The 54,490-nt window shown below is 71.9% G+C and carries 54 protein-coding genes and 1 pseudogene (1 of these 55 cut by a window edge); 28 read left to right on the forward strand and 27 right to left on the reverse strand.

The window, feature by feature from the left end; genetic code table 11:
- The coding region (locus ACFYXS_RS14800; protein WP_389247816.1) for a phytoene desaturase family protein at positions 1-1,690 on the reverse strand (1,690 nt) is incomplete at its 3' end.
- 295 nt (positions 1,691-1,985) lie between these two features.
- Between ACFYXS_RS14800 and ACFYXS_RS14805 the strand changes: the two genes are divergently transcribed.
- Positions 1,986-2,678, forward strand: coding sequence for an alpha/beta fold hydrolase (locus ACFYXS_RS14805; protein WP_389247818.1), 693 nt, complete (start codon positions 1,986-1,988; stop codon positions 2,676-2,678).
- A gap of 19 nt (positions 2,679-2,697) precedes the next feature.
- Here ACFYXS_RS14805 and ACFYXS_RS14810 read toward each other — a convergent pair whose 3' ends face one another.
- The 6 genes from ACFYXS_RS14810 to ACFYXS_RS14835 all read right to left on the reverse strand — a co-directional run bounded on the left by ACFYXS_RS14810 (position 2,698) and on the right by ACFYXS_RS14835 (position 10,196).
- Positions 2,698-3,615: a DMT family transporter gene (locus ACFYXS_RS14810; RefSeq protein ID WP_389247820.1), complete on the reverse strand. Its 918-nt coding sequence runs from the start codon at positions 3,613-3,615 to the stop codon at positions 2,698-2,700.
- A gap of 156 nt (positions 3,616-3,771) precedes the next feature.
- On the reverse strand, positions 3,772-4,773 hold the full coding sequence (locus tag ACFYXS_RS14815) for a DMT family transporter (protein WP_389247822.1): 1,002 nt from the start codon (positions 4,771-4,773) through the stop codon (positions 3,772-3,774).
- A gap of 12 nt (positions 4,774-4,785) precedes the next feature.
- Positions 4,786-5,352 carry a Clp protease N-terminal domain-containing protein gene (locus ACFYXS_RS14820; protein WP_389247984.1) on the reverse strand — a complete coding sequence of 189 codons (567 nt, stop codon included), beginning with the start codon at positions 5,350-5,352 and terminating at the stop codon, positions 4,786-4,788.
- A 105-nt stretch (positions 5,353-5,457) separates the two neighbouring features.
- Positions 5,458-6,189, reverse strand: coding sequence for a pyridoxal 5'-phosphate synthase (locus ACFYXS_RS14825; RefSeq protein ID WP_389247824.1), 732 nt, complete (start codon positions 6,187-6,189; stop codon positions 5,458-5,460).
- A gap of 70 nt (positions 6,190-6,259) precedes the next feature.
- Positions 6,260-7,681, reverse strand: coding sequence for a ricin-type beta-trefoil lectin domain protein (locus tag ACFYXS_RS14830; RefSeq protein ID WP_389247826.1), 1,422 nt, complete (start codon positions 7,679-7,681; stop codon positions 6,260-6,262).
- 289 nt (positions 7,682-7,970) lie between these two features.
- Complete coding sequence (locus tag ACFYXS_RS14835) at positions 7,971-10,196, reverse strand: RICIN domain-containing protein (protein ID WP_389247828.1); 2,226 nt, start codon at positions 10,194-10,196, stop codon at positions 7,971-7,973.
- Between the two features lie 574 nt (positions 10,197-10,770).
- Here ACFYXS_RS14835 and ACFYXS_RS14840 point away from each other — a divergent pair.
- Complete coding sequence (locus ACFYXS_RS14840; RefSeq protein ID WP_389247830.1) at positions 10,771-12,078, forward strand: ThuA domain-containing protein; 1,308 nt, start codon at positions 10,771-10,773, stop codon at positions 12,076-12,078.
- 15 nt (positions 12,079-12,093) lie between these two features.
- Here the strand turns inward: ACFYXS_RS14840 and ACFYXS_RS14845 are convergent, their stop codons facing one another.
- Positions 12,094-12,447, reverse strand: coding sequence for a signal peptidase I (locus ACFYXS_RS14845; RefSeq protein WP_389247832.1), 354 nt, complete (start codon positions 12,445-12,447; stop codon positions 12,094-12,096).
- Positions 12,448-12,496: 49 nt separating this feature from the next.
- Entirely contained in the window at positions 12,497-13,345 is an 849-nt protein-coding gene (locus tag ACFYXS_RS14850; protein ID WP_389247834.1) for an NAD(P)H-binding protein, read from the reverse strand.
- 120 nt (positions 13,346-13,465) lie between these two features.
- Here ACFYXS_RS14850 and ACFYXS_RS14855 point away from each other — a divergent pair, with 120 nt between their 5' ends.
- On the forward strand, positions 13,466-13,855 hold the full coding sequence (locus tag ACFYXS_RS14855; RefSeq protein ID WP_389247836.1) for a winged helix-turn-helix transcriptional regulator: 390 nt from the start codon (positions 13,466-13,468) through the stop codon (positions 13,853-13,855).
- 48 nt (positions 13,856-13,903) lie between these two features.
- Here the strand turns inward: ACFYXS_RS14855 and ACFYXS_RS14860 are convergent, their stop codons facing one another.
- Entirely contained in the window at positions 13,904-16,123 is a 2,220-nt protein-coding gene (locus ACFYXS_RS14860; RefSeq protein ID WP_389247838.1) for a glycoside hydrolase family 3 N-terminal domain-containing protein, read from the reverse strand.
- Between the two features lie 170 nt (positions 16,124-16,293).
- Here ACFYXS_RS14860 and ACFYXS_RS14865 point away from each other — a divergent pair, with 170 nt between their 5' ends.
- The 4 genes from ACFYXS_RS14865 to ACFYXS_RS14880 all read left to right on the forward strand — a co-directional run bounded on the left by ACFYXS_RS14865 (position 16,294) and on the right by ACFYXS_RS14880 (position 19,598).
- Complete coding sequence (locus ACFYXS_RS14865; protein WP_389247986.1) at positions 16,294-17,394, forward strand: LacI family DNA-binding transcriptional regulator; 1,101 nt, start codon at positions 16,294-16,296, stop codon at positions 17,392-17,394.
- Between the two features lie 69 nt (positions 17,395-17,463).
- Positions 17,464-18,087 (forward strand): hypothetical protein, encoded by a 624-nt coding sequence (locus ACFYXS_RS14870; protein WP_389247840.1) that lies wholly within the window; start codon positions 17,464-17,466, stop codon positions 18,085-18,087.
- Between the two features lie 136 nt (positions 18,088-18,223).
- Positions 18,224-18,952, forward strand: coding sequence for a molybdopterin-dependent oxidoreductase (locus ACFYXS_RS14875; RefSeq protein ID WP_389247842.1), 729 nt, complete (start codon positions 18,224-18,226; stop codon positions 18,950-18,952).
- Entirely contained in the window at positions 18,894-19,598 is a 705-nt protein-coding gene (locus ACFYXS_RS14880) for a cytochrome b/b6 domain-containing protein (protein ID WP_389247844.1), read from the forward strand. The genes ACFYXS_RS14875 and ACFYXS_RS14880 overlap by 59 nt, the downstream gene beginning before the upstream one ends.
- Before the next feature lie 19 nt (positions 19,599-19,617).
- On the opposite strand, the gene ACFYXS_RS14885 is transcribed toward ACFYXS_RS14880, so the two are convergent.
- Together ACFYXS_RS14885 and ACFYXS_RS14890 are read right to left on the reverse strand one after the other, a co-directional pair.
- Positions 19,618-20,592, reverse strand: coding sequence for an SDR family NAD(P)-dependent oxidoreductase (locus ACFYXS_RS14885; RefSeq protein ID WP_389247846.1), 975 nt, complete (start codon positions 20,590-20,592; stop codon positions 19,618-19,620).
- 189 nt (positions 20,593-20,781) lie between these two features.
- Entirely contained in the window at positions 20,782-22,158 is a 1,377-nt protein-coding gene (locus ACFYXS_RS14890; protein WP_389247848.1) for a hypothetical protein, read from the reverse strand.
- A gap of 277 nt (positions 22,159-22,435) precedes the next feature.
- Here ACFYXS_RS14890 and ACFYXS_RS14895 point away from each other — a divergent pair, with 277 nt between their 5' ends.
- The 3 genes and pseudogenes from ACFYXS_RS14895 (at position 22,436) to ACFYXS_RS14905 (ending at position 24,275) form a co-directional block, all read left to right on the forward strand.
- The gene (locus tag ACFYXS_RS14895) at positions 22,436-22,894 is read left to right on the forward strand and encodes a winged helix-turn-helix transcriptional regulator (RefSeq protein WP_389247850.1); all 459 of its coding nucleotides are present in this window, start codon (positions 22,436-22,438) and stop codon (positions 22,892-22,894) included.
- Positions 22,895-23,050: 156 nt separating this feature from the next.
- A pseudogene (locus tag ACFYXS_RS14900) lies at positions 23,051-23,263 on the forward strand (NAD(P)H dehydrogenase); the annotation flags it as partial.
- A 313-nt stretch (positions 23,264-23,576) separates the two neighbouring features.
- Complete coding sequence (locus ACFYXS_RS14905) at positions 23,577-24,275, forward strand: SDR family oxidoreductase (RefSeq protein ID WP_389247852.1); 699 nt, start codon at positions 23,577-23,579, stop codon at positions 24,273-24,275.
- Positions 24,276-24,469: 194 nt separating this feature from the next.
- On the opposite strand, the gene ACFYXS_RS14910 is transcribed toward ACFYXS_RS14905, so the two are convergent.
- From ACFYXS_RS14910 to ACFYXS_RS14925, 4 genes are all read right to left on the reverse strand, one after another.
- A complete protein-coding gene (locus tag ACFYXS_RS14910) occupies positions 24,470-25,183 on the reverse strand; it encodes an SDR family NAD(P)-dependent oxidoreductase (RefSeq protein WP_389247989.1) in 714 nt (237 codons plus the stop codon).
- A 100-nt stretch (positions 25,184-25,283) separates the two neighbouring features.
- Positions 25,284-26,591 (reverse strand): YbfB/YjiJ family MFS transporter, encoded by a 1,308-nt coding sequence (locus ACFYXS_RS14915; protein WP_389247854.1) that lies wholly within the window; start codon positions 26,589-26,591, stop codon positions 25,284-25,286.
- 131 nt (positions 26,592-26,722) lie between these two features.
- Entirely contained in the window at positions 26,723-27,025 is a 303-nt protein-coding gene (locus ACFYXS_RS14920) for a muconolactone Delta-isomerase family protein (protein ID WP_389247856.1), read from the reverse strand.
- Positions 27,026-27,071: 46 nt separating this feature from the next.
- Entirely contained in the window at positions 27,072-27,452 is a 381-nt protein-coding gene (locus tag ACFYXS_RS14925; protein ID WP_389247858.1) for a YybH family protein, read from the reverse strand.
- 210 nt (positions 27,453-27,662) lie between these two features.
- Between ACFYXS_RS14925 and ACFYXS_RS14930 the strand changes: the two genes are divergently transcribed.
- The 3 genes from ACFYXS_RS14930 to ACFYXS_RS14940 all read left to right on the forward strand — a co-directional run bounded on the left by ACFYXS_RS14930 (position 27,663) and on the right by ACFYXS_RS14940 (position 30,665).
- Positions 27,663-28,280 carry a TetR/AcrR family transcriptional regulator gene (locus ACFYXS_RS14930; protein ID WP_389247860.1) on the forward strand — a complete coding sequence of 206 codons (618 nt, stop codon included), beginning with the start codon at positions 27,663-27,665 and terminating at the stop codon, positions 28,278-28,280.
- 73 nt (positions 28,281-28,353) lie between these two features.
- Positions 28,354-29,388, forward strand: a complete 1,035-nt coding sequence (locus tag ACFYXS_RS14935; protein WP_389247862.1) for a nitronate monooxygenase — start codon at positions 28,354-28,356, stop codon at positions 29,386-29,388.
- A gap of 227 nt (positions 29,389-29,615) precedes the next feature.
- Complete coding sequence (locus tag ACFYXS_RS14940) at positions 29,616-30,665, forward strand: alpha/beta fold hydrolase (RefSeq protein ID WP_389247864.1); 1,050 nt, start codon at positions 29,616-29,618, stop codon at positions 30,663-30,665.
- A gap of 54 nt (positions 30,666-30,719) precedes the next feature.
- Here the strand turns inward: ACFYXS_RS14940 and ACFYXS_RS14945 are convergent, their stop codons facing one another.
- Positions 30,720-31,334, reverse strand: coding sequence for a PadR family transcriptional regulator (locus tag ACFYXS_RS14945; RefSeq protein ID WP_389247866.1), 615 nt, complete (start codon positions 31,332-31,334; stop codon positions 30,720-30,722).
- Positions 31,335-31,808: 474 nt separating this feature from the next.
- Between ACFYXS_RS14945 and ACFYXS_RS14950 the strand changes: the two genes are divergently transcribed.
- The 3 genes from ACFYXS_RS14950 (at position 31,809) to ACFYXS_RS14960 (ending at position 33,885) form a co-directional block, all read left to right on the forward strand.
- Positions 31,809-32,429: an L-threonylcarbamoyladenylate synthase gene (locus ACFYXS_RS14950; protein ID WP_389247868.1), complete on the forward strand. Its 621-nt coding sequence runs from the start codon at positions 31,809-31,811 to the stop codon at positions 32,427-32,429.
- 110 nt (positions 32,430-32,539) lie between these two features.
- Complete coding sequence (locus tag ACFYXS_RS14955; RefSeq protein WP_389247870.1) at positions 32,540-32,704, forward strand: hypothetical protein; 165 nt, start codon at positions 32,540-32,542, stop codon at positions 32,702-32,704.
- A 725-nt stretch (positions 32,705-33,429) separates the two neighbouring features.
- Positions 33,430-33,885 carry a DUF6188 family protein gene (locus tag ACFYXS_RS14960; protein WP_389247872.1) on the forward strand — a complete coding sequence of 152 codons (456 nt, stop codon included), beginning with the start codon at positions 33,430-33,432 and terminating at the stop codon, positions 33,883-33,885.
- Positions 33,886-34,114: 229 nt separating this feature from the next.
- Here the strand turns inward: ACFYXS_RS14960 and ACFYXS_RS14965 are convergent, their stop codons facing one another.
- Positions 34,115-35,005 carry an aminoglycoside phosphotransferase family protein gene (locus tag ACFYXS_RS14965; protein ID WP_389247991.1) on the reverse strand — a complete coding sequence of 297 codons (891 nt, stop codon included), beginning with the start codon at positions 35,003-35,005 and terminating at the stop codon, positions 34,115-34,117.
- 464 nt (positions 35,006-35,469) lie between these two features.
- Between ACFYXS_RS14965 and ACFYXS_RS14970 the strand changes: the two genes are divergently transcribed.
- A complete protein-coding gene (locus ACFYXS_RS14970; protein ID WP_389247874.1) occupies positions 35,470-35,988 on the forward strand; it encodes a hypothetical protein in 519 nt (172 codons plus the stop codon).
- A gap of 71 nt (positions 35,989-36,059) precedes the next feature.
- Here the strand turns inward: ACFYXS_RS14970 and ACFYXS_RS14975 are convergent, their stop codons facing one another.
- Positions 36,060-36,476: a hypothetical protein gene (locus ACFYXS_RS14975; protein ID WP_389247876.1), complete on the reverse strand. Its 417-nt coding sequence runs from the start codon at positions 36,474-36,476 to the stop codon at positions 36,060-36,062.
- A gap of 251 nt (positions 36,477-36,727) precedes the next feature.
- A complete protein-coding gene (locus tag ACFYXS_RS14980) occupies positions 36,728-37,609 on the reverse strand; it encodes a helix-turn-helix domain-containing protein (RefSeq protein ID WP_389247878.1) in 882 nt (293 codons plus the stop codon).
- 272 nt (positions 37,610-37,881) lie between these two features.
- On the opposite strand from ACFYXS_RS14980, the gene ACFYXS_RS14985 reads away from it, so the two are divergent.
- The 4 genes from ACFYXS_RS14985 (at position 37,882) to ACFYXS_RS15000 (ending at position 41,746) form a co-directional block, all read left to right on the forward strand.
- On the forward strand, positions 37,882-38,937 hold the full coding sequence (locus ACFYXS_RS14985; RefSeq protein ID WP_389247993.1) for a ketopantoate reductase family protein: 1,056 nt from the start codon (positions 37,882-37,884) through the stop codon (positions 38,935-38,937).
- A gap of 177 nt (positions 38,938-39,114) precedes the next feature.
- A complete protein-coding gene (locus ACFYXS_RS14990; protein WP_389247880.1) occupies positions 39,115-40,098 on the forward strand; it encodes an aldo/keto reductase in 984 nt (327 codons plus the stop codon).
- 180 nt (positions 40,099-40,278) lie between these two features.
- Complete coding sequence (locus ACFYXS_RS14995) at positions 40,279-40,692, forward strand: hypothetical protein (RefSeq protein WP_389247882.1); 414 nt, start codon at positions 40,279-40,281, stop codon at positions 40,690-40,692.
- Positions 40,693-40,840: 148 nt separating this feature from the next.
- On the forward strand, positions 40,841-41,746 hold the full coding sequence (locus ACFYXS_RS15000) for an NAD(P)H-binding protein (RefSeq protein WP_389247884.1): 906 nt from the start codon (positions 40,841-40,843) through the stop codon (positions 41,744-41,746).
- 169 nt (positions 41,747-41,915) lie between these two features.
- On the opposite strand, the gene ACFYXS_RS15005 is transcribed toward ACFYXS_RS15000, so the two are convergent.
- Positions 41,916-42,659: a hypothetical protein gene (locus ACFYXS_RS15005; protein WP_389247886.1), complete on the reverse strand. Its 744-nt coding sequence runs from the start codon at positions 42,657-42,659 to the stop codon at positions 41,916-41,918.
- A 434-nt stretch (positions 42,660-43,093) separates the two neighbouring features.
- On the opposite strand from ACFYXS_RS15005, the gene ACFYXS_RS15010 reads away from it, so the two are divergent.
- The 5 genes from ACFYXS_RS15010 to ACFYXS_RS15030 all read left to right on the forward strand — a co-directional run bounded on the left by ACFYXS_RS15010 (position 43,094) and on the right by ACFYXS_RS15030 (position 46,767).
- On the forward strand, positions 43,094-43,588 hold the full coding sequence (locus ACFYXS_RS15010; RefSeq protein ID WP_389247888.1) for a hypothetical protein: 495 nt from the start codon (positions 43,094-43,096) through the stop codon (positions 43,586-43,588).
- A gap of 175 nt (positions 43,589-43,763) precedes the next feature.
- On the forward strand, positions 43,764-44,744 hold the full coding sequence (locus ACFYXS_RS15015; RefSeq protein ID WP_389247890.1) for a nitrilase-related carbon-nitrogen hydrolase: 981 nt from the start codon (positions 43,764-43,766) through the stop codon (positions 44,742-44,744).
- Positions 44,745-44,851: 107 nt separating this feature from the next.
- Positions 44,852-45,667, forward strand: coding sequence for an MFS transporter (locus ACFYXS_RS15020; RefSeq protein ID WP_389247893.1), 816 nt, complete (start codon positions 44,852-44,854; stop codon positions 45,665-45,667).
- Entirely contained in the window at positions 45,664-46,200 is a 537-nt protein-coding gene (locus ACFYXS_RS15025; protein WP_389247895.1) for a hypothetical protein, read from the forward strand. The genes ACFYXS_RS15020 and ACFYXS_RS15025 overlap by 4 nt, the downstream gene beginning before the upstream one ends.
- A gap of 156 nt (positions 46,201-46,356) precedes the next feature.
- On the forward strand, positions 46,357-46,767 hold the full coding sequence (locus tag ACFYXS_RS15030) for a hypothetical protein (protein WP_389247897.1): 411 nt from the start codon (positions 46,357-46,359) through the stop codon (positions 46,765-46,767).
- An 81-nt stretch (positions 46,768-46,848) separates the two neighbouring features.
- Here ACFYXS_RS15030 and ACFYXS_RS15035 read toward each other — a convergent pair whose 3' ends face one another.
- The 6 genes from ACFYXS_RS15035 to ACFYXS_RS15060 form a co-directional block, all read right to left on the reverse strand.
- Positions 46,849-47,292: a MarR family winged helix-turn-helix transcriptional regulator gene (locus ACFYXS_RS15035; protein ID WP_389247899.1), complete on the reverse strand. Its 444-nt coding sequence runs from the start codon at positions 47,290-47,292 to the stop codon at positions 46,849-46,851.
- Between the two features lie 156 nt (positions 47,293-47,448).
- Positions 47,449-48,645: an ABC transporter permease gene (locus tag ACFYXS_RS15040; RefSeq protein WP_389247901.1), complete on the reverse strand. Its 1,197-nt coding sequence runs from the start codon at positions 48,643-48,645 to the stop codon at positions 47,449-47,451.
- A 197-nt stretch (positions 48,646-48,842) separates the two neighbouring features.
- Positions 48,843-49,565: an ABC transporter ATP-binding protein gene (locus ACFYXS_RS15045; RefSeq protein WP_389247903.1), complete on the reverse strand. Its 723-nt coding sequence runs from the start codon at positions 49,563-49,565 to the stop codon at positions 48,843-48,845.
- The gene (locus tag ACFYXS_RS15050) at positions 49,562-50,941 is read right to left on the reverse strand and encodes a peptidoglycan-binding protein (protein ID WP_389247905.1); all 1,380 of its coding nucleotides are present in this window, start codon (positions 50,939-50,941) and stop codon (positions 49,562-49,564) included. Before ACFYXS_RS15050 ends, ACFYXS_RS15045 begins: the two co-directional genes overlap by 4 nt.
- A complete protein-coding gene (locus tag ACFYXS_RS15055; RefSeq protein WP_389247907.1) occupies positions 50,941-51,876 on the reverse strand; it encodes a hypothetical protein in 936 nt (311 codons plus the stop codon). Before ACFYXS_RS15055 ends, ACFYXS_RS15050 begins: the two co-directional genes overlap by 1 nt.
- A gap of 155 nt (positions 51,877-52,031) precedes the next feature.
- The gene (locus tag ACFYXS_RS15060; protein WP_389247909.1) at positions 52,032-52,943 is read right to left on the reverse strand and encodes a DUF3152 domain-containing protein; all 912 of its coding nucleotides are present in this window, start codon (positions 52,941-52,943) and stop codon (positions 52,032-52,034) included.
- Positions 52,944-53,142: 199 nt separating this feature from the next.
- Between ACFYXS_RS15060 and ACFYXS_RS15065 the strand changes: the two genes are divergently transcribed.
- Positions 53,143-53,832, forward strand: a complete 690-nt coding sequence (locus ACFYXS_RS15065) for a response regulator (RefSeq protein ID WP_389247911.1) — start codon at positions 53,143-53,145, stop codon at positions 53,830-53,832.
- A gap of 98 nt (positions 53,833-53,930) precedes the next feature.
- Positions 53,931-54,490: the 5' end (the start) of an ATP-binding protein gene (locus ACFYXS_RS15070; RefSeq protein ID WP_389247995.1), read on the forward strand. It continues 943 nt past the right edge of the window; 560 of the gene's 1,503 nt are visible here — the first part of the coding sequence; its start codon is at positions 53,931-53,933; its stop codon lies beyond the right edge, outside the window.

A 54,490-nucleotide genomic window follows, 5' to 3' on the forward strand; every position in this document is an offset into this window, starting at 1 on the left:
CGCCGCCGCGCTCCACCCTGGCTGCGGCCCCCCCCGCCCGCCCCGCGGGGGGGCCCCCGGCGGGGGCCCCCCCCCCCCCCGGCCCCCCCCCCCCCCCCCCCACGCGGCGGCGCACGCCGCGGATGAGCTGCTGGGCCGCGAGGTGTCCCGAGCCGCCGCCGAGTCCGGGGCCGGGGTGGGTGGAGGACCCGATGTGCCACAGCCCCGGTACGGGCGTGGCGTGCCGGGGCGCACTGGGCAGCGGGCGCCACAGCAGGCTCTGGTCGAGCTCGGCCGAGCCCCCGTAGGGGTCGCCGGCCACCGCGTTGGGGTTGTACGCGGCCAGGTCGGCGGGGGTGAGGGCGTCCCAGGCGAGTACCTTGCCGGGCAGGTCGGGCGCGTGCCGGGCGACGCGGGCCAGTACCCGGTCCACGTAGCCCTCGGTGAGGGCCTTCGTCCAGCCACCGCTGACGTCCAGTTCGCCGGCCGCGTCGCCGGCCGGGGCCCACGGCGCTTCCTGGAGCTGGATCCACAGGGCCGCGGCTCCCTTCGGCACCCGTGACGGGTCCAGGACGTACTGCTGGCCGACGACCACCGTCGGCCTGCGCGGCAGCAGGCCGGCCTCGGCCTCCGCGCACGCGATCCCGGTGCTCGACGACCCGTCGCTCAGGTGCAGCAGCGGCACCCCGGCCAGGCGGTCGTCGTGCCAGCCGAGCGGGGCGGAGAGCGCGACGTGGATCTGCATCGCGGCACGGCCGTACCGGAAACGCCGCGCCTGGCCGCGGACCGCGGGCGGCAGCGGGACGTCCTGCGGCAGCAGTTCCCCGTACAGCGCCGTCGGGGTCACCGAGGCGAGGACGGCGCGGCGGGCGTGGATGGTCTCCCCGCCGCTGATCACACCGGTGACCCGGCCTCCGGTGACGAGCAGCCGTTCCACCGGTTGCCGGGTGCGGACGTCCACGCCCAGGTCGCCGAGCAGCGCCTCGAAGGCCCGGACGAGATTGCCGGCGCCGCCCGCCACGACGGGCACGCCGAAGCCGTGCAGCGACGCGGCCAGCACGGGCACGAGCAGGCCGCCGCCCGCGTGGTCCGGGGACAGACCCGCGTGCAGCAGCCACGGCACCCACAGCAGGTCCGCCTCGTCGCCGCGAAAGGTGCTGCGGCAGTGCGAACGGCCGCTGGTGAGCGCGGCGCGCAGCCAGGCCTCGGTGCCGGTGAACCGCTCGCGGCGCAGCAGCTTCACGATGTTCTTCAGCATCGCCGGCGAGCGGGCATCGCCGCCCAGCATGCCGCCGATGGCCTCGGCGTTGTCGAGGAACCGCCGCAGCATGCCGAGGTAGGCGGCCTTGTCCTCGGGGTGGGCGAACACCTCCGCGGTGACGGCGGCGTCCCGGTGGGCGAGGACGACGCGGCCGTCGTCGGCGACCGTGCCGGTGACGAAGCCGTCGGTGTTGCGGTACTCCAGGCCGTGCCGGTGCAGGTCCTCGCCGAGGGCGGCGTAGGCCGCTCCGGACACGAAGAGCGGCTGCCAGGACGCATAGGTGTCGTGCAGGAAGCCGGGCAGGGTCCGCTCCTCGGTGGCGAGGAACCCGCCCAGCCGCTCCGCCCGTTCGACCAGGGCCACCGACCAGCCGTCCTTGGCCAGCTCGGCGGCGGCGACCAGTCCGTTCACACCGGAACCGACGACGACGGCGTCGACCGTGCGTGGCATCAGTGCTCCTCGGGTTGATCGCTCGGGGACGCCGAGATCCCACGGCACCCGTCCCGTTTCCGTCCTCCAGCGTGCACGCCGCGCAGCGGAGCCGCACCCCGAAAGCCGGCCGGCGGGCCACGGGCACCCGCCCCGGCCGCGGGACGTCCGCGCAGGAAGCGCGGACAGACGAGCATGGTCCGCCGGCCCACGGCACCCGTAGCGTCGACGCACGGAGCGGGGCGTCGCACGCCCTGCTCCTCCGTGTCCGGCGCCGGGCACGTGCCCGCCCCGTCCCGTTCCCGAAGGCCGATCGATGACCACTGAAGACAGCAGCAGGCCCACGATCCTCCTGGTCCACGGCGCCTGGCACGGCGCCTGGTGCTGGGAGTCGCTCGTTCCCGAGCTCACCGCGCGGGGATGGCGTGCGGCCACCGTGGACCTGCCGAGCGCGTCCGCCGACCCCGCGCACAACGCCGGGATGTACGACGACGCGCGTGCCGTCCGTGAGCGCCTCGCGGCCCTCGACGGCCCGGTGACGGTGCTGGCCCACTCCTACGGCGGCCTGCCCGCCACCGAGGCCGTCGCGGACGCGCCCGACGTCTCCCGCCTGGTCTACCTGGCCGCCTTCCAGCTCGACCAGGGCGACTCGCTCGCCGGACAGGCCGGCGGACAGCTCCTCACGGGCGACACCGGAACGGTGCCCGTGCCCGGCGAGCCGAACCGCGTGCTCTACGGTGACGTCGCCCCGGAGGACGCCGAGCGCGCGATCGCCCGGCTGGTGCCGCAGAGCGTGAAGTCCATGAGCGAGCCGCTCACCGCGGTCGGGTGGAAGGCGGTGCCGTCCAGCTACATCGTCTGCGAGGACGACGCCGCGCTCCCGCCGGCCGTCCAGGAGGAGATGGCCCTGCGCGCCGAGCGGTCCTACCGGCGGGCGTGGAGCCACTCCCCCTTCCTCTCGGCCCCCGCCGAGCTGGCCGCGCTGATCACGGCCGACGCCGACCGATAGGTACTGACCCGGAGCCGGGTCAGCCGGTGCCCGACGGCTTCCGGGCCTCGGCCGCCCCGAGAACGGCGACCGCGCCCAGCAGGATCGCGGTCCCCAGCACGGTCGCGGGCGTCGGCCGCTCCCCGAGGACCGCGAAGGCGACCACGGCCGCCGAGACCGGCTCGATGAGCGCGATCACGGAGACCGTGGCCGACCGCACGACCGCCGCGCCCGCGAAGTACAGCCCGTACGCGAGCGCGGTCGGCACGGCGGCGACGTACAGCAGCAGCGGCACCGCGACGGTCAGCGTGTCGTGCCGCGGCAGCGGCCCCTCGGCCAGCGCGAACGGCAGCACCGCCGCGGCGCACACGGCGAAGGACCACAGCGAGGCCGACACGGGGTCCTCGGCCCGCCCGCGGCGGGCGGCGTGCCGGGTCAGCAGGGTGACGGCGGCGTAGCCCGCGCCGGAGACCAGCGCGAGGGCGACGCCCGCCGGGCGCACCGTCCCGCTGTCGCCTCCGCCGGACACGATGACGACGAGCCCGGTCAGTGCCGCGGCGACGGCCCACGCCCCGGCGCGGCCGAGGCGTTCATTGGTCCACAGCCGCCCGCCGAGGGCGATGAGCACCGGACCGGAACCGAGGGTGATGACAGTGGCGACCGCGAGTCCGGTGGCGGCGACGGCCATGAAGTACGCGGTCTGAAAGGCCGTCAGTCCGAAGCCGATCGCGAGCGTGCGCCCGCCGGGTCGGCGCAGCGGCGCCGCGCCGAGGAGCGCCCGGCCGGCGAGCAGCAACGCGCAGCCGCCCGCCGAGCGCCAGAAGGTGAGCGCGAAAGGGCCGAGCCCGGTGCCGTCGTAGAGCAGGGAGGCGGCGGCGCCGGCGGTGCCCCATGCGGTGGCGGCGAGGGTGACGTAGAGCAGACCCCGCCGGACCGGCAGGGCAGGGGAGATGGACACGATGGTGCTCCCGCGGAAGGTGTGGGGTGGTCGCGTGCTCCCGTGTGCGGGCAGCGGCGGCCTGCCCGGGGACGTGCCCGGGCTGTGTCTTCCGTGGGTGCGCCGCCCGCCTCAGGCGGCGGGCGGGGGAAGGACGGTGTGTCGCATGGCGCGACCCTATAGGAGCCGCGCCTTGTCCTGGGCCCCGTCCGCGTCGGCGTCGGCGGTCGCCGCGTCGACCGGGAGCGCGCCGGCGACCACGGTCGTCGCCGCCTGCTTCTTCGCGGTCTGCGCGACGAAGGCGCCCGCGAGGACGAGGACGCCGCCGAGGATCTGCGGCACGCCCAGGTGCTCGTCGAGCAGGATCCAGGCGAGGATCGTGCCGACGACCGCTTCCAGGCAGGCGACGACTCCGGCGACCTGCGGCGACAGCCGCCGTACGGCGAGCACTCCGGTGAGATAGGCGACGACGGTGGCCACCAGCACGATCCAGCCGACGAGCAGCAGCGCGGGCACCGACACCTCGCCCATGTCGGCGCGGTGGGTGAGCACGGTCCAGTCCATCTCCCAGGGGCGGGAGGTGACGGTCAGTACGAGGGCGCCGATGAGCAGTCCGTACGCGATGACGGCGACGGGATCGGGCGCGTCCTCACCGTCGCTGCCGTGGTCGGCCAGGACGAAGTAACTGACCTGGCAGCAGGCGGCACCGAAGGCCAGTGCGAGGCCCAGCGGGTCGAAGGCGAGGCCCGACCACACCTCGACCACGGCCGCCATGCCGCCGACGGCGAGCACCACGCCGACGGCCGCGGCCCTGCTGACCGCCTTGCGCTGCACGAAGCGCACCCAGCCGAGCAGCAGCGCGGGGCCGAGGAACTCCACGAGGATCGCAACGCCGACGGGGATGCGGGATATGGCCGCGAAGTAGAAGGCCTGCACACCGGCGACGCCGAGCAGCCCGAAGCCGGCCAGCACCGCGGGGCGGCGCAGCAGCAGGGTGCGGTGCCGCAGGACGACGGGCAGCATGATGAGCGCGGCACCGGCCACCCGCAGCCAGACCACGTGCAGCGGGTCCAGCCCCGCCTCGATCAGCGGCTTGGCCGCGACCCCCGAACCACCGAACGCGAACGCCGAGACCAGCGCCAGTCCGAGTCCGGTGTTCCTCCCCTGAGACCCATGCATCGGGCCATGATGTCAGCTCACGACAGGACCGTCATCCCAGTAGCGGCTGTCCTCCGTGCCGCGTTGGGCCGGCGGCCCCACCGGCGGCCGTTCCGGCTGCACTCCGGCGGCCCGCAGCACCTCCACGGCCCGGCACCCCGGGTCGGCCAGGAGCGCCGCCAGCAGATCGCTGCCGTCGGCCTGCGCCGCACCCCGCTCGTGCGCGCGGGCGACCGCGGCACCGATCGCGGTCGCGGCGGCCGGGCTCCAGCCGGGCGCGCCGGCGGAGGTGAGCACGGTCAGCGCCCCGGAGTCCTCGACGGCGCCGCGCCACCGCATGCCGTAGCCGATACTGCGCTGCACCAGGTAGCCGAGCACACGGGCCACCTGCCCGCCGCCCGCACCGCCGTCCACGGCCTCACGGGCCCGCGGGTCGTTCTCCAGCAGGGAGTGCAGCAGGTGCGCGGTGTCGACGCGGTCGTCGCCGTCCCGCACCGCGCGGCGCCGCGCCCCGGCGGCCACCGAGCGCAGCTCCACGGTGAGCCGCAAGTCGTCCCTGTGCACGTTCTCCACCCCATCAGTTCCGCCGTCGCGCGGCATCGGCGCGCGGAGCCATTCGTCACTACTCCTCCGGGTGGGCACGTGCGGGGGACCGGTCCTCCTGAGGGATGACGGCGGACAGCCGGCGTCTCAGGGCAGCGCGCCTCAGGGCCAGAGCAGACCGCGTGTCCACCCCTGCCGCGCCGCCGGGTCGCGCAGGTAGCGGAGCCGGATGTGACCGCCCGCGGGGTCGGCCTGCCAGAACTCGGCCTCGTCGGCGACGAGTCGGTAGACGGTGTGCCCCTCCGGTACGTCCTCGGGTTCGGCGGCGACGTGCTCCGCCGCGCGCCGCCGGGCCTGCCGGTACGCGGCCGGACTGTCGAGCGGCGCGCTCATCACGCCGGTGAAGCCGGCCGCCCGGGAGGCCTCGCGACGGCCGAGGAAGTCACGGCGGGCGGTGGGGCGGTCCAGGGTCTCCACCGCCCCGGCCATCCTGATCTGCCGGCCGTGTTGCGGCCAGTACCAGCTGAGGCAGGCGTACGGGCGCTCGGCCAGGTCGCGCCCCTTGCGACTGGCCGCCTCGGAGGCGAAGTCGAAGGCGCAGCCCTCGATGTCCACGCCGCGCAGCATCAGCACCCGGGCCGACGGGCGGCCGTCGGCACCGGCCGTGGCCAGGGTCATGACGTGCGGCTCCGGCACCCCGTCGTCCAGGGCGTCGGCCAGCCAGCGGGCGAACACCGGGCCGGGCGCCGGCCCGGCGGCGGCCGGGTCGAAGCCGGGGAGCGGGCCGGCCAGCACGGGGGCGGCACGCATCCGTTCGCGGAGCGAGTCGGCGGTCACGGGGTCCTGGTCTGCCGCACCGGGCTCGTCGGCCGGTCCTGGCTGGTCGTCGGTCACGTCCCGATCCTCACACGCCGCCGCCCGGCGCACACGCGGTGCGCCGGGCGGCGGCGGGCCTGTCCCCCTGTCAGGCCGGGAGGTGGAACTGCTGGTTGGTGCCGCCGGCGCAGGTCCAGATCTGCAGCCGGGCACCGTTGGCGGTCGACTTGTCGGTGACGTCGAGGCACTTGCCGGACGCGGGGTTCACCAGGGTGTCGCCGGTGGCGGGCTGCCAGACCTGGGCGCCGGTGCCGTTGCAGTCGTACAGCTGCACCTTGGTACCGTTGGCGGTGCCGGCGGCGGTGAGGTCCATGCACTTGCCGAGGGCGCGGATGGTGCCGTCGGTGCCCACGGTCCACTGCTGGGCGCCGGTGCCGTTGCAGTCGTACATCTGGACGGCGGTGCCGTTGGCGCTGCTGGCCGCGGCGACGTCGACGCACTTGCCGCCGAGGCCGGTGATCTGGCCGGTGGAGCCGGTGGGCGGCGGGGTGGTGCCGCCGGTCACGGTGTTGAAGATGCTGGAGAACTGCCAGGCGCTCTGCGGGGTGCCGCTGCAGGTGTCCGAGAGCTGGCCGTTGGTGGCGCAGGCCTTGTCACGGCCGACCGCCCAGAAGGCGAGCTCCTGGATGCCCTTGGACTTGGCGAAGTTGGCGAGCGTGGTGGCGTTGCCGGTGCTGAAGGTCTCCGCGGTGGTGTCGTTCACCCCGATCATCGGGGTGTTGCCCTCCATCGCCCACAGCTGCGCGTCGGTCTTGGTGGTCCAGATGGCACCGAGCTGGTTGCGCAGCGCGGTGGCGGCGTCGGTGGCGGCCTTGCCCATGTCCATGGCCGGTCCGTAGTCCATCGTCATGATGTTGACGAGGTTGACGTTCAGCCCGTTGCTCTTCGCGTTGTTCAGCAGGCTGATCGAGTTGGACTCCAGGCCGGTCGGGTTGACCGGGAGGGTGTACTGCACGTCGAGCTTGCGGCCGGCGGCCGCGTACTCCTGCTGCAGCTGGGCCAGCGCCTTGTTGCGACGGTCGTTGGCGGCGGTGTTGTCGAGCTGGCCGCCCTCGATGTCGAGGTCGATGCGGGTGAGGTTGAGGGTGTCGACGACCTTCTTGTACTGGGCCTTCAGCGAGGCGACGCTCGTACAGGAGACGCCGATCTCGGTGCCGGAGGCGCCGCCGAAGGAGGCGATGACGTCGCCGCCCGCGGACCGCAGGGAGTTGATCGCGGAGGTCCAGCCGGCGTCGGTGACGGGCGTGTCGCCGTTGAACATGGCGTTGCAGCCGCCGCCGTCGATCACGAAGGCGAGCGTGAAGTACTTCAGGCCCGTGGCGTTGCGGGCGTTGGCCATGGCCGAGGGCGAGTTCCAGGTCTCGACGTACGGCGCGGCGTACTGGGCGGGGAAGCCGGGGCCGGGGTTGGCCGCGGCGCTCGCGGAGCCACCGGAGGCGACGACGGCGGTGGCGGCCATCGCGAGGACGGCGGGGACGGCGGCAAGGGCTCTGACGGCGGATTTCAGCACAGGACGACTCCTGTCGTGGGCGCGGTGAGGTGCGCGCTGTGGGGGGTGGTGCGCCGTGGGGACGGCGTGGGGGGCCTTGACAGCTGTTCATGTAGGTGAACAACACCCCACTACATGAACAGCTGATGGCCGATGACGGTATGGACTAGACCAGCGCCGCGTCAACCCCCCGTGCCCGTGGGAATCCACGGACCGTCAGGGCACCGCCTGGGCTGACGCGGGCACACCGGGGAGCGGGGCCGCCGCCGCCGTGCGAACGGCGGCCCCGCCTCGGCCGGATCCCCCCTGGCTAGGGACCCGAGATCAGGTTGGCCACGTTGGTGGAGGAGTTGGACGGTCCTCCGGTGTTGTTGATCACGTGGCTGATGGTGCCGGTGCCGCCGAGCGAGACGGTCACCATGTCGTGGAAGCGGACCCCTCCGACGGCCGGCACCTCGAAGGCACGGTCGGCGACCACGGACGGGTTGACGTTGAAGTAGCAGTAGCTGCCCAGGCCCCAGGCCTCGTGGCTGGTGACCGACGGGCTCACCTTGTACGCGTCGTAGCCGCGCGCCGAACCGTTCATCCAGGAGGCCTGGTTGGGCGGGTCGTACGGCATCTCGTTCTGGAAGAAGTACGTGCGGCCGCCGTTGCCGTTCCAGATCACCTGGTGCTGCTGGTAGTGCTCCACGAACAGGCCGTACATCGTCACGTTGGTGCCGTTGACGATCAGGCCGTTGGCGGCGGTGTTGCTGTTCCAGCCGACACCGCTGCCGTGGTCGGCGCGCCACAGCCACATGTGGTCGCCGATGACGTCGGAACTGTTGACCACCAGGCTCTGCGCGGCCTTGCCGACGCCCGCGCCACCGATGCGGAAGAACACGTCGTGCAGCGAGGTCGGGTCGGCGGTGTGCCGCGCGGCCGAGCCGGCCGGGCCGACCTGCATCAGCGTCTGCGAGCTGGTCGTGCCGGCGTCGATCAGCAGGCCCGCGACCTTCACGCCGTCCACGTCGGCCACGTCGACCGCCGTGATGCCGTTGTCCGGAACGATGGTCGCCAGGCCGAGGCCGAGCACCACGGTGTCGGCGCGGTTGATGTTGAGCGTCTGGTTGAGGTGGTAGACACCGGGCGTGAACAGCAGGTTCTTGCCCTGCGCGAGCGCGCCGTTGATGTCCGTCGCGGTCGCACCGGGCTTGACGACGAAGAACTGGTCGATCGGCAGCGAACTGCCGGCCGGGTTGCCGCCCGCCCAGGTCGTGCCCTGGCTGTTGGTGCGCAGCGCCGGGACGAAAACCTTGTAGGCGCCGGTTGAGTCCACGTACAGGAACGGCTTCTCGCGGGTCACCGGGGACTGCGCGACCGTGGTGTACGGCGGGTTGGGGAAGGTGTTCGCGGGGGCGTTGACGTCACCGACGAAGACCATGTTCCAGTTGGAGCCGCTCCAGCTGCCCCACTGGCTGTTGCGCGACAGCCACTGCTGCTGGGAGCCGGAGCGCACCTGGCCGTCGATCTTGGAGTCGGCGATGAGGCCGCCGCTGGACCAACCGCCGTCGTCCAGCTGGAGGTTGCCGCGGACGTGCATGCGCCGGTAGGGGGCCGCCTGGGAGACCGCCCAGCGGTCGGTGCCGCCGGTCGGGTTGACGGACAGGTTCTCGGCGGAGCGCCAGAAGTTCTGGGTGGCGTTGCCCTGGAACCAGTCGGCCTCGGCGTGGACCGCGCCGTTGATCGTCACGTCGTCCGGCGACAGGCCGAGGCCCGCGACCTGGGTGTAGAAGCCGACGTTGGCGTCCACGTTGTAGCTGCCCGGCTTGAACAGCAGGGCGTAGCGCTGGGCGCCGAACTGGTTGGACTCCTGCTGCCCGAAGACCTGGTTGAGCCGGCCCTGGATGGAGGCCGACGACATCGACGGGTCGAAGACGGAGACGTTGGGGCCCAGGTCCGGGGTGCCGGGCGGGTTCTGCGGCGCGTCGGTGGAGCCGAGGCTGAAGGACTGGGCGGCGGTGCCGTTGCAGGTGTACTGCTGGACGCGGGCTCCGTCGGCGGTCGAGGCGGACGGCACGTCGAGGCACTTGCCGCTGTTGCGGTTGACGAAGTGGTACGTGCCGCCGGTCTCCTCCACCGGCAGCCACTGCTGGTTGGCGCCGCCCGAGTACGACCAGAGCTGCACCGGGGCGCCGTCGGCGGTGGAGACGTCGGTGACGTCCCACGACTTGGTCGCGTCATTGCGGTTGTTGACCCGCACGTACCCGTCGCTCGTCGCCTGGAACTGCCACTGCTGCGCGGTGGTGCCGTTGCAGGCGTACTGCTGCACGGCCGTCCCGTTGGCGGTGGCCGCGGCTGCGGCGTCGACGCACTTCCCGCTGTGCTTGGCGGCGACCGTGACCCAGCCGGTGGGCACCGCGGCCTGCGCCTGGGGGGCGAGCGCGACGGCGGACAGGCCGGAGGTGAACAGCGCGCCCAGCGCGAGCGGTACGACGCGACGCCGGATCCGGCCGCGGCCGGGGGCGTCCGGAGACGGTGCTCCCAGGGTTTTCATGGATGCTCCTGTGCCGCGCGGGGCGCGGCGCCGTGGGGGGCGGGCATGCCGAAGCGAGCGTCGGCATGCAGGAGTGTGAAGAGGTGGTACGAGGTTCACCGGACCGTGGGCGTCCGGCTGCGACAGCGGCTCAAAGGTCTGGACAACCTTTCTTCACGGCGTGAAGTTAGGCTCATGGAGGGGACACGTCAAGGGGTGGCGCTACGGATTCCGAACTCCCGCCGATTCGTGGTAAACGCTCAACCCACCGTGCCTGTGCGGTGTTTGAGCAGCCCAAACACCGGGCATCCGGGCGAACTCCCGACGACCGCCGCGCACACGCGCTGATCAACACTTGAACACGGGTCCCCCGCGCCGGCGTCCCGCGCCGCTCCGGCCCCGCTGCCAGAACCGCCCCGACTGGTCTGTACCAAAGCCTTGACGGCACCCTTCCTTCACTCCTTAAATCACATCGTTGACAAAGGTCTCCCCCACGGATTCCCCCCACCGCACCACCGTTCAACGCCGTTCAACCCCCTTCACCCTCACCGGCGCCCCATCCACCTCCGCCGACACGGGAAGGACCACTCCCCCCATGACCGCTCTCACCACCGCCACCCGGCGCGCAGCCGGCCGCCTCCTCCTGCTGTTCGCCGTCCTCCTCGGCATCACCGCCGCCCCGGCCGTCGCCGGCCCCGGCGCCGCGGCCGCCACACCGTTCAAGGTGATCGCCTTCTACAACGGCACCTACGACGCGGCCCACATCAACTTCGTCGGCGAGGCCAACCGCTGGTTCCCGCAGCAGGCCGCCGCCAACGGCTTCACGTACACCTCGACCAACAACTGGAACCTGCTGGCCGACAGCAACGCGCTGAAGCAGTACCAGGTCGTCCTCTTCCTCGACGACGCCCCGCAGACCGCCGCCCAGCGCTCCGGTTTCGAGACCTACATGCGCGGCGGCGGCGGCTGGATGGGCTTCCACGTCTCGGCGTTCACCACCGACGCGCAGAGCTGGCCCTGGTACTACAACCAGTTCCTGGGCAGCGGAAACTTCAACTCCAACACCTGGGGTCCCACCACCGCCGTGCTGCGCGTCGAGGACCGCACGCACCCCTCCACCAGCCACCTGCCCGCGACGTTCACCTCGGCGGTGAGCGAGTGGTACAGCTGGAGCAACGACCTGCGCGCCAACCCGGACATCGACATCCTGGCGTCCGTCGACCCGGTCAGCTTCCCCCTGGGCACCGACCCCAACCAGTCCTGGTACAGCGGCTACTACCCGATCCTGTGGACCAACACCAAGTACCGGATGCTGTACGCCAACTTCGGCCACAACGCGATGAACTACGACACCAACACCGGCCTGTCGTCGACCTTCGCGAGCGCCACCCAGAACACCTTCCTGCTGGACGGCCTCAAGTGGCTCGGCACCGGCTCCACCGGCGACCCCAACCCGCCGACCGGCTCCGTGCCCACCGGCTGGGCGACGGTCGCCGCCAAGCACAGCGGGAAGTGCGTCGACGCGGCCGCCGCGGCCACCGCCAACGGAACGGCCGTGCAGCAGTACACCTGCAACGCCACCACCGCGCAGGACTGGCAGTTCCAGCCCACCACCGACGGCTACTACCGCGTCAACAACCGCAATGACGCGACCAAGTCGTGGGACGTCACGAACGTCTCCACCGCCGACGCCGCCAAGATCCAGCTCTGGTCGTACTCGGGCGGCGCCAACCAGCAGTGGCTGCCGGTCGCGGAGACCGGCGGCACCTTCCACTTCGTCAACCGCAACAGCGGCAAGTGCCTCGACGTGCCCTCGGCGTCCACCGCCGACGCCGCACGCCTGCAGCAGTACACCTGCAACGGCACCGCCGCCCAGTCGTTCCAGCTCACCGCCCGGTCCTGACACCGGGCGCCCGCGTCAGGCCGTCCGTACCCCGTAACCGGGTACGGACGGCCGGCGCACCGTCAGTACGACGGACTCCTCCTCCGCGTGCCAGGAGTGGTCCGTCCCGCGCCCCCACACCACGTAGTCGCCCTGTTCCGCGAGCACCACGCTGCGCCCCGGCAGCTCGACCCGGAAGCGGCCGCTGACCAGCACCAGCAGACCGCGCACCCACGCCGCGCGCTGGTCGCGCTTCGGGTGCACGCCCCACTTGATCTCCACGTCCGTGCTGTGCCGGGGGTCGCCGGAGTCCTTGAAGTGGCCCAGGAGCCATCCGCGGTCCAGCGCCGCGTCCCGGCCGGCGTTGCCCACGTACACGCTGTCGTCCATGGCCGCGACGCCAACACCCGTCGGCCGGCGGCCCGCCGCACGCCGTCCCTCAGCGGAAGGCGGCGGCATTGCGCGCCACCCAGGCGGCGAACGGCCGGGCCGGGCGGCCCAGCAGCGCCTCGGTGTCGGGGCTGACGCGCCGCTCCTCGGGGAGCGGCTCCCCCAGGATGTCCAGGGTGCCGTCCGCGACGGCCTCCGGCATGAAGCGCAGCATGCCCGACCGGGCCTCGTCCCGGTCCAGTTCGACGAAGCGCAGCGGCTCGCCCAGCGCCTCCCCGATCGCGGCCGCCTGCTCGCGCGGCGAGACGGGCACGGGGCCCGTCACCTCGTAAGTGCGTCCGCTGTGGCCGGCGTCGCACAGGACGACCGCCGCGGCGGCCGCGATGTCGGCGGGGTCGACGACGGGAAGCGCGACATCGGCGAAGGGCGCGGCCACCGTACGCGCCGTGCGCACCGACTCCGCCCAGGCGAAGGCGTTGGAGGCGAACCCCGCGCCCCGCAGGACCGTCCAGTCGACGCCGGACTCACGCACCGCGGCCTCGAACATCCGCAGCGGCTCGTGGGAGGCCGTGTCCGGGCGGGTGCCCGCGGCCTGCGAGGAGAGCAGCACGACGCGCCGCACCCCGGCCGCCTTGGCGGCGCCGACGAGGTCGTACGGCCGGCCGCCGGGCCCGAGGAGGTCCGGGGCCGGCAGCAGGAACAGCGCCTCGGCGCCGTCCAGCGCCGCGCGCAGTTCCTCCGGGGCGGTCAGGTCGACCTGTCGATGGCCCACGCCGGCGGGGAGTTCGCCCTGCGCCGGGGTCCGGCGGGAGAGCGCCGTCACCGGCTGCCCCGCCGCGGCGAGGGCACGGACGAGGGGCTGTCCGACGTTCCCGGTGGCACCTGTTACTGCGATCATCTTCGGCTCCGTTTCGGCCTGTTGACTGCGACAGGACGAAGCTAACAGCGCAGGTATAGTAGGTACCTAGAAGATAGTGACTATGCCGGACCACCCGAACTCCGACCGAGGTGTGCCCCGATGATCAGTCCCTCCACCCGCACCGCCCCCTCCCCGGCCGCCGATCCCGTGCTGGCCTGCCCGATCAGCCCGGTCGTCGACCTGGTCTTCAGCCGCTGGACCACCCCGATCCTGTGGACGCTGCACGCCCACGGCCGGCAGCGTTTCGTGGAACTCCAGCGCCGGATCGGCTCGGTCACCCCGAAGGTCCTGACGCAGCGTCTGCGCCAGCTGGAGCGCGACGGCCTGGTGGTCCGTACGTACTTCCCCGAGGTGCCGCCCCGCGTCGAGTACGAGATCAGCGAGCTCGGCAGCAGCCTGGCGCCGCTGTTCGCCTCGCTCGCCGACTGGTCCCAGGGCCACATGCCCGAGGTGGACCGGGCGCGTTCGCGGTACGACGCGGCCAACTGACGCCGGGGACCACGGGCCGGCGGGCCCGTGGTCCCCGGCGCGCCGCGCCTAACGCAGCACCACGTCGGCGCTCTTGTCCCCCGCGGTGAAGGTGTACGTGCCCCGCTCGACGCGCGGTGCGCCCGAGCCGTCGATGTCGCCGGGCGTCACCGCGAGCGCGCTCTTGGCGAAGTCCAGCCGAACCGTCCTGTGCTCGCCCGCCCGGAGGTGCACCTTCGTGAAGGCCACCAGCTTGCGCGCGGGCGCCAGCACGTCGCTGACCGGCCGCGACGCGTAGACCGGGACCACCAGGTCGCCGTCCCGGCCACCGGTGTTGGAGACCGTCACCTTGACGCCCTTGGAGTCCGCGGTGAGGGCGTCGAAGCTGTACGTCGTGTACGACAGGCCCGCGCCGAAGGCGTAGAGCGGGTCGTACGAGGACTCCGGGCCGCCGTTGGTGCCCGGCAGCTGCTGGTAGTACATCGGCTCGTCGCCGATGTTCTTCGGCCAGGACACCGGCATCCGGCCGCTCGGGTTCACCTTGCCGAAGAGCACGTCGGCGACGGCGTGGCCGCCCTCGGTGCCCGGCAGCCAGGACATCAGCAGGCCCTGGGTGCCCTCGGCGTCGCCCAGCACCAGCGGGCGCCCGGCCACGACGACGGTGACCACGGGCTTGCCGCTCGCCTTCAGGGACTTCACCAGTGCCTGCTGATCGGCCGTCAGCTCCGGGCGGGGGCTGTCCGCCGCGCCCTCGGCGCCGGCCTTCTCGCCGACGACGACGACCGTCAGGTCCGCGTTCTTCGCCTGGGTCACGGCGTCGTCGGCGGTCTTGGCCTGCACCACCTCGGTGCCGGCGGGCGCGGCCTCGCGGATGCCCTCCAGGATGGTCGTGCCGGGGAGGGTCACGCCGTCGGGTACGCCCTGCCAGCCGATGGTCCAGCCGCCCGCCTGGTCGTTGATGTCGTCCGCGTAGGAGCCCGCGACGACGATCCGCTTGGCGGAGGGGCTCACCGGCAGCACGCCGCCCTCGTTGCGCAGCAGCACCTGGGACTCCGCGGCCGCGGTGCGCGCCAGACCGGTGTCGGCGCCGTTCACCGCGGCGTCGGCCTTGGCGGCGTCGACGTACGGGTGCTCGAAGAGGCCGAGTTCGAACTTCATCTTCAGGATGCGGCTGACGGCCTCGTCGATCCGCCGCTGCGAGACCAGGTGCCGGTTCACGGCGGTCTTCAGGCCCTCGCTCCACTCCTTGGCGAAGTACGGCTCCATCGCCATGTCGAGGCCCGCGTTGACGGCCAGCGCGATCGCCTCGGGGTAGTCGGCGGCGATCTTGTAGCGGGTCTGCAGCGCCCGGACGTCCTCCCAGTCGCTGACGGTCACGCCCTTGAAGCCCCACTGCTGCCGCAGCACCTTGGTGAGCAGGTACGTCGACGCCGTGGCCGGAACCCCGTTGACGGCACCGGAGTTGACCATGACGGACTTGGCGCCCGACTGCACGGCCTGCTTGTACGAGGGGAAGAGGGTGTCCTGCAGATAGCGGATCGAGACGTCGGCGGGCACGCGGTCGTGGCCGTTGGCCGGCTCGGAGTAGCCGCCGAAGTGCTTGACGGTGGCGGCCACCCGCTTGGCGCCCTTGGCGTGCTGGGCGCCGTCGACCGCGGCGGCGGCCAAGGTGCCGGCGAGCAGGGGGTCCTCGCCGTACGTCTCGTAGTAGCGGCCCCACCGCTGGTCGCGGGCGAGGTCGGCGACGGGGGCGAAGTTCCAGTCGATGCCGGTGGCGGCGACGGCGCGGGCCGTGGCGGCGGCGGAGTCGTGCACGGTACCCGGGTCCCAGGTGGCGCCGAGGCCGATCTGGTGCGGGAAGATCGTGGCGCCGAGCACGTTGTTGTGCCCGTGCACCCCGTCCACGCCGTACACGATGGGAATGTGCAGGCGTGAGTTGGTGATGGCGTACTTCTGCACGGTGTTGACCATCGTGGCCCAGTCCTGCGGCGTGTTCTTGGCGGGGGCCATGCCGCCGCCGGAGATCACCGAGCCGACCGGGTAGTCGGCGAGGACGGTCTTCATGCAGCTCTCGTTGAGCGCGCCACCGCTCCATTCGCAGTCGCCCTGGATCCGGGCGACCGCGATCTGGTCCATCTGGCCGATCTTCTCGTCCAGCGTCATGCGCTTGAGAAGGTCCTTCACGCGCAGGTCCACCGGTGCGCCGGCCCGCGTGTAGAGGGGGCCGTCGGCCTGGGCCGGCACCGACGCGACGGCGGCGGCGCAGGCGGCGGCCGTGGCGAGGACCACGAGGTTTCTCAGGCGTGAGCGAGTGAGGCGTGTGCGCGGTTCGTTCGCTGGCATCGCAGGCATCCCGTTCCTGTCCGGCCCCGAAGGGGGCGCTGGCCGTAAACGTTTCCGGCTGCTGTCGCCCCAAGAGCCTGACGCTGACATGACATATCGTCAAGACTGTGAGCGTGATGCGAACCCCCGGAGACCAGACCGGAGACCAGACCGGAGACCAGACCCCCGTCCCCCCGCCCCAGGGCGCCACCGCCGTCACCCTGCGCGAACTGGCCCGCCGCAGCGGAGTGTCCACCGCGACGGTCTCGCGCGCGCTCAACAACCGCGCCGACGTCAGCGAGGCCACCCGTGAGCGCATCCGCCGGCTCGCCGGTGAACTCGGCTACGCCCCCAACGAACCGGCCCGCACCCTGGTCCGTCGCCGCTCCGACACCATAGGCCTTCTGTGGGACACCTGGCACGAGTCCCGGGGACTTCACCACCCCTTCCTCCAGGGCCTGCTGAGCTCGGTGCGCACGGCCCTGTCCGAGGCCGGCTACCACCTGATGCTGCTGACGACGGCCGGCCCCGGCGACCCGGACTGGGTGTACGTCCAGGCCGTGCGCCGGCACAGCCTGGAAGGCGTCATCGTCATGGGCCGCCCGGCCGACGACCGCGCCCTGCGCGTGCTCGCCGCCTCCGGCACCCCCTGCGCGGGACTCGACGTCACCCTCCACGGCCCGCGCACGGCCAGCGTCGCATCCGACAACGCCGCGGGCGCCGAGACGGCGGTGGCCCATCTGCACGCGCTCGGCCACCGCAGGATCGCCACCGTCACCGGCCCGCCCGAACTCCCCCCCGCCGTGGAGCGGTTGGCGGGCTTCCGCGCCGCGTGCGCCCGATTCGGGCTGCCCGCGCCGGAGGAGTACGTGGTCACCGGCGACTTCTTCCTCGAGAGCGGCCGCCGGGCCGTGCACCGGCTGCTCGCGCTGCCCGAGCCCCCGACCGCCCTGTTCGCTGCGGGCGACCTCATGGCCATCGGCGCCCTGCGGGCGGCCGCCGAGACCGGCCGGTCCGTGCCGCGCGACCTGGCCGTGGTCGGATTCGACGACATCGACGCCGCGACCCTGGTCAGCCCCGCCCTCACCACCGTCGCGCAGGACCGCCGCGGCCTCGGCGCCGCCGCCGTCGCCGCCCTGCGCGACCTGCTCGGCCCGGGTCCGGCCGAGCGCCCTGCCCCCTCGGTGGTGCCGACCCGGCTGGTGGTCCGCGGCACCTGCGGGGCCGCGACGGCCTGACCGGACGTCACCTTGCGGCGGGGTTGCGGCATTCACGCGATGTGTCCGGGTACGTATTCGGATATGAGCATGACCCGCCCCGCCGCCCGCGCCCTGGCCGCGACCCTCGCCGTCATCGCCGTGACCGCCCTCGCCGCGTGCGACCCGGCGGACGACGGCACCAGCGACCGGCCGTCCGGCGGCCGCACCACAGCCCCCGCAACGGCCCCTGCCACCGTCGCCGGCCTCCCCGACCTGCACGGCATGGGCCTCCAGGCCGCCCAGGACCGGGCCCAGTCGCTCGGCTTCCACCGGCTGGACTCGCACGACTCCCTGGGCCGGGGACGCGAGCAGATCTGGGACCGCGACTGGAAGGTCTGCTTCCAGAGCCCCGCCCCGGGCCGCCGCCCCACCGCTACCACGGTCGACCTCGGGACGGTCAAGCTCGCCGAGGCCTGTCCCGCGAACGACGCGGCCGCACCCCCGACGGCCGGCGCCACCATGCCCGACCTCACGGGGGCATCCCTGAAGGTCGCGCGTCAAGCCCTGCCGTCCGCGACGAGCATCACCGCGGAGGACGCCACCGACCAGGACCGCTTCATCCTCCTGGAGAGCAACTGGCGGGTGTGCTCCCAGAGCCCCGCCCCCGGCGCCGCACTGCACGGCCAGCCCGTCTCCTTCAAGGCCGTGAAGTTCGGCGAGCACTGCCCCTGACCAAGGCGACCGCGCCCTGAGGCGGTCGGCATCGTCACACCCCCCTCCATCATCACCCCCTTGACAGGTTACGGATCTTCATGCGAAGGTCGTCACTCTTCCAGCAGGTGATGAACGAGGAGAGGCTTCACGAGGCATGGCTGAACGACGCGATCGCGCGGCCGACGGCACGCCGGTGGCGCGCCGGACGATGCTCGGCATGCTCGGCCTGGGAGCCGCCGGCCTCGCCGCCGCCCCCTGGCTGCAGCGCGGATGGGAGAACGTGCTCGGCGCCGCCTCCCAGGTCGACCCCACCGGGATCACCGGAGTGCTGCCCAATCCCGGCGGCTTTCGCTACTACAGCGTGGTGGGGTCCGTGCCGCGCAAGGACGCGACGAACTACCGGCTGCGCGTCAACGGTCTGGTGGACCACCCGGGGACGTACACGCTCGACGAACTGCGCGCCCTGCCGCAGACCCGGATCGTCCGCGACGTGCAGTGCACGGACGGCTGGCGGGTGGCCGACACCCCGTTCACCGGCGTGCGGCTCTCGGACCTCCTCGACGCGGCGGGCGTACGGCAGGACGGCACCGCGGTCCACTTCACCTGCTTCGACGGCGTCTACACCGAGAGCCTCACCCTCGAGCAGGCGCGCCGCTCCGACGTCATGGTGGCGCTGACCATGCAGGACAAGCCGATCAGCCATGAGCACGGCGGGCCCGTCCGGCTCTACGTGGCCCCGATGTACTTCTACAAATCGGCCAAGTGGCTGTCCGGGATCACCGTGACCGACCGGGTCGTACCCGGCTACTGGGAGGAGTACGGCTATGCCGTCGACGGCTGGCTCGACGGAGCCGACACGCACGGCGACGCCGCCGCGGCCTGAACGCCCCGGCCTGGTCGCCCGGTTCACCCGCGCCGAGCGCCTGGTCCACCGGGCCACCGGCTGGCTGATGCTGCTCTGCGTGGCCACCGCGGCCTGCCTGTACCTGGCCCCGCTGGCCCAGCTGGTGGGCCGCCGCCACCTGCTCGTCACGGTCCACGAGTGGTCGGGGATCCTGCTGCCGCTGCCCTTCCTGCTCGGCCTGGCCTCGCCCGCGTTCCGCGCCGACCTGCGCAGGCTGAACCGCTTCGCCCGGTACGACAAGCAGTGGCTGCGCGCGGTCCGGAAGCGCCTGACCTCGCCGGACGCCCGGCCGGCCGGCAAGTTCAACGCGGGCCAGAAGATCTACGCGGGCTGGATCGCCGGGGCCGTACTGATCATGATGGCCACCGGTCTCCTGATGTGGTTCACGGGCGTGCTCCCGTCGATCTCCCGCACCAGCGCGATCTTCGTCCACGACATCCTGGCCTGGGCCGTCGCCGCCGTGCTGTTCGGCCACATCCGGATGGCGTTCCGCGACCCGCAGGCCCGGCTCGGGATGCGCACGGGGTACGTCGAGCGGAAGTGGGCACGCCGGCTCCACCCGCGGTGGCTGGACGACGAGCCGCGGGCCCGACAGGACCCCGGCGGGACCGGCCGGCAGCACTGATCCGGCCCGGCCGCACGCGTCAGGAAGCGGTGTCCGTGCCACGGCCCGCGGCAAGGAGGTCGAGGGAGACCTGCCACAGCCGGCGTGCCCGCCGGCGGTCCAGCGCGTGACCGGCCACCCCGCGGCGGACCCCCGGCTCATGGGGACCGGCCTCGTTGCAGTCCTCGAAGTACCGGCCGGTGACACCCTCCACGAGCGGGGACGCGGCGAGCAGCACCGACGTGGCGGCGCCCTGCTCGACGTCCTTCACCGACACCCCGTCGCTGCGCCCCGGCTCGAAGGACGCCGGCGCGTTGGTGGGCACGCCGATGTGCCGGACGAGACGGGTGCCGGCGATCCGGCCCGGGTTGAGGGCGTTCACATGGATGCCGTCGGCGGCCCACCGCTCGGCGGCCTCGACCGCGAACAGGACGTTGGCCGTCTTGGACTGGCTGTAGGCGGCCCAGGGGTCGTACGGGTGGTGCGCGAAGTCGATGTCGTCGAAGAGCACGTCGCCGTTGACGTGACCGACCGAACTCACCACGACCACCCGGGAGCCACCGGCGGCGGCGAGCGCCGCGTGCAGGCCGGTGACCAGCGCGAAGTGACCGAGGTGGTTGGTGGCGAACTGGAGCTCCCACCCCTCGGGGGTGCGCGTCCCGGGAGAGGCCATGACGCCCGCGTTGGCCACCAGGATGTGCAGCGGGCCCTCCCACGCGGCCACGAAGGCCGCGACCGACGCCTGGTCCGACAGATCCAGGGGCGCGGTCAGCACCCGCTCGTTGCCCGTGGCGGCGGTGATGTCTGCGGCCGTCCGCGCCCCGGCGGCGGTGTCGCGCACGGCGAGCGTGACCTCTGCTCCCGCGGCGGCCAGGGCGCGAGCCGTCTCCACCCCGATGCCGGAGGAACCACCGGTGACGACCGCGCGGCGCCCGGTCAGGTCGACCCCCGCGACCACCTCCGCCGCGGTGCTCTCCGCGCCGAACGGGGTGGTGATACGTGCCTGGTCGTCCATGCTGTCCGCCTTCCTGAGCGTCCCGCCGGTGCGGGGCGAATGGGTGCCTGCCTTCGGACAAACACCTCTATCCGCAGGTCAGGCAGGCGAAAGGGGTCCCCCTGAACCGGGGCCCAGCAGTACCCCTCCGAGCCCGGACGCACGACGGGCCCGGGGGCGACGAACCCCTGATGCCCACAGCGCGACCATTCATCGTGCGGGTACTCCCGCGGCGTCGAGGAGCCGGTGCATGTCCTCGGCCGGCAGGCCGGGATTGCCGGCGGCGGAGCTCGTCATGTCGGGGTCGGCCAGCAGTTCGCGCAGTCGCGGCAGGGGGAGGCGCGGGTCACGAGCTGCCTCCCATCGGCACTCCGGGTCCCGGGTGAAGGCTTCCAGGGACTCCGCTGTCAGACCGGGATCGCGAAGGGCGAGACGACGCTGCCGGTGATCCTCGGCGGTCGCGAACCGGGCCGCGAGGCCCGCTGCCGGGAACAGCGGATTGTTGACCAGCATCTCGACGGCGCGGTGGGTCTGCTCGAGGTACAGGTCCAGCAGCAGCTCCGGTGGCGCCTCCGGGTGGAACTCGCACAGGAGCAGCCGCACGGCGAAGTCGTCGTCCTGCGCGAGCAGTTCGACGAGCTCGGGCGCCAGTTCCGGGCATACCGCCGCGCTGCGGCGCAGCCAGGTGTGGGCGGAGGTCGCGCACTGCCGCAGAACATCCGGGTTGTCGCGGGCGGCCCACACCCAGCCGAGGGTTCCCAGCCGGGCCTCGGGATCCACCGTGTAGTCGATGGCGGCACGTTCCCGCTCGGTCAGCTCCCGCCGGGCGGACACGAGGAGCCGTACATACGGGTCGGGGTGGGTGGCGAGTTGCCGCACGAGGTCCGGCGGCAGGGAAGGGTTCGGGGCGACCGACGCGGGTCTCTCGGCGACCATGCGCTCGGCGAGTTCGCGGCTGAGCAGTCCGAAGCCCAGGGCCTCACCCGCCCAGGGGTCCGCGAGTTCCTCGGCCGGCCACGTGGTGCGTTCCGCGTCCCGGTGGCAGACCCGCAGGGCCGCGGCATGGCGCACCTGCGGGTCGGGGTCGTCGAGCAACGCGTCCTGGGTCGCTCCGGGAAGGATGTCCCATGCGCGGCAGGCGGCTTGCCGGAGGCGGCCGTCGGTGTGGTCCGCCAGTCGTGCCAGCAGGTGGGCCGGCACGGGGGACGAGGTGACGGTCTCATGGCGGACGCGCGGTTCCGGGTGGGCCAGCAGCCGCTCGTACACCCAGTCGGGCAGCGGCTCCGCGCGGCCTCGGTAGAGGACGGGGCCCATGGCGAGGCTCATGACGACCTTCCAGGACGGATCGTCGAGGAGCCGGGCGCGCTGAGCAGGGTCCGCCCGGGCGCTTCCGGCGAATTCCATCCGCAGGGACGGATCGGGGTCGGCCAGGATCGCGTCGACCACCGCTTCCGGGAGGTCGCGCCGCTCGGCGACGTTCCTCCTGACGCGCCGGCGGTCGCAGGCGAGGAGTCGCAGCAGGACGCTGCCCGGTGCGGACGGGTTCCAGGACAGTGCCGCCAGCACGGCCTCGTGGGCGTCGGACATTCCGCCTCCGGTGAACGATCAAGAGACCTCTACCCGCGAGGGCTCGGTGCAGGCTACGCGATCCCCGGCGAACCACCGCCGGTGATCCCGGACTTCCCGCGTCCGGACATCGGGCGAGGCGGGCCGGAGGACCATGGCGACGCCCGCCGTCGCGACGCGCACCGCACCCCTGGGTTGCGGGAGGAAACTCAGGCGTACACTGACAAGGCAAACGTGCCGCGACCCCCGCGCACGGGCGGAGTCGACGCAGGAGGTACCAGTGCCGTCCGGAAGGCAGGTGTCGGGCCCCACGGAGGACGAGCCGACCTGCTCCATCGAGCGCAGCCTGCAGATCCTCGGGGAACGCTGGTCACTCCTGGTGCTGCGCGACATCTTCGCCGGCCGGCACCGGTTCGCCGAGATCCAGTCGTCGCTCGGCGTCGCGCCCAATCTGCTCAGCGCCCGGCTCAAGCTCCTCGTCGACTCCGGGGTGCTGTGCACCCGCACCTACCAGGAGCCGGGCAGCAGGCCCCGGCAGAGCTACCACCTCACGGAGGCGGGGCAGGACCTGCAACTGGTCCTGGCCGCGCTCCAGCAGTGGGGCGACCACCACCGCCCCCGCCCTTCGGGTCCCTCCGCGAACCGGCGGACGCTGTCCACCAGCCGACCCGTCCGCGTCGGCTTCCTCGACGAGAACGGCCACGAGGTGCCCGGCGCCGATGTGACCATGCTCAGCGACAAGAGCGCCGGGGTCTGACGCAGGCCCTTCCCACGCCGGCCGCACGCCCTCCGGGGCGAGCCCGGGCCGGGCAGCCCTGAGCTGCCCACCACCACGGCGTGACGATGCGCACACCCCTGATCGCCGCCGCCCGCGGGTTGCCGCGAGGCCGCTCACTGGCTCTGACCTGCGCAGCTGCTGGCGCTCTACCACTCCATCCACCACTTCGGCGGCATCACGGTCACCCCCGGCTTCACCGACCCGTCCAAGCTCGTCGACGGCAACCCCTACGGCACCTCGCACGTGGACGGCCAGGGCAACAACCCCATCGACGACATCACCCGCACCGCCGCCCGCATCCAGGCCGAGCGCGTCGTGCGGCTCGCCGAGCGGATCAAGGCGGCCTGACACCCCGCGCGACGTCGCACCGCACACCGCGCACCGCACGAAGAGGATCCCGGCCGGCACCACCCCCCGAAGGCGGCGCCGGCCGACCGGCGACCGGGCTCCGGCTCTCTAACTTGCATAACTAAAGTTAGATGCCTAGCCTGGTCGAGCGGGCGTGTTCGCGCCCGTGATCGGACCCGTCGGGGCCTCCCCAAGGGATTCGATGCCACCGGGGCCGCACCGGGTGGCGTGGCGGCGGCCGCGAACCGCCGGCCGCTCCCCGCACGGCCCGTCCGCGCTCCCCCGGGCGTGTGCTCGTCGCAAAGGAAGCCCAATGAACATCGAAGGTTCGGTCGCCCTGGTGACCGGGGCCAATCGCGGCATCGGCCGCGCGTTCGCCCGCGCGCTGCTCGACCGCGGCGCGGCCAGGGTCTACGCCGGTGTCCGCGATCCGGAGAGCGTCGTCGATCCGGACTTCGTCCCCCTGCGCCTGGACGTCACCGACCCCGAGCAGGTCGCGGCGGCCGCCGCCGTCGCCGGCGACGTGAGCATCCTGGTCAACAACGCGGGGATCGGCGGCGCGACCGCCAGCCTCCTCGAAGGCCCCCTCGACGGCCCGCGCCAGGCGATGGAGGTCAACTACTTCGGCACGTGGAGCGTCTCCCGGGCGTTCGCCCCGATCCTGGCCCGCAACGGAGGAGGCGCCGTGGTGAACATGCTGTCGCTGGCCTCGTGGGTGGGGCAGGCGGCGTTCCCGGGCTACGCGGCCTCGAAGGCGGCGCAGTGGTCGCTGACGGACGCACTGCGGCAGGGGCTGGCGGCACAGGGGACCCTGGTCGTCGGCGTGCACTCGGGTTTCGTCGACACCGACCTCAGCGCCTGGACGGACGCACCGAAGATCAGCGCCGCCTCCGTGGCCGAGATGACCATGGACGCCCTGGCCGCGGACCTGTCCGAGGTCCTCGCCGACGAGCAGACCCGGCTCGTGAAGGCCACCCTGTCGCAACCGGTGGGCACCGCCGGCGTCAACTGACGCGGCACGGCCGTCCGCGACGGCCGGGGCATCGGGCCCGCCTCGCTGAACGTCCGTGCAGGGAGCCGGAGTTGTTCAGCGCAACAGCGGGAGCGGCCCCGGCCGTCGCGCCACGCAGCGGAAGGCGCCTGCCGAACAGTGCTGTACGGCCGCGGGCCGCACGGGCACGACGCGGACGGCGCGGGCCCGGCGGCTCAGTGACCGGCGCTCTGACCACCGTCGACATGGAGGATGACGCCGGTCACGAACGGGGCGTTCTCCAGGTAGACCACCGCGTCGACGATGTCGTCCACCTCGCCCAGCCGGCCCACCGGCTGCAGTCCGGCGAGGGCCGCGTGGTGCTCCTCGGAGTGCATCGGGGTCCTGATCGTGCCGAGGGAGACGGCGTTGCTGCGGATGCCGCGCGTGGCGAACTCGATGGCCAGCGCCTTGGTGGCGGACTGCAGGCCGCCCTTGGTCAGTGCGGCGAGCACGGAGGGCACGTTCGAGTTCGCCTGGTCGGCCAGGGTGCTCGTGATCTGGACGACGTGGCCGCCGCCCTGCTCCAGCATGCGCTCCACGGCGAGCTGGGTGATCCGGAAGAAGCCGTCCACGTTGACGCCGAGCACCGCGTCGTAGTCGTCCTCGGTGTACTCGGTGAAGGACTTGGCGACGAATATCCCCGCGTTGTTGACCAGGGTGTCGATGCGGCCGAACCGCTCCATGGCGGCGGTGACGACGCGGTCGGCGGTGTCGCGGACCGCTATGTCGCCCTTGACGGTGAGGATCTCCGGGTCGTGCGACACGGCGATGTTCCGCGAGGTCGCGACGACGGCATACCCGAGCTTGCGGTAGCCGGCGACGAGACCCGCGCCGATCCCCTGCGAGGCGCCGGTGATGACCGCGACCCTCTGGCCCTGGTTGCTCATGATGACCTCTTCCACGGTGGGAGACATGGACGAACCGGCACAGACCGACCGGTCGTCTATGACCGTAGACGACCGGTCGCCAACCGTCAAAGCACGCTGCTCAGCGTGCGACGTCGGGGTTCACGTCGTGCGGGAACCCGATGCGCAGCACGACGGCCGCGACGGCGGCCGCCAGCACCACCACGGCCGCCAGGAGCAGCGCCCGGTGATAGCCGTGGTGCAGCATTGGGGCGGCGGCCAGCGGTCCGAGGATCTGGCCGACCGAATACCCGGCGGTGAGCAACGCCACAGCGCGGGGGAACCGCAGATGCGTCCCGGTCGCCAGCGCGAGCGAGCTGACACCGAGGAAGGTCGCCCCGAAGAGCAGTGCCGAGACGAGCACCGCCGCCACACCGCCGACCAGCGCGGGCAGCGCGATCCCGACGGCCTGGACGACCAGCGCGCCCGACAGAAGGCCCGGGCGCGACCAGCGCCGCCCCAGCCCCGCCCAGAGTGCGGACGACGGGACGGCCGCCAGGCCCACCAGGACCCAGGCACCGCTGCCGAGCCGGCCGGGGGAACCCTGGTCCACGGCCGCCACCAGGAAGGTGCCGGCGATGATGTAGCCGACGCCCTCCAGGGTGTACGACACGAAAAGGGCGCCGAACCAGCGGTGCCCGCGCCCTCCCGCCGCCTGCCGTCGCGTCCCGGGGACGTCCTCGGACGCGGCCGCCGCGGAGCCGGTCCCGGTGACTCCCGGTTCCGATTCCGATTCCGGCTCCGGCTCCGGCTCCGGCTCCGGCTCCGGCTCCGGCTCCGGCTCCGGCTCCGGCCGCATCGTCCACGCCGGTACCGAAAGCGCCGCCGCCAGTGCGGCGGACACCCACCACGCGGCCCGCCAGTCATCGAGGTCACCGAGCCCGCGCAGGGCGAGGACGAGCAGTCCGGAGAGCGCGATACCGGCACCGACGCCGCCGAAGGCCCAGCCGGACAGGTGTGCGGGGTGCTTGCGCAGGTGGCCGTGGAGGGAGTTGACGGCGATGACGAAGACCAGCGCGCTGGCGATGCCCGCCACCAGTCGCAGCACCAGCCACGCCCCGGTGGAGTCCGTCACCGGCATCAGCGCGAGGGTCAGCACGAGGACCGTCAGGCATCCCCGCAGCACGGCGGTGGAACGCAGCAGCCGCGGCAGGCCGATGCCCGCGAGGGCGCCCACGAGGTAGCCGACGTAGTTCGCGGTGGCCACATGCGCGCCCGCGGCAGCGGTCAGGCCCGCCTGGGTCTGCATCAGGGGAAGGATCGGGGTGTAGACGAAGCGGCCGACCCCCATGGCGGCGGCCAACGCGGCTGCCGCGCCGAGCACATGGGCCCAGGGTGAGCGCAACGCCTCGCCATGTGCCGCGACCGGGCGGCGGACGGACTCGTGCATGACAGATGTCCTCGGGTGGTACTGCTCGGGGGCAGGCCACCAGCGCTCCCCGCGCCGGCCGTGAAGGGACGGACATGGCCGGCGCGGGAAACGGCGGCGTGGAGCGGTGGGTGGGGGGACGGAGCGCGCGGTCAGCCCGTCGCGGCGTTCCGGCCGGGGTCGTTGGGGTGCGCCTGGAGCGCGGTGATCACCGGCGTCATCCAGGGCGCGAGCGGCAGCGTGCCGAGGACGTTCTCGCGGAGGTCGGTCTCGTCGTCCGCGCACCACAGCCCGATGCTGCGCAGTTCGCCCACCGGGCGCCACAGTCTGACCAGGTGGCCGGTCGCGGCCAACTCCGCGGCGCGTACGGCCTCGGCCGCGCGCCGCCGGTCCACCTCGGCCGGGTCGGTTCCCTCGGGAACGGTGGTGGTGAGCTCGACCAGGAACTCCTTCATGGTCCTGCCTCTCGTGAGTGGGGGTGACAAGGGTCGCGTGGAGCCCTCAGTGATCGGTGTCGACGCGCGACACGTGGTACTGACGGATGCGCCACTCACCGCCCTCGCGCTGCAGGACGAGGGACAGGTGCACCGCGGCCTCCCATCCCGACGGGTCCCGGAACGTGACGTCGGCGAACCCGCCGGCCGTCGACTCACCGATCCCGTAGGTGTGGACCTGCCCCACGTGGGCCCTGCGGTAGTCGGGCACGGCCGCGTAGTAGTCGCGGACGGCCTCGCGCCCGGCGAGGACCTCGGGCCCGAATCCCTGGAAGAGGACGTCGGACGTGTACAGGTCGGCCATCACGTCGAGTTGATGGGTGTCGAAGGCGGTCTTCCAACGGCTCAGCATGTCGTGCATGGGGTGGGTCTCGGTGTCGGCGGTCACGGTGCGGGTCTCCTCGGGGACGGCGGAACGGTGGCCGCGCCCTCCCGGGCGGGCGTGGACGCGGTCTGGAACGCGATCGGACTTCGGCTTGCCGGACCGGACGCCGCACCTCGCGCGGGCGGCCGCGCCGGAAGCTGTCGGGCTGGTGCGGGCAAGCTGATAGCCGACCGGTCTAGTAAACGGTAGTCGAGCGGTCGTATACTGGCAAACATGGGACGGACCAGTGATGCCAGAGAGAAAATCCTCACAGCGGCGCAATCGCTCATCGAGCTGCGGGGCTATTCCGCCCTGGGCGTGGCCGAGATCTGCAAGACGGCCGGGGTGCCCAAGGGCAGTTTCTACTACTTCTTCGAGTCCAAAGAGGCGCTCGCCCTCGCCGTGATCGACGAGCACTGGGCGATCCAGCGCGGCGACTGGACCCGCGTCCTGACCGGCGACGCGCCTCCGCTGGAGCGGCTGCGGCAGCTCTTCGAGGAGACGGAAGCGGAGCTGCGGGCCGGGCAGCAGAGCTGCGGAACGGTCTCGGGCTGCATGTTCGGGAACCTCACCCTGGAGATGAGCAACCAGACCGAGGCGATCCGCGGGCGCCTGCAGGAGATCTTCGACGCCCAGGTCACCATGGTCGAGGCGGTCGTCACCGAGGCCCGCGGACGCGGCGAGGTCGGCGTCACCGACGCCCACGAGGCGGCCCGCTCCGTGGTCGCGCAGCTCGAGGGCCAGGTGCTCTTCGCCAAGCTGTACAACAACACGTCCTCGCTCGGCGTGCTGTGGGCCAACTGCCTCGCCCTTCTCGGCGCCCACTCACCGCAGGTGCCCGCCACGGCCTGACGACAGCAGCCGCGCGAGGATCCGACACCCTGCCGACCCCGGCCCCACGCCGTCCCCGCAGGAGGAAACGAATATGCCCCACTCCCCCCTGACCGCCCTGGGTGCGAGCATCCCGGTCCTCGCCGCACCCATGGCGGGCGGTCCCACCACGCCCGCGCTGGTCGTCGCGGCGGCCCGCGCCGGCGGTCTCGGCTTCCTCCCCGGCGGGTACCGCACCGCGGAGGCTCTGGCCGGGCAGATCGCCGAGGTCCGTTCGACGGGCGTGGGCTTCGGGGTCAACCTCTTCGCGCCGAATCCCGTCCCGGTCGACCAGGAGGCCTACGACCGCTACGCCCGGGCGGTCGCCCCCGACGCCCGGGCCCACGGCATCGACGTCCTGGCGGCCGGGGCCGTCGAGGACGACGACCAGTGGACGCAGAAGATCGAGCTGTTGCTGTCCGACCCCGTGCCGGTGGTCAGCTTCACGTTCGGCGTGCCCGACGCACCGGTGATCGCCGCGCTGCGCGCCGCCGGAACCCTGGTCGTCCAGACCGTCACCTCGCCTGCGGAGGCCCGCCTGGCCGCCGAGGCCGGCGCGGACGTACTGGCCGTGCAGGCGTCCGCCGCGGGCGGTCACTCCGGCACCCTCACCCCGTGGCGCGTCCCGGACGCCGTCCCCCTGCCCGACCTGGTCGGGCAGGTGCGGCGCGCCGTGTCCCTGCCGATCGTCGCGGCGGGCGGCGCGGCGACCCCGGAGGCCGTCGCGGAGGCGCTGCGGGCCGGCGCCGAGGCGGTCATGGTCGGCACCGCTCTGCTGCTGGCCGACGAGGCCGGCACCTCGCGCCCCCACAGGGCCGCGCTCACCGACCCGGCACGGCAAGGGACCGTGGTGACCCGGGCGTTCACGGGCCGTCCCGCCCGCGCGCTGCGCAACGGGTTCACCGAACGGCACAGCGAGGCGGCCCCTCTGGGCTATCCCGCGCTGCACCACCTGACGAGCCCGATGCGCAAGGCCGCGGCCGCGGCGGGCGACCCCGAGTTGATCAACCTGTGGGCCGGCACCGGCTACCGCCAGGCCACCGCCGAGCCGGCCGGGCAGATCCTGCGCAGGCTCGCCTCGGCGCTCTGAGCGACAGGTCGGAGCCCGAGCGCGGTTTTTGATGTTCCGTCGACAAGGCTCCCCACGCGCATCGTCGAACGGAATTCCCGACCTCCCGAGCACGGTCCGCAGATCCTCGCTGCGTCACCATCTTGACCGGTGACTCTTGCGGGTGCAAGGGTTATGGCGAGGCAGGGCGGCAGCGGGAGCGCGGCATTCCGCTGTCGCCGGCACGCGGACGTGAAGGAAGGTTCCACATGATCGACAGGCGCACTTTCGGCAAGGTCTTCGGCACCGGAGCGGCGGCGGTCTCGCTGACCGGCGTGCCGGGACTCCCCGCGGCGGCGGCCTCCGCCGCGACGCCCGGACGGCCGGAAGCCGCGACCCGTACCGAGCGGGGCGCCCGCACGTCCTTCGGCCCGCTGAAGCAGATCGACGCCGGCGTCCTGAACATCGGCTACGCCGAGGCCGGTCCGGCCGACGGCCCCGCGGTCGTCCTCCTGCACGGCTGGCCGTACGACATCCACAGCTACGTCGACGTCGCGCCGCTGCTCGCGGCGCAGGGCTACCGCGTGATCGTGCCGCACTTGCGCGGCCACGGCACGACCCGCTTCCTGTCCGGGCGCACGTTCCGGAACGCCGAACAGGCCGCCATAGCCCAGGACATCATCGCCCTCATGGACGCGCTGAGGATCGAGAAGGCGATCCTCGCCGGTTACGACTGGGGGTCGCGCACCGCCGACATCATCGCGGCGCTCCGGCCCGACCGCTGCAAGGCCCTGGTCTCCGTCACCGGCTATCTGATCACCAACCGCGAGGCCAACAAGACCCCGCTGCCCCCGAAGGCGGAGTGGGCGTGGTGGTACCAGTACTACTTCGCCACCGAGCGCGGCCGGCTCGGCCTCGAGCAGAACCGGCACGACCTGGCACGGCAGATCTGGCAGTTCAACTCCCCGACCTGGGACTTCGACGACGCCACGTTCGAGCGCACCGCGACGTCCTTCGAGAACCCCGACTACGTCGCCATCGTGATCCACAACTACCGCTGGCGTCTGAGCCTGGCACGGGGCGAGAGCCGGTACGAGCTCATCGAGCGGCGCCTCGCCGCGGGCCCCGTCATCACGGTGCCCACGATCACCCTCGACGGGGAGACGGACCCCTTCACCCCGGCCGGCGACGGCGCCTCCTACCGGGGCAAGTTCGCGGGGCCGTACGCCCACCGCACACTGAAGGGAATCGGCCACAACGTGCCGCAGGAGGCCCCGGAGGCCTTCGCCCAGGCCGTCGTCGACGTCGACGGCTTCTGACGGAGTGACGAAGGCGGCCCGGGACATCGCGTCCCGGGCCGCCTTCGCGTTGCGTCAGTCCTCGTCGGCGAGGATCAGATAGAGCTTCTTCCGGGCCTCGTTGACCACGGCCAGCGCCTTGTCGCGCTGCTCGGGCGTACCGGTCGCCCAGACCTGCCGGAAGGCGTCGACCAGGCCGCCGCCCGCCTTGCGGATCTCGTTCATGGCATCCCAGTCGATGCCGCGCCCGGCTTCCTCCCAGGGGGCGTCCGGTCCTTCAGCGGCCTCGGCACGGCCGGCCTCGGTAAGGGTGAAGAGCTTCTTGCCGCCCTCCGACTCACTGCTGATCAGGCCCTCGTCCTCCAGCAACTGCAGCGTCGGGTACACCGAGCCGGGGCTCGGCTTCCACGCGCCGCCGCTGCGCTCGGCGATCTCCCGGATCATCTCGTAGCCGTGCATCGGCCGGTCCGCGAGCAGGGCGAGGATCGACGCGCGGACATCCCCGCGCCGCGCCCTCCCCCGCGGCCCACCCCGTCCGCCCCGCCCCCCGTGCCACGGCCCGGGGCCCCAAGGCCCCGGCCCGCCAAAAGGCGGACCGAACGGGCCGAACGCGGCCCGCCGCCCCTCACCGTCGTGGTCGCCACGGCCGTGATGGCCGGGCCCAAAGTGTCCATGTCCATGGGAACGCATGGTTACGCTCCTTCCATCGTTGAACGGTCGCGATGCCTCAACGATATATCGGGACCTGTCGCCTGACAAGGCCCATGGAAAGGTGTGCCAGCCGTTCTTGTCCCGTCTCACTCAATCGAGTCGTTTCTCAAGGAACCGAGTCGTTCGGGCTTCTGTGTCAGCGAACCTGGTCGCGCGGCGGAGGGCGCTGGGGGTCCTGGATGGCTGGGGTCTGAGAGGTGGGGCAGGTCAGGTTCGGTCGCGCGGCCTGGAGGGCCGGCGTGGAACGCGGACCTCGTCCCCGCCACCGCCCAGCAGGCGGCGACCAGGCACAGCGCGGGGGCGAATGCCCGGTGAACCACGAAGTACGCACGGCATTTCCCGAGCGACTTCCGGCGAGGCTCCGGCGCCCGCGAGCGCCGCACGCCGCACCTGTTGCGACGACGGGGCGCGGCCCCGCGAGTGCGGCACCCGGGTACGGCATAAGCTCGGCAGATGGCGAAGTACTTCGACGTGCACCCCGAGAACCCCCAGCCGCGCAGCATCGCCCAGGTCGCCGACGCGGTGCGGTCGGGAGCGCTCATCGCATACCCCACCGACTCCTGTTACGCGCTGGGCTGCCGGCTGGGCAGCAGGGACGGCATGGACCGGATCCGTTCGATCCGCCACCTCGACGACCGGCACCACTTCACGCTGATGTGCCGGGACTTCGCGCAGCTGGGCCAGTTCGTGCAGGTGGACAACGACGTGTTCCGGGCCGTGAAGGCGTCCACGCCCGGCAGCTACACCTTCATCCTCCCGGCTACCCGTGAGGTGCCGCGCAAGCTGCTGCACCCGAAGAAGAAGACCGTGGGTGTGCGCATCCCGGACCATGTGGTCACCCAGGCACTGCTGGCCGAACTGGGCGAGCCGCTGCTGTCCAGCACACTGCTGCTGCCGGACGAGGAGGAGCCGATGACCCAGGGCTGGGAGATCAAGGATCGGCTCGATCACGCGGTGGACGCCGTGGTCGACTCCGGGGACTGCGGCACCGAGCCGACGACGGTGGTCGACTTCTCCGGCGGCGTGGCAGAGATCGTACGGCGGGGCGCGGGAGACACCTCACGGTTCGAGTGAGGCCGCGAGGCCGGTCACGAAGGTGTGGATCTTGCGTGGCAGCATGGGACGTACATGCAGCGTCGAGGGCACCAGCCTCCCGCCGCTGATTCCTCAGGAGGCTTCTCAGCATGACCGCCGTACGGGGGACAGCCGTCGACATCACGACCGAGGACGGCACCGCCGACTCGTACCCCGCCCACCCCGCGGACGGCAAGCCGCGTCCGGGCGTGCTCTTCCAGCCGCGCCACGAGATGGGGCAGGCTCAGGACTTGCGGTCCGTCTCAACGAACTGAGTCCCCGCGTCTCATCCAACCCAGTCCATCCAGGTCAGCGGCACACGGACGACCAACTTCGTTGAGACAAGACAGCGGGGGCGGCCGGGGACCTGTTGCCGGGACCCTGCGCGACCTGCCTCCGGATGTCCTGAAAGGGGTCAGCCGCGGCCCGCGGTCCATCCGAAACGGCAGTCGCTGGCTCAGCGCGAGCGGGCCCAGACCGCTGAGCTGACTGCGGGCCGGGCTTCCGGTGTCGTTCAGCGGCATCAGTCAACGGCCTGCGCTACCAACACGGGGGGCCGGTCGGGCTGGTGGACGGCCGTCCAGCCAAGCGGATGCAGGTCTTCGGCCAGGTCGACCCCGCCGTGGTGGAAGCCATGCGACAGGCAATCGCCGACACCGCCGACGCATCGTCGAGGACCATGGGCTCCACCACGCGGCGGGCCGAATAGATCCTGTTGGGCGAAGTCATCCGCAGGATCGGTCGGAAGTGTCCCGCTCACTGGCGTCATCCGCGGAGGGCAGGAGACGACGGCGCGCCGCCTCCAGGCGCTCGAAGTAATCCGCTGCGAAGATCCCGGGGAGAGTCTTGCCGGCGTTCCTGCGAGCTTGCGGATCGGAGCCGACGCCGCTTCATCATCCACGAGAGGGCTGAGGGCCGTCATCCGCATCCGCATCCGCCATGCCGCCCAGGTACTGGAAACCCCATGGCTCTCGACCGTCGAATCAGCCAAGGTTCAGGAGTGAGCACTGAAGAGAGTCCCGTCGAACACGAGGACCGGTGGATCCTGAGCCTTCGCGGCCTGAGCGTCGCCAAGATCGGCGTGGATTACCGGCTCGTGCTGGATCTCGACTCGGACTGGGAAGTCGCATTCGAGTCACCCGTCGACCTGTCGCATCGGACAGCCCAGGCCACCCCGTCCGTGCTCCTGACACCAGAATCGCAGGACGTCGCAGCAGCCCTCACTCTCTTCGGAGCCCACGTCTTGTCGGCGGTCGCGTTCAAGTCCGGCACCCTGCGCCTCGTTTTTGACACCGGCCACCGCCTGACCTGCCCATCGGATCCGTCCTTCGAAGCGTGGCAGATCACAGGGCGGACAGGATGGCGCTTCGTGTCGCTGCCTGGGAGCGGACTCGCAGTCCGGCCCGGCCCAGGAAGGAGCGAATCCGTCTCTGAGGATCTGGTCCCGATCTCCTGACCTGGTCCGCCACCTCTCCCGGGCGGCCGGGTCCACCCGCTCACTCTCAGCGCCGGCACCGAGGCCGTGACCAGTCGGCGGCGGCTGACCATCCAGGCGTGGGATCCGTACAAAGCGGCGCCGAACCAGATCATTCACGATGGGAAACGATCATGTCCGTCACAGCCGATCTGTTCTCTGTGGGGGCGGCAAGCGATCCCCTCTGTCACGGCTTACGAGCGGCTCGGCATCACTCCATCGACTCCAGAATGCGGTCGAGCGTCCGGCGCCCCATTCTGCTCATCGTCGGATTGCTCTCGACGTAGTACCAGACGACACCCATCGCCTGTTCGAACGCCCATGCCTTGCCGCGCTCCCACTCCAGATCGTCACAGACCAGTGTCCGCCGGAGCACTTCCCGCGGACCCGGCTGCAGCAGGTGCCAGGCACTGACCAGATCCAGCGCGGGGTCGGCCGGGCCGAAGCCGCCGGTGTCGAGTACGCCGCTGAGCCGGTCCCCCGCGACCAGTACATTGCCGGGAATCAAGTCACCATGGCTCATCACGTCGGCACCCGTGCGTGGCAACTCCCGCAGGTGGCTCCACACCTGGCGCAACCGGGGTACGTCGAGCATCCCCTTGCTCTCCTCGAAGCACTTCGCCATCCAATCGTCGTGGTGCGCGAGAACGCCGCCACGACTTTCGCCGCTGAAGAGCCGTCCCCGCGTCTCGGCGTCCCGGAGGGCTGCGATGAAGGCCGCAAGGTCCTCGGCAAAAGCGTCCGACCCACTCGGGTCGGCATCCGAGGCGACCGTTCCCGGCAGCCATGTCTGGACCGACCACGGCATGGGGTAACCCGCTCCGGGCTTTCCCAAGGCGACGGGTTCCGGGACGGGGAACCGAGACACCCGTGCCAGCTCCGCGCTCGCCTGGGCTTCCTGTTCCAGAACCGCGAGCGCCTCGGCGGCATCGGCCAGACGCAGCGGGAATCGCGCGGAGAGGTCGTTCCCGATGCGGAAGATGGCGTTGACCGTCCCGGTCGACGCCTGGAGTTGGATCGCCTCGCCGCTCCACTGGGGAAACTGTTCCTGGATCAAGGCCGCAACGATTTCGGTGGTCACGTCCACTTGGTCGTCGTGCATGGTCACTCTCGCGGGCCCTTCCACTGATCCAGGACGCCGGAGGCAGACCAGGTCGACTGAGACGACAGTCAGTATTCATGGGCCAGGGCCCAGATCAACGGAGATTTTCGGCCGCCGAGGTGTCTCGGCCCTTCGCGTCGCCCCGGGGTCACAGCCACCTTCGGACCAGATCGCTTGAGACGGGACAGCCGGCGATGGGCCTCCGCAGCGGCCCGGGAGGACCGCTCGCTGCTGTTCGCCACCGCGACCATTGCGTAGCCGGGCAGACTGCGCAGCGCCGGGACGTGCGAGTGAGCCGCCCAACTTCGTCCCGGGGGGGGAGCCCGACCATCCCTGCGCCGATCGTCGTGTCCGTGGGCGTTGTGTCTTGAGCCCGGGCAACGGCCGCGTGGCTCGCGCGTCGTGCGAGGCACCTTCGGTGAAACGGTTCGACGCATGAGTACGCGTGGAGAGATCATGAGCGGGTGTCCTCCGCCGAAACCGCCGCTCACACACTGCAGGACTGCGCGATCCTCTGGAGCATCGGCGAATCGCGCGCGAGCGACGTCGTGAGCGCTGCTTGCGACGCGCTCGTGACCGGGCTCGACAGTCCCGCGCTGCGGCGCCTGGCCGCGTGCACCCGTGGCGAGGCCGATGACGACGTTCCCGAGCTCCTGCCTCCGGCACTCGACGAACTGGGGCTCACCTTCTACGCGGCCGGCAGCATTTTCGGCAGGGAAGCGGCCATGCGGGCTTTCGCGCGGCGGACGCTCGCCGGCCGGCTGACTCCTCGAGAGCTCGCCTTCCGGGTCCATCAGCTCTTTGGGCACCGACTACCCCTCGCTGCGCGGCTCGCCGAGCTGGACGATGAGTACGACACCCTTGAATACAGCGACAGAACTCTCGAGCAGATCGACACCGAGGTCATGACCGAGGCGCGTCGGCTGGCTCACTACCGCGACTCTTCGACGTCATCACTTTGCGCCGGCACTGGCACGGATTGAGACATCAGGGGCCGTGAGCTGCCGACTACACACGCCGGACCGGGCAACAGCCCTGCTGACGCCGCACGTCTTCAGTGTTCGTCCCCGGCAGCGCCGAGTACAGGTCGGGATCCCGAGACGAAGTCCTCGATGGCCGAGCCCGTGATCTCGACGACCACGGCGTCCTCCGCATCGCCGGGCAGATGGGCGCGGTCCGCTTCCTCGCGCACGATCGGGGGACAGTCGGTGAGGATGACCGCGGCGCGGAGTCGGTCGACCAGTTCGGCCACGATGTCGAAGAACTGCCCTGGCGGGAAACGGCCGACGGCGATGCAGACACCGTTGAAGTCCACCTCGGCCTCGTAGCCGTCAGCGGTCCGGATCAGCACATCCCCGAAGTCCTCGTCGGCTGCCACGACGTACGGTCCCAGAACCCCCCGTACGACCTCACTGTCCAGGGCTTCCGGCTCCCCGTTCACGAACCGGAGGATGAACATCATGCGGCTCATGGTGTGACCTCCTCTCAGGGCCGGCGTCCAGGGCTGCGGCGAAGCCGTCCCGGCCACCCCGGGACATCCGTGTGCTTCGGCATTCCTACCGGGATCCATGCCGGGATGGTAGCCAGCCCCTATGTCGCCAGGTTCTGCTGGACCGAACACCCGTGACGGCACACGCCGAAGCCGCACGGCCGCGCCACTGACCGTTCGCCGGGGAATCGCTCGGCCCGCTGATGGCTCGTGCGACACTCCCGCCCCGCCGTTCAGGTGCGGCGCTCGCGCAGGCCGGCTTCCGGCTGGTCCTGGGTGGCGGCCCAGGTGGACAGGAGGCGGAGGGCGTCGGCGCTTGGGGTGTCGGGGACGGCGGTGTAGATGACGAGCGTGAGGGCGGGATCGGAGGTCAGGGACATGGTCTCGAAGTTCAGTTCCAGGTCCCCGACGGCCGGGTGGTGGATCTTCTTGGGGCCCGTGCGGTGTTGGCGGACGTTGTGGTCGGCCCAGCGGCGCCGGAAGACCTCGCTGCGGGTGGAGAGTTCCCCGATGAGGTCGGAGAGGTCCTTGTCGTAGGGGTTCCGGCGGGCTTCGCCGCGAAGCATCGCGGCGGTGTCGTCGGCGGCCCTGTCCCAGTCGGGGAGGAACGCGCGGGCGGCCGGGTCGAGGTAGACGAACCGGGCGATGTTGGCCGGGCGGCGCGGGTCCGCGAGGAGGGGCGCGTACAGGGCACCGGCCAGGTGGTTGGTGGCCAGCAGGTCCTGGCGTTCGTTGTGGATCCACGCGGGCGCGTCGCCGATGGCGTCCAGCATGTACTGGAGGGCGGGCCGCAGGCGCCTGGCGGGGGCGCGGCGCCGGGCCGCCGCGGGTGCGGGGGCGCGGCGGGCGAGGTCGTACAGGTACTGGCGTTCCGCGTCGTCGAGATGCAGGGCCCTGGCAACGCCGTCGAGGACTGCGTCGGAGGCTCCCGAGAGGTTTCCCCGTTCCAGTCGCACGTAGTAGTCGACGGAGACGCCCGCCAGCATCGCGACCTCCTCGCGGCGCAGCCCCTTGACCCGCCGGTGGCCGCCGTAGGAGGGCAGTCCTGCCTGCTCGGGGGTGATGCGGGCCCGGCGGGAGGCGAGGAATTCCCGGATCTCTGCGCGGTCGTCCATGCCACCCACGGTAGGCGAGGGCCCCGGCACGAGGCAGGTACTGGCATTACCCGGAAGACCAGGCACTGCCACCCGTCGCCGGAACGGTCTTTCCTGGGGACCGGCCGTCGAGGACACCGGGCGCCACCCGGGACGGCCTGCCCCCAGTGGGGCATCAGGGCAGTGACGCCACCCCCGACCCCGAGAAAGTGATCATGAACCACACCACTCCGGCAGCTCCTGAAGCCTCCCCCACCGGCCCGGGCTCGACGGGCGGGGCGGGGCCCGTCGGCATGCGCTACGTCATCATCGGCGCGGGAGCGGTCGGCGGAACCATCGGGGCGCGGCTCGCCGAGGCGGGGCACGAGGTGGTCCTGGTCGCGCGCGGCGCCCAGTACGCCGCGTTGGCCTCGGGCGGGCTGCGCTTCCGCGCCCCGGACGGCGAACGCGTCCACCGGCTGCCCGTCGTCGAAGGTCCGGACGCGCTCGGCACGTTGCGCGCGGACGACGTTCTCGTGCTCACCGTCAAGACTCAGGACAGCGAGGCCGCACTGGACGCCTGGGGTCCGGCGCCGGTGGCGGGCGGCGGCACGGCAGCGGAACGGCTGCCGGTGCTGTGCGTCCAGAACGGCGTCGAGGGCCGGCGGATCGCGCTGCGCCGCTTCCGCCGCGTGTACGGCGTCTGCGTCTGGCTGCCGTCCACCTTCGTCGAGCCGGGGGTCGTCTCCGCGCCCGGCGCCCCGCTCACCGGGATCCTGCACCTCGGGCGCCACCCGCACGGCGTCGACGACACCGCCCGCCGGATCGCCGCCGACCTGGAGACCGCCCACTTCGAGGCCCCGGTGGTTCCGGACGTCGCGCGCTGGCAGTACGCCAAGCTGCTGGGCAATCTGGCCAACGCGGTCAACGCGCTGTGCGGGCCGGTGGCCGGGCAGGACGTGTGGCGGCTGTCCGAACGGGTGCGCGCGGAGGGCGAGTCGGTGCTCAGGGCCGCCGGGATCCCGTACGCGAGCGCACGGGAACAGCAGGAGGCGCGGGGCGACAAGGTGCGCTGGAGCGACGGGGGCGGTGGCTCCTCCTGGCAGTCCCTCATCCGTGGCACCGGCACGATCGAGACCGATCACCTCAACGGCGAGATCGTCCTGCTGGGCCGGCTGCACGGCGTTCCCACCCCACTGAACGAGCTGCTGCAGCGGCTCGCCACCACATTCGCGCGTGAGCGGCGTCCGGCCGGTTCCCTGCCGCCGGCGGAGCTGCTGCGAGCCGCGGACGAGGCGGAGGCGCAGGCACAGGCACAGGCACAGGCCGGCATCGCCGCCCCCGTGCCGCGCGGCCCGTCGCCCCGCTGACGAGGCAGGTGCCGGCGTTACCCGGAAGACCAGGCACTGCCACCGGCCGGAGAAACGACCTCTGCTGGAGGGACGGGCCGTTCAGGCCCTTTGCCGCCGTCCGGGGCGGGCCGCCCGGCCGGCGGCACCCGAGCGGCCGCGATCACCACCGAACCGAATCGAACCGAGAAAGCGATCATGAAGCACACCACTCTGGGAGATCTGAAGGTCTCCCGCATCGGCCTGGGCACGATGGGCATGTCCTCCTACTACACCGGTGCCGGAAGTGACGACGCCGAGTCCGTCCGCACCATCCGGCGGGCGGTCGACCTGGGGGTCACGCTGATCGACACCGCGGAGGTCTACGGACCGTACGTCAACGAGGAGCTGGTCCGCAGGGCGCTGACCGGCCGTCGCGACGAGGTGGTGCTGGCGACCAAGTTCGGCATGGTCTCGCACGCGGACGCGAACGGCGGCGCGCACGTCCTCGACAGCAGCCCGGTCAACATCCGCGCCGCCGTCGAGGGCTCGCTCAAGCGGCTCGGGACCGACCACATCGACCTGTACTACCAGCACCGTATCGACCCCCGCACGCCGATCGAGGACGTGGCGGGCACGGTCGCGGAGCTGGTGCGGGAGGGCAAGGTGCGGTGTCTCGGCCTGTCCGAGGCGGGCCCCGACACGATCCGCCGGGCCCACGCCGTGCACCCGGTGGCCGCGGTCCAGTCCTCGTACTCGCTGTGGAACCGCGAGGTCGAGGAGCGGGTGCTGCCCGCGCTGCGCGAGCTCGGCATCGGCTTCGTGCCGTACTCCCCGCTCGGCCACGGCTTCCTCACCGGCGCCATCCGCTCTCCCGAGGAGTTCGGCGAGGGCGACTGGCGCCGGACCAGCCCGCGCTTCCAGGGCGAGAACTTCCGGCGCAACCTGGCCCTGGCCGACGAGGTGCGGGCGATCGCCGACGAAGCCGGCGCCACACCGGCCCAGGTCGCCCTGGCCTGGCTGCTGGCCAAGGACGAGCACATCGTCCCGATCCCCGGCACCAAGCGGGTCGCCCGCGTCGAGGAGAACACCGCGGCCGACACGGTCGAGCTGGCCGCCGAGCAGCTGGCCAAGCTCGACAGCCTGCCCCCGGCCGCCGGCCGGGACGAGAACGAGGAGTCGCGGCGGCTGATCGAGCGCTGACGCCGCCCCTCTCCCGGCCGGCGGCGCGAAGGCACGGGCCGCCGGCCGGTACGGCCCGGCAGCGGCGCCTCGGACGGACGACTCATTTGCCCTCGCCCCAATAGGAGCATATGCTCGTATCGAGTACTGAAGCCGCCCCCGACCATCGCGCCGTCGCCGGATCCTCGAAGGAGACTTGACATGTCGAACACGGAAAGCGGAAAGGCCACCTTCCAGGGACTGAGCTACTACCCCTGGTGGCTGGACAACCTCGCCGACGACGCCACCCTGGAAGGCGCGGCGATGAACGGCACCGCGCGGGGCGCCGATGCCGTCCGTGCCATCGTGGTCAAGGCCCGCGAACTGTACGAGTTCCAGGACTTCAGCTTCACCGGTGATTTCGGCGACGACGGCTTCCTCGAGATCTACGACGCCTCGGTCCAGGGCGAACCGCTGAAGGTCGTCGTGACGGTGGTCCGGAACGCCGCCGGACAGGCCCAGGACCTCGCGGTGCTCCACCGGCCGCGCAATTCCCTGCTGCTCTTCTCCCGCTTGATGCACGAGAAGTTCGCCGGCAACCCGCTCGCCGAGCACTTCCTCGCCGACGAGGTCTGACCCCGCGACGCCCGGACCTCGCGGTGCGCCCGCGTGTCCACCGCTTCGGAGCGGTGGACACGCGGGCGCAGCGCGATCGTCGTGCCGGTCCTGCCGACGGACGGCGCGTAAGCCCCACCCGCACCATCAATCACTAGGGAATCAGCTGATGACTGCCAACGACCTCGTTCTTGTCCCCGGTGCCGGCGGCGTGGGCCGCACGGTCTTCGAGCACTTGCGCGCTCAGGACGTGCCGGTGCGTTTCATGGTCCGTCACGAGGACGAGCGCGCCGCCGAGTTGCGGGCGCTTGGCGCGGAAGTCGTCATCGGCGATCTGACCCGGCCCGAGACGGTGGCGGCCGCGCTGCAGGGCGTGACGCGGATGTACTTCGCGATGCGCGTCTCGCCGGACCACCTCCTGGCGGCCACCGTGGTGGCCTCCGTCGCGAAGGAGTACGGGAAGCTGGAGGCCCTGGTCGACCTGTCGCAGATGACGGTGTCCCAGATGACGGCCACCAGTACCGGCGAGTCGCACCAGCAGCGGCTGCACTGGCTGGCGGAGCAGGTGCTGGACTGGTCCGGCCTGCCCGTGGTCCACATCCGGCCGACGGCGTTCCTGGACAACCCCCTGTTCACCGCACTGGCCGCGCGGACGATCCAGGAGAACGGCACGATCGCGCTGCCGTTCGGCGCCGGACGCACCTCACCGGTCGCCGTGGACGACGTCGCCCGCGTCGTCGCCACCGTGCTGCACGACCCGGCGCCGCACATCGGGACGTTCTACGAGCTGACCGGTCCCCGCTCGGTCGACATGAACGAGATGGCCGAGGAGTTCTCCCGGGCACTGGGCCGCACGGTGTCCTACGTGGACGTGCCGCAGGAGCAGTGGGAGGCCGAAGTGCTGGCGAAGGTGGGGCTGCCGCCGCACATCGAGCGGCACATCGCGGTCATGGGACGCCTGCACCAGGACAACCGCTACGACCGTACGGCCGACGGCGTCCAGCGCGTGACCGGCGTCGCCCCCCAGTCGATCGAGGCGTTCGTGGCCGCCCGCAAGGACTTCTACCTGGGCTGAGCGGCCCCGGCCGGGCCGCACCACCGCGCCGCGCACCTGCGCCGTCCGGCCTGCTCCGACGATCCCGGAGCAGGCCGGACGCGTGCCTGGGCACGGAAACCGACCCCGCGCGCAGGATGCCGGATGACCTGTGGTGCCGCCCCGTCGGGCGGCACCACCGTCCGGTCTCCTACTTCGTCGTACCCCAGAGCTGGCCCGCGGGCACGTGCGAGGGGTTGCCCATCAGCCTGGTGACCCGAATCTGCAGGGGGACCGCGGTCCGGTGACCGTGGTGAGCGTGCCCGTGCCCGTGCCCGTGGTGCTGGTGGCCGCCGCGCGTGACCGTCATCGCGTACGGGTGCGCGAAGTTCGTCGTGGCGCCGCTGACCAGCGGGAAGTGTCCCTGGGGCGCGGTCGCGGGCGAGTCGGCCGTGTCGATGATCCAGACGGTCCGGCCCGGGGTGTCGCACTTCTGCAGGGTGAGGCCCTCGTCCTGGTAGGCGGTGTGGGCCAAACCCGCACACAGGCAGGTGCGTTTGCCGTGCGGCGCGTACTCGACCTCCACCGCGCGCAGTGTGCCGTAGTGCTTGTTCACCTCGGCGGAGACGAGGCCGTCCTTGTAGAAGTCGGAGACCTGGCCCGCACGATGACCGACGATGTCCCCGGCCGGGTCGGACGTGCTGACGGGGTGCATCGCGGTGGGCTGACCGGCCCTCGCCACTCCCCGGTAGACGGTCTCGACGAGGTTGGGCCGCTCGGACGTGCCGAACGTGGCGCTGTAGATCTGGATGCAGCTGTCGCCGCACTCCGGGGTGGCCGCGTTCGCGGACAACGTTCCTGCCGTACCGAGGCCACCGACGATGGTCACCGTCGCCGCCGCGGCGAGCACCTTGCCCTTGAGGCTCGTGACGTTCTTGCGGTTCATGAGGGACATGAAGGATTCCTTCGCTCGAACAGCAGCCGCACCCTGCGCGCTGCTGTGACGGACGGGGGCCCGCACCGACACGGTGCGGTCGCTCACGGGCGGTGTCGCGCGCGGCAGACTCCCACCCTCCCAATAAGAGCATATGCACATATTTCCCCGGACGGCGAGGCGCGACCCGCACACACCCCCGCGCACGGCCCCAACCGCTGTGACCGTCAACCCACTTCACGCGGGCCCGGCCGCACACGTGCCATGGCGCATCGCGGGCAGGGACCGGTAAGGCGAGGGGGCGACGTACGGACCATCCACCCCCCTGTGGCATGACCCACTCTTGCCGCTCCCCGATAAGAGCATATGCTCGTAAATCGTCAGCGCGGTCCACCGAGTCCGCACCCCACCGCGCCGCCGGGGGCTCCGGCGGGCAGAGCAAGGAGGTCGGGACCATGCCCATGCTCGACGCGTACATCCCCGAAGGCGCCCTGGAGGCCGACGCCGAAGCGGCGCTGCTGAAGCGGATCACGGAGATCCTCATCGGCTACGAGGGCTTCGATCCCGCCGACCCCGGAACCCGCGCCATCTCGTGGGCCTTCCTTCACCGTCCGGCCGCCCTCTTCGTCGGAGGCGCACCCGCCGACGCACCCCGCTATCGGGTGATCGCCTCGGTCCCGGAGGGGCAGCTCGACCGGCAGGCCCGCGAGTCCGTCGTCGCCGAGGTCACCGACGCGATCCTCGACGCCGAGAACGGGGCCTGGCCGCGCAACCCCCGGCGGGTGTGGGTGTTCCCCGCAGAGATCCCCGAGGGCTACTGGGGCGGCGCCGGCCACATCGTGCCGCTGGCGAACATCCTGACGCTCACCGGCATCAGCGCCGAGCAGGCCCGCGAACTGGCCGCGAGCCGCATCGCCGCGAGCCGCACCGAACGCGGCCGGATGTCCTGACCGCCCGGGCGGGCCGATGAGAGCCGCGCCCTGCCGGCGGAGTGCCCTCCGCCGAGCGGCAAGGCCGGGGCGGAACATTCAGGCCTGTCGCACGACACATAGGAGCAATTGCTCTGATCGCCGCCCGTCAGTAACAGCCCCACGCCGACCACGCATTGTGACAAAGGAGCTCAACATGACCGTCAAGGTCGCCGCAGTCCAGATCAGCCCGGTGCTCTACAGCCGCGCGGGCACCATCGAGCGCGTCGTGCACAAGATCCACGAACTGGGGCAGCAGGGGGTGGAGTTCGCCGTCTTTCCGGAGACCCTGATTCCGTACTACCCCTACTTCTCCTGGGTGAAGCCGCCGTACACCATCGACAGCGACCAGCTGCACCTGCTCAACGAGTCGGTCACCGTGCCGTCCCCCGAGACCAATGCCATCGGGGAGGCCGCGCGGCAGAACAGTATGGTCGTCTCGATCGGCGTCAACGAGCGTGACGGCGGCTCCATTTACAACACGCAGCTGCTGTTCGACGCGGGCGGCACTCTGGTCCAGCGCCGCCGCAAGATCACGCCGACCTACCACGAGAAGATGGTCTGGGGCCACGGCGACGCCTCGGGCCTGCGCGCGGTGGACACCGCCGTCGGCCGCATCGGCCAGCTCGCCTGCTGGGAGCACTACCAGCCGCTGGCGCGCTACGCCCTGATCGCCGACGGCGAGCAGATCCACGCGGCGATGTTCCCCGGCGGCCTCGGCGGCGAGAACTTCTCCCGCCAGATGGAGGTCGCCATCCGGCAGCACGCGCTGGAGTCGGCCTGCTTCGTGGTCAACGCCACCGCCTGGCTCGACGCCGACCAGAAGGCCAAGCTCGCCGAGGACACCGGCGGCCCCCTCGCCGCCTTCTCGCACGGCTACTTCACCACCGTCGTCGACCCCGAAGGCCGCCTCATCGGCGAACCGATCACCTCCGGCGAGGGCGAAGTGATCGCCGACCTGGACTTCACGATGATCGACCGCCGCAAGCGCATCATGGACGCCCGCGGTCACTACGCCCGCCCGGAACTCCTCAGCCTGCACATCGACCGCACTCCGACCGCGCCCCTGCACGAGCGCGGCAGCCACGCTGCCCAGAACGCCCGGTTGGACGAGGAGCGTCCCACCGAGGGCCAGTGAACCGCTCCCGGCGCTCCGGCCGGCCCGCGGGCCGGCCGGCGCGCCGGGAGCGGAAGGCATCGCGGGGCACGGCCCCGGCACCCCGCATGATGCGGTGCAACGGGACGGTGGGAGCACGCTGGATCGGCCAGGAACTGCGGGTCGCCGAGCCGCTGGTGGACCTGCGCAAGCTCCGCAACCGCGTCGTGCCGACCGCCGACGTGATCGGGCTCGTCGCGGGCCTCGGGATGCACCTGCTGCTGTCGCTGGTCACGCGGCCGGCCCAGGCACCCGTGGGCGCGGGCAACGGCTTCGGTGCGTCGGTCGTCGTCACCGGGTTGATCCTGCTGCCCTTCTCGGTCGGCAGCCTGCTCGCCGGCAGGGCCGTCCCACTGGTGGCCGACCGCCTGTCGTCGCGTTCGACGCTGCCGCTGTCCTGCTGCGTCATCCTCCTGTCCATGCTGCTGTTCGCCCTGGGCCGGTCCGGCCTGTGGGAGCTGTTCCTGGTGATGGGCGTGGCGGGCCTCGGCATAGGCTGCGTCTTCGCCCTCGTCCCCGGACTGATCGTCACCTCGGTGGCCGCCCGCGAGGTGGGCTGCGCGATGGGCTTCAACCAGGTGCTGCGTTACGTCGGGTTCGCCACGGGAAGCGGGCTGAGCGCGACGGTGCTCGCCTCGCACACCATGACCGGACAGGCCCTTCCCGACCCCGGCGGCTACGGGTCCGCCGCCCTGCTCGGATGCCTGATCTGCGCGGTCGCCGCGGTCGTCGCCGCCGTTCTCCCGGGACGTCGCCGCGTGGCCGCCGCACAACGGGCGTGCCGGCCGCCCTCCCGCCCATGCGCAAGGGGCCGGAGCCCTCGGCGGCGAAGGGCCGGATGCACGGCTGACCGCAGCGTCGCCCGGGTTCGCTGTCCACCGGAACACCATCGGCTGCGATCATGATCCGCATGCTGTCGCTGACGATGAACGACACCGCGGCCGAGCTGCTCGGAGTACGTGCCGGTCACCTCGCCCTGACGCCTCCCGGCGGACTGGCCCCGGGGCTGCGCGACCGGCTCGCGGAAGGGATCGCCTCCCGGGGCACCGTGCTCACCTGGGCAGCTTCCACGGGGGACGCCGACGGCTCCCCCGCGGTCGTCGGGGACCTCACCGGCTGGGAGTGCGCGGACAGCGCCTTCCACCTCGAGGACCACGTGCCCGTCGATGTCCGCATCGTCGATGGCGCCCCGCGTATCCCGGAGGACGATCAGCGGGTCCTGCTCCTTCACGGAATCGCGTTCGCCATGGAGTTCCGCGCGCTCATCGACGCCCTGGACCATCTCGGCCCAGTGCGCTGCATCGTGGCCGCCAACGAGACCAGCGCGACGTTCAGGTTCCACCGCATCCGCCCGGGTGAGTCGTGGAACCGACCCGACCTGGACACATACGCGATGGACAGGATGGTCGTGATCGACTTCGGGCCGGCCGAGGTCTGACCCGGGCCCGCACACCCGCTGTCGCGGTCCTCACGCCGACACTTCTTCGCGCCTCCCCAATAGGAGTATATGCTCCTAAATGTCGACCGGAACCGCCCCGATCGACGGGACCCCTCAACATCCGGCCCGGGGCCGGACCTTCGAAGGAGGTACACGATGTCGAACACGGAAAACGGCAACGACCAGGGGCTCAGCTACTACCCGTGGTGGCTGGACAAGCTGGCCGACAACGTCACCGGGCAGGGCTCGTTCATCGACGGCGGCCCGATCCAGGGCCCGGAGGCCGTTCGCGCGGTGGTGACCGCCGCCCGCGGGCTGTACGAGTTCCAGGACTTCACGTACACCGGCGACTACGGCAACGACGGTTTCATCGAGGAGTACCGCACCCAGGTCAAGGGCGAGCCCCTCCACGTCGTGGTCACGGTCGCCCGCAACGCCGCCGGCGAGTGCGAGAAGCTCGTCGTGAACCACCGGCCGCGCAACGCGATGCTGCTCTTCTCCCGCGAGATGCACAAGAAGTTCGCCGGCACACCCCTCGCCCAGCACTTCCTCGCGGACGAGTCCTGAACCGACCACGCGCGGAACACGCCCCGGAGGCGGGCCCCCCGATCGGGGAGGGGCGGCGCGCCGCCGGGCGGGACGAACCTGCTACTCGGCCCAGGGCGTGAAACCGGTGTGGAGGACCGCTTCGAGGGAGGTGCGCAGTCGGGCCGCCTCGGTGTCGCCGAAGCTCTCCTCGAACCGGGTCTGCACCGCCCTCCACAGCGGCAGCGCCGCCTTCATGCGGGACAGTCCGTCGGGCGTCAGCGCGACGATCCGTGCCCGGCGGTCGGCAGGCGACGGCTCGACGGTCACCAGGCCCTCCCGGACCAGCGGCTTGAGGTTCGAGGCCATCGTCGTGCGGTCCATGGCGATCACCTCGGCGAGGCCGGTGATCGTCATCTCCCCGAGCACACTGAGCTTCTGCAGGATGCTGAACTGCGTGCCACGGAGCCCGACCGGAGCCAGCGCCTTGTCGTACGTCGCACCCAGGTACCGCGCCGCCTTGCGCAGGGCAAGGCTGTTGCACTGGGCGTCGTCATCGATCGGCATCGCGGTCATCATCCCCTCCGGACTCTCCCTTCCGATGATACGAGCAAATGCTCGCACATGCGAAATGCCGGACGCGCACACCCCGGCGGGCCCACCCGGACCCCAGACCCTCCCGGCGACGAGCCGGGGCTCCGGGGCTCCGGGGCTCCGCGCGCCTCAGGAGCGCAGGGCGTCGACCGGCTCCATGCGGGACGCCCGCAGGGAGGGGTAGAGGCCGGCCAGGAGTCCGACGAGGGCTCCGGCGACCGGGGCTCCGAGGGCGAGGCGGACGTCGAGGACCGGGGTCCAGTCCCTGACGGCGGAGACGGCCACCACGACCACCATGCCGAGAACGGCGCCGATGACGCCGCCGAGGAGGCCGATGGTCGTCGACTCCACCAGGAACTGGCCCGCGATCTGCCGTCGTGAGGCCCCGAGGGCGCGGCGCAGTCCGATCTCGCCGATCCGCTCCATGACCGTCACGAGCGTCACGTTGGCGATGCCGATGGCCCCGACCACCAGCGAGACCAGTCCGAGCACCAGGAACAGGCCGTTGACGTCGCCCTGCACTCCCTTGCGTGCCTTCGTCGGGTCGGGCGGCGCCGTGACCGAGAGGGCGTCCTCGGATCCCGGGGCCAGCGCGATCGGTGCCTGGTGGGCGACCTGCTTCGCCGCGCCGAGCGCGGTGTTGATCAGGACCCGGGTGACCACTCCCAGGCCCAGTTGGTCCGCTGCCGTCGTGGGCGGCAGGATCACCGACGCGGCGAGCTGCTGTTCGCGCTCGGCCCCGCCGAGGATGCCGATCACGGTGTAGGACTGACCCCTGAGGAAGACGGCCGGGGAGTCGCGAACCGAGGTGATGCCCAGCAGTCGTGCGGCCTGGTCGCCGAGCACCGCCACCCGGTCGTGCCGGGCGATGTCCCCCGCGTCGAAGAAGCGCCCGGCGGTCAGGGTGCCGCGCACCGCGGTGGGCAGCGAGGGGGACGCGGCGAGGACCGCCATGGTCTGGGCGGTGACGTCCCCGGGGGCCACCACGTCATTGGCGCGTACCTGGACGCTCGCGGTGGCCTGGGAGTCGGCGATCGCGGCGGCCGATTCGACTCCGGCGAGCCGGCGGACCGCGTCGACACCCGACCAGTCCACGAGCGGGACGGGGTCGGCCGACGCGGGCGGCGGAGGGACGACGACCGTGACCGAGGTGGCGGTCAGGGCGTCGAACCGGCCGACGATCTGGTTGCCCGCCGTGGCCGAGACCCCGATGGTGATGACCAGGGTGGTGATGCCCAGAACGGTGCCCAGGGTGGTCAGGGCGGAGCGCACCGGACGGGCGAGCACCCCCGCCAGCGCCTCGGTCCACAGGTCCCGGAGGTCCATCCAGGGACGCTCGATGCCCCTGGCCCTGCCGCGGCGCCGTCCCCGTCCCCGTCCGGCGCTGTGCGGGGTACCGGTACAGGGGTCGGCGACGGGCAGGTCCACGGGGGCCGCCAGTTCGAGGACGCGTGCTCTGGCCCGGACCCGGCCCTGGAACCGGGTTCGTGTTCGGGTTCGGGTTCGGGTTCGGGTTGGGGTTTTCATCGGTGCTCCTCGGTGAGCCGTCCGTCGCTGATCCGCACCCGGCGGTCGGCCCGCCGGCTGACCGCCTCTTCATGGGTGATCACGACCAACGTCATTCCCTGCGCGCCCAGTCGGTCGAAGAGGTCGAGCACCGACTCGGTGTTCTCGCTGTCGAGGTTGCCGGTCGGTTCGTCGCACAGCAGCAGGGCGGGCTCGCTCATCAGCGCCCGGGCGATCGCCACGCGTTGCCGCTCACCACCGGAGAGCCGGTCCGGCCGGAAGCCGATCCGGTGCGCCAGGCCCACCCGTTCCAGCACCTCCTCGGCCCTGGCACGGCGGCCCGCACGGCCGCGGCCGGGGCGCGGCCGGCGGTAGGCCTCGGCCAGCATGACGTTCTCGTCCACGGTGCGGTACGGCAGCAGGTGGAAGGACTGGAAGACGAATCCGATCCGGCTGCCGCGCAGCGAGGTGCGTTCCAGGTCGCCGAGCGCCTTGGTCTCCACCCCGTCCAGCCAGTAGGCGCCGGCGGTGGGACGGTCCAGCAGGCCCAGGGTGTTGAGCAGGGTCGACTTGCCGGAGCCGGAAGGCCCGACGATCGACAGGTGCTCACCGCGCCGGACGGCCAGGTTCACGTCCCGCAGGGCGTGCACCGGCGGCTCGGAGTCGAAGGTCCGGTCGACGGCGACCAGTTGGATGACGGTGTCGGCATCGGGCACGACATGCGCCGGCGAGCCGCTCATTGCCCGACCACCACCTGATCGCCCGCCTTCAGGGCGTCACCGGTCGGCGTGACCTCCACCTGTCCCTCCGCGGACAGACCCGCCTTGACGGGGACGTCCACCACCCCGCCGCCGCGCCGGACCTGCACCCGGGCCTGCCCGTCGGCCGAGGTGTGCAGCGCGGCGATGGGCACCGTGAGCACCTCGCCGTCCGACGCACCCACCTTGATGGTCACCTTCGCGGACTCGTCGGCGTTCTTGACCAGTTCTCCCGACGGGATCGAGATCTGCACGGGCACGGGAGCCGACGCGTCACCGCTCCCGCCCCCCGAGGTCCCGGCGGAATCCGTGCCGGCCCCCGCGTCGCTCTTCGGCACATCGTCGCCGAGTGCGACCAGTTCCCCGTCCACCGTCTTGCCGTCGGGGGTCTCCACCTGCGCTTTCATGCCCTTGTGCAGCAGCTTCGCGTCGTTGCCGGGAACGACGGCCTGGACCACGACCCTGGAGCTGGTCACCGTGCCGACCGGTCCTGACGGAGTGTCACCGAGCTTGACGGACACCTTGTCCAGCCGCGCGGGGAGGTCCGGCAGGAAGATCAGCTCACCTGCGGGGACCTTGGTCCCGTAGCCGGCCTGGAAGGCCGACAGCGCGGCGTTGGCCGCGTCCAGCTGCTGCTGTGCCGCCCTGCGCTGCAGCTTCCCGGACTCGCCACCGGTGTCGTCGCCGCCCGGATCCGTCGCCGCGAGGACGGCCTGCTGCGCGGTGGTCACGGCCGCCTCCAGCGTTCCCAGCTGCTGCTTGTCCGCGATGCCGGGCTCCTCCGCGCGAAAGCCCTTGCTCTTGTACCAGCGGCTCACCGCCGCGGCGTCCTGCTGCCCGTAGCTGCCGGTGACCGTGCCGAAGCTGAAACCGAGCCGCTTCAGTGCCCGCTGGAGCTGCTTGACGTCGTCCCCGGACGTGCCGGGGCCCAACGTGCGGTACATCGGGACGGATCCGCGCAGCACGAGCACCGGCCGACCGCTGACCTGCATCAGCACGTCGCCCTCCGTCACCTCCGACCCGGCGATCGGCATCTTGGTGACCCGCTGGACGACGCCGTCGTCGGTCCCCGGCCCCCCGGAGCCCGCATCCGGCGAGCCGACCGGCCCGGCCAGGGAAAGGCTCTGCGGCGAGGCGAACTCCACCGAGCCCTGCGCCACCACACTCGCCGTCAGCGACCGCCGCTCGACCGCGACGGTGACCGGTCCGGCCTTCGGCGGCCGGTGCGCGGCAGCCGCGTCGGCCGGCGACTGCATCCGCGATCCGGCGAACCAGCCGCCCACGCCCACCAGCGCCACCGCGGCGACGATGATCCCCAGCCGTCTGCGCCGGCTGCTCTCACCCTTGTGGCGCCGCATCACCCGGCACCGCCACCGCTGGGGGCCGGGGCCTTCAGGAACTTCGGGAAGTAGGCGGCCCGGAACTCCTTGCCGCACTCCAGGTCCTGCATCGCCAGGTCGATCTCCTTGGTGAGCAGCGGCAGCGCCTCGCTCTTGCTCATGGGCTCCATGGGGGACCCGTCGGAGTTGACCGCCCCCATGACACTCGGAGGAACCGACGAGTTCGCCTGGAGCTTCACCATCTCCCCGATTTCGGTCGGTCGTGTGGTGGTGACGGGGATGCCGTCCTTCCGCAGGCACGAGGCGTACGACTGCGCCAGCGCGATCAGCTTCGGATCGCCGTTGAGGGCCTGCGCGTTGGCCTGGTACTGCGCCGCGGTCTCGTCGCCGCGCTGCTGGGGCGTCGTGCTGCCGTAGACCTGCTTTTCGGCCGATCCCTGGCAGCCGGACCAGTCCTTCTCACCGGTCTTCGGGTCCGGCGGACCGCCCAGCGCCTTGTCGTACGCGGTCCGCTGCTCAGGAGTGAGCGTGTCGCGGTAGTCCGAGTGGACCGTGTCGGTCGAGTTCTTCTCGGCCGCCTCGCTGCCCGGTACCTGGGGGTCGTCGGCGTAGACAACCTTGGCGTAGAAGCCGAAGCCGTACTTCTGGCGGTGCTTCTCGGTCAGCTCGTAGTCCGCGCCGTCGGTGGCCCAGGAGGCCGCGAGGTCCTCGGGCGCCACGGGGGTGTAGGTGAACCCCTGGCTCTTCATGCAGGCCGCGATCGCGTTCTCCACGAGGTACTGCTTCTTGAGGTCCGCGCTCGCGTCGGCGGGAGCGTCGAGCTGCCCCGGCGAGTCGGCCCGGTCCTTCCCGCCGCCCGCCGACGGGGACGCCACCTCGGTGCCGCAGGCGGCCAGCAGGGGCAGCAGACTCACCGCTACGGCCAGTTTCCGAGCAGCGCGGGATCCGGACATGTCTCTTCCCTCCGAACGTGAGGTGCGCCGGGACCGGCGCACCGTGGGATTCGCTCGACGGCCTCGACGGCCGGAACGTTGTCACCGCGTCCAGCCTGGTGCCCGCACGTGATGGCTGTCGGCCGGGACCATGACCAAGCTGTAACGCCGGTTCACTACGCCTGGGGCCCGGAGACGTAGTGGCCGTTCTTGTCGTACGGCCAGGCGTTGGCGACGCATCCGTGCAGGCCCTTGATCTGCTGCATCATGACCGGGGCCAGTTGTCCCGGACCCGCGCAGGTCATGTGCGTGAGGCCCAGGGAGTGCCCCATCTCGTGGTTGATGATCAGCGCCCGGTAGTCGTGGATCGGGCCGTCGAACGTGGGCGAGCCCGTGACCCAGCGCTTGAGGTTCACGACCACCCCGCCGGGGATCTCGCAGTTGTACTCGCCGTGGGTGTCCTGGTGGATGCCCGCCCAGCACAGGGCGTCCGCCGTCCCCGCCGTCGCGATCTTGATCATGAGGTCGTACGACTCCCCCGCGCCCACCAACCGGAACGAGTTGTTCCCGCTGTGGGTCCAGCCCCGGGGGGCGGCGAGTATGTCGGCGATCTCCTCTGCCGCCTGGTCCGGCGAGACGTCGAGCCCTGTCTCGACCTGCACCGCGTAGCGGATCAGATGGGCACCGCGACCGACCTTCGCGCCACCGGCGCGCGCGGTGACGAAGGTGCCGCTGCCCGTCGCGGGGACCTCGGTCTCGGTGGGGGTCGGCGTCGGGGTGGGCGTAGGGGTGGGCGTGGGGGCCGGGGTCGTCCTGTGGGTGATGTGCGGCGTGCTCCGGGGGTGCGGCGCGGCGCTCGACGCGTCGCTGCGTCCGCCGTTCAGGAGGAACGTCGCGGAGCCGACCAGGGCGGCGGCCACCAGCGTGCCGACCAGGAGGCCCCGGCCCCGGCGGCGCTGACGGCGCCGGCGGTGGTTGGTCCGGTGCTGTCCGCCACGGTGGGAGGACCCCTGCTGCGGGCCTCCCCGGTAGGGGGCCCCGGCGCTGCCGGTGGGCGGTGCGGACTCCCGCTCTCGTGCCGAATACATGGCAGCTCAAACTGGTCATTTCAGATGATCGCCATAGGTTCGGATGGTCACGAAAAAATAACGAGTGGCTTCCCGCGACTCCCGTCCGCTCCGCACCGGACCACCGGCCGGCGCACCCTCTATGACCCTTCTGTAACGGCCTCCGGACCGGGCTCTTTTCCAGGGCCGTCACCGAATCCGGTCTGCGTACACTGTCGGCGTGTCGCGAGTCCTTATTGTCGAAGACGACCCAGATGTCCGTAACGCCGTGCAGTTGGCGCTGCGGCACCAGGGGCATGACGTTTTCGCCGCCGGATCAGGCGAGGAGGGGCTGGAACAGCTCCGCCCCTTCCGTCCGGACGTCGTCGTGCTCGACCTCATGCTGCCCGGTATGTCCGGGCTCGACGTGTGCCGGCGGATCAGGAACCGCGACCAGGTGCCGATCATCATGGTGACCGCCAAGGGGGACGACATCGACGTGGTCGTGGGCCTGGAGGCCGGCGCCGACGACTACGTGGTCAAGCCCGTGCAGGCCCGGGTCCTCGACGCCCGAATACGGGCCGTGCTCCGCCGCCAGGACACCGGGTTCGCCGACGGCGTCCGGCCCCGGGCGGAAGCACACGGCGAGCTGGGCATCGACCGCGCCGGGCTCGTGGTGACCCACCACGGTCGACCCGTGGCGCTCGCCCCCTCGGAGCTCCGGCTGCTGCTGACCCTGTCGGCCTCGCCCGGCCAGGTGTTCAGCCGCCAGCAGCTGCTGGAAGCCGTCTGGGAGCACAGCTACCACGGCGACATACGGCTCGTGGACGCCTGCGTGAAGCGCCTGCGCAACAAGCTCGGCGAGCTCGGCGGCGATCCCCAGTACATCCAGACCGTGCGCGGCTTCGGCTACCGGTTCGTCTCCCCGTGAGCGGCAGCAGGTCCGTGCGGGCGCACAAGGCGCGGGGGAAACGGGAGACCGTCGCGGCCGGGCAGGGGTCCGGGCCGGTACGGTTCCTCCGCGCGCTCGTGGCGAAGGCCCCCCTTCCGCTGCGGGGTCTGCGCTCCCGCCTGGTGGTGGCCTTCGCCCTGGTGGCGGTGGCCAGTGCCCTGAGCACCGGCGCCCTGGCCTTCCGGGAGGCGCGTACGGGGGTGCTCCAGCAGAGCCAGGACTCCGTCATCCGGCAGTTCCGGACGAGCGTCGACGCCGTGGCGCAATACACGCCCACGACACCGGACCAGTTGAACCTGCAGACGGCGGTGAACCAGGTGCTGCACGCCAACCAGTCGCAGGGATGGCGGATCATGGCCACCTACGGCAGCCTCCGCGCCTGGTCGACCAGTGCCGACTTCGACAAGATCAGCCCGGCACTGCGCGAGTCCGTGGCGACCCGGCGGGCCGCCGTGTTCCAGCGGGTGACCGCCGACGGACAGCCCTATCTCGTCGTCGGCATGCCGGTCGCGTACGCCGACGACGTCGTTCCGGACAAGGCCTCCTCCGGGCTCTCGGGGATGGTGATGTACCTGGTGGTGCCGCAGAACACCGAAGAGGCCTACGTCAAGGCGATGGTCAGCGGCATCGAGCGGGC

The sequence above is a fragment of the Streptomyces sp. NPDC002574 genome (genome assembly GCF_042889545.1).
Lineage (GTDB): Bacteria > Actinomycetota > Actinomycetes > Streptomycetales > Streptomycetaceae > Actinacidiphila.

What these genes read in the sequence shown, in the direction of transcription:
- ACFYXS_RS14805 (WP_389247818.1), top strand. Translation starts at nt 1,986, where the DNA reads ATGACCACTGAAGACAGCAGCAGGCCCACGATCCTCCTGGTCCACGGC.
- ACFYXS_RS14815 (WP_389247822.1), bottom strand. Translation starts at nt 4,773, where the DNA reads ATGCATGGGTCTCAGGGGAGGAACACCGGACTCGGACTGGCGCTGGTC.
- ACFYXS_RS14820 (WP_389247984.1), bottom strand. Translation starts at nt 5,352, where the DNA reads ATGCCGCGCGACGGCGGAACTGATGGGGTGGAGAACGTGCACAGGGAC.
- ACFYXS_RS14835 (WP_389247828.1), bottom strand. Translation starts at nt 10,196, where the DNA reads ATGAAAACCCTGGGAGCACCGTCTCCGGACGCCCCCGGCCGCGGCCGG.
- ACFYXS_RS14840 (WP_389247830.1), top strand. Translation starts at nt 10,771, where the DNA reads ATGACCGCTCTCACCACCGCCACCCGGCGCGCAGCCGGCCGCCTCCTC.
- ACFYXS_RS14845 (WP_389247832.1), bottom strand. Translation starts at nt 12,447, where the DNA reads ATGGACGACAGCGTGTACGTGGGCAACGCCGGCCGGGACGCGGCGCTG.
- ACFYXS_RS14850 (WP_389247834.1), bottom strand. Translation starts at nt 13,345, where the DNA reads ATGATCGCAGTAACAGGTGCCACCGGGAACGTCGGACAGCCCCTCGTC.
- ACFYXS_RS14855 (WP_389247836.1), top strand. Translation starts at nt 13,466, where the DNA reads ATGATCAGTCCCTCCACCCGCACCGCCCCCTCCCCGGCCGCCGATCCC.
- ACFYXS_RS14865 (WP_389247986.1), top strand. Translation starts at nt 16,294, where the DNA reads ATGCGAACCCCCGGAGACCAGACCGGAGACCAGACCGGAGACCAGACC.
- ACFYXS_RS14870 (WP_389247840.1), top strand. Translation starts at nt 17,464, where the DNA reads ATGACCCGCCCCGCCGCCCGCGCCCTGGCCGCGACCCTCGCCGTCATC.
- ACFYXS_RS14875 (WP_389247842.1), top strand. Translation starts at nt 18,224, where the DNA reads ATGGCTGAACGACGCGATCGCGCGGCCGACGGCACGCCGGTGGCGCGC.
- ACFYXS_RS14880 (WP_389247844.1), top strand. Translation starts at nt 18,894, where the DNA reads ATGCCGTCGACGGCTGGCTCGACGGAGCCGACACGCACGGCGACGCCG.
- ACFYXS_RS14885 (WP_389247846.1), bottom strand. Translation starts at nt 20,592, where the DNA reads ATGGACGACCAGGCACGTATCACCACCCCGTTCGGCGCGGAGAGCACC.
- ACFYXS_RS14890 (WP_389247848.1), bottom strand. Translation starts at nt 22,158, where the DNA reads ATGTCCGACGCCCACGAGGCCGTGCTGGCGGCACTGTCCTGGAACCCG.
- ACFYXS_RS14905 (WP_389247852.1), top strand. Translation starts at nt 23,577, where the DNA reads ATGAACATCGAAGGTTCGGTCGCCCTGGTGACCGGGGCCAATCGCGGC.
- ACFYXS_RS14910 (WP_389247989.1), bottom strand. Translation starts at nt 25,183, where the DNA reads ATGAGCAACCAGGGCCAGAGGGTCGCGGTCATCACCGGCGCCTCGCAG.
- ACFYXS_RS14915 (WP_389247854.1), bottom strand. Translation starts at nt 26,591, where the DNA reads ATGCACGAGTCCGTCCGCCGCCCGGTCGCGGCACATGGCGAGGCGTTG.
- ACFYXS_RS14920 (WP_389247856.1), bottom strand. Translation starts at nt 27,025, where the DNA reads ATGAAGGAGTTCCTGGTCGAGCTCACCACCACCGTTCCCGAGGGAACC.
- ACFYXS_RS14930 (WP_389247860.1), top strand. Translation starts at nt 27,663, where the DNA reads ATGGGACGGACCAGTGATGCCAGAGAGAAAATCCTCACAGCGGCGCAA.
- ACFYXS_RS14935 (WP_389247862.1), top strand. Translation starts at nt 28,354, where the DNA reads ATGCCCCACTCCCCCCTGACCGCCCTGGGTGCGAGCATCCCGGTCCTC.
- ACFYXS_RS14940 (WP_389247864.1), top strand. Translation starts at nt 29,616, where the DNA reads ATGATCGACAGGCGCACTTTCGGCAAGGTCTTCGGCACCGGAGCGGCG.
- ACFYXS_RS14945 (WP_389247866.1), bottom strand. Translation starts at nt 31,334, where the DNA reads ATGCGTTCCCATGGACATGGACACTTTGGGCCCGGCCATCACGGCCGT.
- ACFYXS_RS14950 (WP_389247868.1), top strand. Translation starts at nt 31,809, where the DNA reads ATGGCGAAGTACTTCGACGTGCACCCCGAGAACCCCCAGCCGCGCAGC.
- ACFYXS_RS14955 (WP_389247870.1), top strand. Translation starts at nt 32,540, where the DNA reads ATGACCGCCGTACGGGGGACAGCCGTCGACATCACGACCGAGGACGGC.
- ACFYXS_RS14965 (WP_389247991.1), bottom strand. Translation starts at nt 35,005, where the DNA reads ATGCACGACGACCAAGTGGACGTGACCACCGAAATCGTTGCGGCCTTG.
- ACFYXS_RS14975 (WP_389247876.1), bottom strand. Translation starts at nt 36,476, where the DNA reads ATGAGCCGCATGATGTTCATCCTCCGGTTCGTGAACGGGGAGCCGGAA.
- ACFYXS_RS14980 (WP_389247878.1), bottom strand. Translation starts at nt 37,609, where the DNA reads ATGGACGACCGCGCAGAGATCCGGGAATTCCTCGCCTCCCGCCGGGCC.
- ACFYXS_RS14985 (WP_389247993.1), top strand. Translation starts at nt 37,882, where the DNA reads ATGCGCTACGTCATCATCGGCGCGGGAGCGGTCGGCGGAACCATCGGG.
- ACFYXS_RS14990 (WP_389247880.1), top strand. Translation starts at nt 39,115, where the DNA reads ATGAAGCACACCACTCTGGGAGATCTGAAGGTCTCCCGCATCGGCCTG.
- ACFYXS_RS14995 (WP_389247882.1), top strand. Translation starts at nt 40,279, where the DNA reads ATGTCGAACACGGAAAGCGGAAAGGCCACCTTCCAGGGACTGAGCTAC.
- ACFYXS_RS15000 (WP_389247884.1), top strand. Translation starts at nt 40,841, where the DNA reads ATGACTGCCAACGACCTCGTTCTTGTCCCCGGTGCCGGCGGCGTGGGC.
- ACFYXS_RS15005 (WP_389247886.1), bottom strand. Translation starts at nt 42,659, where the DNA reads ATGTCCCTCATGAACCGCAAGAACGTCACGAGCCTCAAGGGCAAGGTG.
- ACFYXS_RS15010 (WP_389247888.1), top strand. Translation starts at nt 43,094, where the DNA reads ATGCCCATGCTCGACGCGTACATCCCCGAAGGCGCCCTGGAGGCCGAC.
- ACFYXS_RS15015 (WP_389247890.1), top strand. Translation starts at nt 43,764, where the DNA reads ATGACCGTCAAGGTCGCCGCAGTCCAGATCAGCCCGGTGCTCTACAGC.
- ACFYXS_RS15025 (WP_389247895.1), top strand. Translation starts at nt 45,664, where the DNA reads ATGATCCGCATGCTGTCGCTGACGATGAACGACACCGCGGCCGAGCTG.
- ACFYXS_RS15030 (WP_389247897.1), top strand. Translation starts at nt 46,357, where the DNA reads ATGTCGAACACGGAAAACGGCAACGACCAGGGGCTCAGCTACTACCCG.
- ACFYXS_RS15035 (WP_389247899.1), bottom strand. Translation starts at nt 47,292, where the DNA reads ATGCCGATCGATGACGACGCCCAGTGCAACAGCCTTGCCCTGCGCAAG.
- ACFYXS_RS15040 (WP_389247901.1), bottom strand. Translation starts at nt 48,645, where the DNA reads ATGGACCTCCGGGACCTGTGGACCGAGGCGCTGGCGGGGGTGCTCGCC.
- ACFYXS_RS15045 (WP_389247903.1), bottom strand. Translation starts at nt 49,565, where the DNA reads ATGAGCGGCTCGCCGGCGCATGTCGTGCCCGATGCCGACACCGTCATC.
- ACFYXS_RS15050 (WP_389247905.1), bottom strand. Translation starts at nt 50,941, where the DNA reads ATGCGGCGCCACAAGGGTGAGAGCAGCCGGCGCAGACGGCTGGGGATC.
- ACFYXS_RS15055 (WP_389247907.1), bottom strand. Translation starts at nt 51,876, where the DNA reads ATGTCCGGATCCCGCGCTGCTCGGAAACTGGCCGTAGCGGTGAGTCTG.
- ACFYXS_RS15060 (WP_389247909.1), bottom strand. Translation starts at nt 52,943, where the DNA reads ATGTATTCGGCACGAGAGCGGGAGTCCGCACCGCCCACCGGCAGCGCC.